The sequence below is a fragment of the Phycicoccus jejuensis genome (assembly GCF_044797865.1).
In the GTDB taxonomy this organism is placed as follows: Bacteria; Actinomycetota; Actinomycetes; order Actinomycetales; family Dermatophilaceae; genus Phycicoccus; species Phycicoccus jejuensis.
Window position 1 is genome coordinate 1,246,239 of sequence record NZ_CP085209.1, and the last position, 57,671, is coordinate 1,303,909.

49 protein-coding genes, 1 tRNA gene and 1 riboswitch (2 of these 51 cut by a window edge) are annotated in these 57,671 nt (G+C 74.9%); of the genes, 26 read left to right on the plus strand and 24 right to left on the minus strand.

The window, feature by feature from the left end; all coding sequences use genetic code 11:
- A protein-coding gene (locus LG324_RS05960; RefSeq protein WP_404352486.1) for an MFS transporter crosses the window boundary here: on the minus strand, positions 1-1,047 show its 5' portion. The gene continues 237 nt to the left of window position 1, outside the view; the window shows 1,047 of its 1,284 coding nt (coding positions 1-1,047); it begins with the start codon at positions 1,045-1,047; the stop codon falls past the left edge of the window.
- 368 nt (positions 1,048-1,415) lie between these two features.
- On the opposite strand from LG324_RS05960, the gene LG324_RS05965 reads away from it, so the two are divergent.
- Together LG324_RS05965 and LG324_RS05970 are read left to right on the plus strand one after the other, a co-directional pair.
- Complete coding sequence (locus LG324_RS05965) at positions 1,416-1,814, plus strand: cold-shock protein (protein WP_404352487.1); 399 nt, start codon at positions 1,416-1,418, stop codon at positions 1,812-1,814.
- On the plus strand, positions 1,814-2,560 hold the full coding sequence (locus tag LG324_RS05970) for a DUF3027 domain-containing protein (RefSeq protein ID WP_404352488.1): 747 nt from the start codon (positions 1,814-1,816) through the stop codon (positions 2,558-2,560). Before LG324_RS05965 ends, LG324_RS05970 begins: the two co-directional genes overlap by 1 nt.
- Before the next feature lie 27 nt (positions 2,561-2,587).
- On the opposite strand, the gene LG324_RS05975 is transcribed toward LG324_RS05970, so the two are convergent.
- Positions 2,588-2,851, minus strand: a complete 264-nt coding sequence (locus tag LG324_RS05975) for a DUF2530 domain-containing protein (RefSeq protein ID WP_404352489.1) — start codon at positions 2,849-2,851, stop codon at positions 2,588-2,590.
- A 73-nt stretch (positions 2,852-2,924) separates the two neighbouring features.
- Between LG324_RS05975 and LG324_RS05980 the strand changes: the two genes are divergently transcribed.
- The 3 genes from LG324_RS05980 (at position 2,925) to LG324_RS05990 (ending at position 6,337) form a co-directional block, all read left to right on the plus strand.
- Complete coding sequence (locus LG324_RS05980; RefSeq protein WP_404352490.1) at positions 2,925-4,421, plus strand: NCS2 family permease; 1,497 nt, start codon at positions 2,925-2,927, stop codon at positions 4,419-4,421.
- 168 nt (positions 4,422-4,589) lie between these two features.
- Positions 4,590-5,033: a MarR family winged helix-turn-helix transcriptional regulator gene (locus LG324_RS05985; RefSeq protein ID WP_242525866.1), complete on the plus strand. Its 444-nt coding sequence runs from the start codon at positions 4,590-4,592 to the stop codon at positions 5,031-5,033.
- Positions 5,030-6,337, plus strand: coding sequence for an MFS transporter (locus LG324_RS05990; protein ID WP_036830026.1), 1,308 nt, complete (start codon positions 5,030-5,032; stop codon positions 6,335-6,337). Before LG324_RS05985 ends, LG324_RS05990 begins: the two co-directional genes overlap by 4 nt.
- Before the next feature lie 98 nt (positions 6,338-6,435).
- On the opposite strand, the gene LG324_RS05995 is transcribed toward LG324_RS05990, so the two are convergent.
- From LG324_RS05995 to LG324_RS06015, 5 genes are all read right to left on the minus strand, one after another.
- Entirely contained in the window at positions 6,436-8,508 is a 2,073-nt protein-coding gene (locus LG324_RS05995) for an acyltransferase family protein (RefSeq protein WP_404352492.1), read from the minus strand.
- Positions 8,509-8,676: 168 nt separating this feature from the next.
- Positions 8,677-9,804: a phosphoserine transaminase gene (gene serC, locus LG324_RS06000; protein ID WP_404352493.1), complete on the minus strand. Its 1,128-nt coding sequence runs from the start codon at positions 9,802-9,804 to the stop codon at positions 8,677-8,679.
- Between the two features lie 108 nt (positions 9,805-9,912).
- Entirely contained in the window at positions 9,913-11,916 is a 2,004-nt protein-coding gene (locus LG324_RS06005; RefSeq protein WP_404352494.1) for a PQQ-dependent sugar dehydrogenase, read from the minus strand.
- 93 nt (positions 11,917-12,009) lie between these two features.
- Positions 12,010-13,125 (minus strand): citrate synthase 2, encoded by a 1,116-nt coding sequence (locus LG324_RS06010; protein ID WP_030528649.1) that lies wholly within the window; start codon positions 13,123-13,125, stop codon positions 12,010-12,012.
- A 129-nt stretch (positions 13,126-13,254) separates the two neighbouring features.
- Complete coding sequence (locus LG324_RS06015; protein ID WP_404352496.1) at positions 13,255-14,199, minus strand: NYN domain-containing protein; 945 nt, start codon at positions 14,197-14,199, stop codon at positions 13,255-13,257.
- A gap of 66 nt (positions 14,200-14,265) precedes the next feature.
- Between LG324_RS06015 and LG324_RS06020 the strand changes: the two genes are divergently transcribed.
- Positions 14,266-15,552: an MFS transporter gene (locus LG324_RS06020; protein ID WP_308279658.1), complete on the plus strand. Its 1,287-nt coding sequence runs from the start codon at positions 14,266-14,268 to the stop codon at positions 15,550-15,552.
- Positions 15,553-15,630: 78 nt separating this feature from the next.
- Positions 15,631-16,308 (plus strand): pyridoxamine 5'-phosphate oxidase, encoded by a 678-nt coding sequence (gene pdxH / locus LG324_RS06025; protein ID WP_030528651.1) that lies wholly within the window; start codon positions 15,631-15,633, stop codon positions 16,306-16,308.
- Positions 16,309-16,329: 21 nt separating this feature from the next.
- Here the strand turns inward: pdxH and LG324_RS06030 are convergent, their stop codons facing one another.
- The 3 genes from LG324_RS06030 to LG324_RS06040 all read right to left on the minus strand — a co-directional run bounded on the left by LG324_RS06030 (position 16,330) and on the right by LG324_RS06040 (position 18,464).
- Positions 16,330-16,860 carry a hypothetical protein gene (locus tag LG324_RS06030; protein ID WP_404352497.1) on the minus strand — a complete coding sequence of 177 codons (531 nt, stop codon included), beginning with the start codon at positions 16,858-16,860 and terminating at the stop codon, positions 16,330-16,332.
- A 159-nt stretch (positions 16,861-17,019) separates the two neighbouring features.
- Positions 17,020-17,787, minus strand: coding sequence for an SDR family NAD(P)-dependent oxidoreductase (locus LG324_RS06035; protein WP_404352499.1), 768 nt, complete (start codon positions 17,785-17,787; stop codon positions 17,020-17,022).
- Positions 17,784-18,464, minus strand: a complete 681-nt coding sequence (locus tag LG324_RS06040; RefSeq protein ID WP_404352500.1) for a hypothetical protein — start codon at positions 18,462-18,464, stop codon at positions 17,784-17,786. Before LG324_RS06040 ends, LG324_RS06035 begins: the two co-directional genes overlap by 4 nt.
- 164 nt (positions 18,465-18,628) lie before the next feature.
- Between LG324_RS06040 and LG324_RS06045 the strand changes: the two genes are divergently transcribed.
- The 7 genes from LG324_RS06045 (at position 18,629) to LG324_RS06075 (ending at position 26,958) form a co-directional block, all read left to right on the plus strand.
- A complete protein-coding gene (locus LG324_RS06045; protein ID WP_207024207.1) occupies positions 18,629-19,819 on the plus strand; it encodes an MFS transporter in 1,191 nt (396 codons plus the stop codon).
- Positions 19,820-19,879: 60 nt separating this feature from the next.
- The gene (locus tag LG324_RS06050) at positions 19,880-20,578 is read left to right on the plus strand and encodes a metal-dependent transcriptional regulator (RefSeq protein ID WP_030528656.1); all 699 of its coding nucleotides are present in this window, start codon (positions 19,880-19,882) and stop codon (positions 20,576-20,578) included.
- Positions 20,579-20,696: 118 nt separating this feature from the next.
- Positions 20,697-21,491, plus strand: a complete 795-nt coding sequence (locus LG324_RS06055; protein WP_404352501.1) for a hypothetical protein — start codon at positions 20,697-20,699, stop codon at positions 21,489-21,491.
- Between the two features lie 239 nt (positions 21,492-21,730).
- Positions 21,731-21,890: riboswitch (cyclic di-AMP (ydaO/yuaA leader) on the plus strand.
- Positions 21,891-21,893: 3 nt separating this feature from the next.
- Positions 21,894-22,688 carry a C40 family peptidase gene (locus LG324_RS06060; protein ID WP_404352502.1) on the plus strand — a complete coding sequence of 265 codons (795 nt, stop codon included), beginning with the start codon at positions 21,894-21,896 and terminating at the stop codon, positions 22,686-22,688.
- 214 nt (positions 22,689-22,902) lie between these two features.
- Complete coding sequence (locus LG324_RS06065; protein ID WP_404352503.1) at positions 22,903-23,400, plus strand: DUF3253 domain-containing protein; 498 nt, start codon at positions 22,903-22,905, stop codon at positions 23,398-23,400.
- 73 nt (positions 23,401-23,473) lie between these two features.
- Entirely contained in the window at positions 23,474-25,294 is a 1,821-nt protein-coding gene (locus tag LG324_RS06070) for an ABC transporter ATP-binding protein (protein ID WP_404352505.1), read from the plus strand.
- A 56-nt stretch (positions 25,295-25,350) separates the two neighbouring features.
- A complete protein-coding gene (locus LG324_RS06075; protein ID WP_404352506.1) occupies positions 25,351-26,958 on the plus strand; it encodes a phytoene desaturase family protein in 1,608 nt (535 codons plus the stop codon).
- On the opposite strand, the gene LG324_RS06080 is transcribed toward LG324_RS06075, so the two are convergent.
- Positions 26,945-27,442, minus strand: coding sequence for an SRPBCC family protein (locus LG324_RS06080; protein ID WP_404352508.1), 498 nt, complete (start codon positions 27,440-27,442; stop codon positions 26,945-26,947). The two genes, LG324_RS06075 and LG324_RS06080, sit on opposite strands and share 14 nt — an antisense overlap.
- A gap of 204 nt (positions 27,443-27,646) precedes the next feature.
- Between LG324_RS06080 and LG324_RS06085 the strand changes: the two genes are divergently transcribed.
- The 4 genes from LG324_RS06085 to LG324_RS06100 all read left to right on the plus strand — a co-directional run bounded on the left by LG324_RS06085 (position 27,647) and on the right by LG324_RS06100 (position 30,745).
- Positions 27,647-28,426, plus strand: coding sequence for a sigma-70 family RNA polymerase sigma factor (locus LG324_RS06085; RefSeq protein ID WP_404352509.1), 780 nt, complete (start codon positions 27,647-27,649; stop codon positions 28,424-28,426).
- A 339-nt stretch (positions 28,427-28,765) separates the two neighbouring features.
- Positions 28,766-29,053, plus strand: a complete 288-nt coding sequence (locus tag LG324_RS06090; protein WP_404352510.1) for a hypothetical protein — start codon at positions 28,766-28,768, stop codon at positions 29,051-29,053.
- 217 nt (positions 29,054-29,270) lie between these two features.
- Positions 29,271-29,759 (plus strand): SDR family oxidoreductase, encoded by a 489-nt coding sequence (locus tag LG324_RS06095; RefSeq protein ID WP_404352511.1) that lies wholly within the window; start codon positions 29,271-29,273, stop codon positions 29,757-29,759.
- A gap of 134 nt (positions 29,760-29,893) precedes the next feature.
- Positions 29,894-30,745 carry an ANTAR domain-containing protein gene (locus tag LG324_RS06100; protein ID WP_404352513.1) on the plus strand — a complete coding sequence of 284 codons (852 nt, stop codon included), beginning with the start codon at positions 29,894-29,896 and terminating at the stop codon, positions 30,743-30,745.
- A gap of 108 nt (positions 30,746-30,853) precedes the next feature.
- On the opposite strand, the gene LG324_RS06105 is transcribed toward LG324_RS06100, so the two are convergent.
- The 7 genes from LG324_RS06105 to LG324_RS06135 form a co-directional block, all read right to left on the minus strand.
- Positions 30,854-31,588: a GAF and ANTAR domain-containing protein gene (locus LG324_RS06105; RefSeq protein WP_157577568.1), complete on the minus strand. Its 735-nt coding sequence runs from the start codon at positions 31,586-31,588 to the stop codon at positions 30,854-30,856.
- Positions 31,589-31,668: 80 nt separating this feature from the next.
- A complete protein-coding gene (gene ppsA, locus LG324_RS06110) occupies positions 31,669-34,038 on the minus strand; it encodes a phosphoenolpyruvate synthase (protein WP_404352514.1) in 2,370 nt (789 codons plus the stop codon).
- 91 nt (positions 34,039-34,129) lie between these two features.
- Positions 34,130-34,969, minus strand: a complete 840-nt coding sequence (locus LG324_RS06115; RefSeq protein ID WP_404352515.1) for a pyruvate, water dikinase regulatory protein — start codon at positions 34,967-34,969, stop codon at positions 34,130-34,132.
- A gap of 4 nt (positions 34,970-34,973) precedes the next feature.
- Positions 34,974-35,627 carry a lactate utilization protein C gene (locus LG324_RS06120; RefSeq protein ID WP_404352516.1) on the minus strand — a complete coding sequence of 218 codons (654 nt, stop codon included), beginning with the start codon at positions 35,625-35,627 and terminating at the stop codon, positions 34,974-34,976.
- Positions 35,624-37,093: a lactate utilization protein B gene (locus LG324_RS06125; RefSeq protein WP_404352518.1), complete on the minus strand. Its 1,470-nt coding sequence runs from the start codon at positions 37,091-37,093 to the stop codon at positions 35,624-35,626. The genes LG324_RS06120 and LG324_RS06125 overlap by 4 nt, the downstream gene beginning before the upstream one ends.
- Complete coding sequence (locus tag LG324_RS06130) at positions 37,090-37,791, minus strand: (Fe-S)-binding protein (RefSeq protein WP_242525928.1); 702 nt, start codon at positions 37,789-37,791, stop codon at positions 37,090-37,092. Before LG324_RS06130 ends, LG324_RS06125 begins: the two co-directional genes overlap by 4 nt.
- Before the next feature lie 65 nt (positions 37,792-37,856).
- Positions 37,857-39,620, minus strand: a complete 1,764-nt coding sequence (locus LG324_RS06135; protein ID WP_404352519.1) for an L-lactate permease — start codon at positions 39,618-39,620, stop codon at positions 37,857-37,859.
- A gap of 160 nt (positions 39,621-39,780) precedes the next feature.
- Here LG324_RS06135 and LG324_RS06140 point away from each other — a divergent pair, with 160 nt between their 5' ends.
- From LG324_RS06140 to LG324_RS06150, 3 genes are all read left to right on the plus strand, one after another.
- Complete coding sequence (locus LG324_RS06140; RefSeq protein WP_404352520.1) at positions 39,781-40,521, plus strand: FadR/GntR family transcriptional regulator; 741 nt, start codon at positions 39,781-39,783, stop codon at positions 40,519-40,521.
- 128 nt (positions 40,522-40,649) lie between these two features.
- Positions 40,650-40,823: a hypothetical protein gene (locus LG324_RS06145; protein ID WP_404352521.1), complete on the plus strand. Its 174-nt coding sequence runs from the start codon at positions 40,650-40,652 to the stop codon at positions 40,821-40,823.
- On the plus strand, positions 40,820-41,401 hold the full coding sequence (locus tag LG324_RS06150) for a LuxR C-terminal-related transcriptional regulator (RefSeq protein ID WP_404352522.1): 582 nt from the start codon (positions 40,820-40,822) through the stop codon (positions 41,399-41,401). The genes LG324_RS06145 and LG324_RS06150 overlap by 4 nt, the downstream gene beginning before the upstream one ends.
- Positions 41,402-41,554: 153 nt before the next feature.
- Here the strand turns inward: LG324_RS06150 and LG324_RS06155 are convergent, their stop codons facing one another.
- Genes LG324_RS06155 through LG324_RS06165 form a run of 3 tightly spaced genes read right to left on the minus strand, consistent with a single transcriptional unit; the run spans position 41,555 to position 44,510 of the window.
- Complete coding sequence (locus LG324_RS06155) at positions 41,555-42,382, minus strand: glycosyltransferase family 2 protein (protein WP_404352524.1); 828 nt, start codon at positions 42,380-42,382, stop codon at positions 41,555-41,557.
- Entirely contained in the window at positions 42,379-43,395 is a 1,017-nt protein-coding gene (locus LG324_RS06160; RefSeq protein WP_404352525.1) for a glycosyltransferase, read from the minus strand. The genes LG324_RS06155 and LG324_RS06160 overlap by 4 nt, the downstream gene beginning before the upstream one ends.
- On the minus strand, positions 43,392-44,510 hold the full coding sequence (locus LG324_RS06165) for a glycosyltransferase family 4 protein (protein ID WP_245616148.1): 1,119 nt from the start codon (positions 44,508-44,510) through the stop codon (positions 43,392-43,394). Before LG324_RS06165 ends, LG324_RS06160 begins: the two co-directional genes overlap by 4 nt.
- A 227-nt stretch (positions 44,511-44,737) precedes the next feature.
- On the opposite strand from LG324_RS06165, the gene LG324_RS06170 reads away from it, so the two are divergent.
- Positions 44,738-46,918: a putative bifunctional diguanylate cyclase/phosphodiesterase gene (locus tag LG324_RS06170; protein ID WP_404352526.1), complete on the plus strand. Its 2,181-nt coding sequence runs from the start codon at positions 44,738-44,740 to the stop codon at positions 46,916-46,918.
- 95 nt (positions 46,919-47,013) lie between these two features.
- Positions 47,014-49,119 (plus strand): EAL domain-containing protein, encoded by a 2,106-nt coding sequence (locus LG324_RS06175; protein ID WP_404352527.1) that lies wholly within the window; start codon positions 47,014-47,016, stop codon positions 49,117-49,119.
- Between the two features lie 161 nt (positions 49,120-49,280).
- On the opposite strand, the gene LG324_RS06180 is transcribed toward LG324_RS06175, so the two are convergent.
- Both LG324_RS06180 and LG324_RS06185 read right to left on the minus strand, forming a co-directional pair.
- On the minus strand, positions 49,281-51,077 hold the full coding sequence (locus LG324_RS06180; protein WP_404352528.1) for a diguanylate cyclase: 1,797 nt from the start codon (positions 51,075-51,077) through the stop codon (positions 49,281-49,283).
- A gap of 376 nt (positions 51,078-51,453) precedes the next feature.
- Positions 51,454-51,525 (minus strand) — tRNA-Arg (locus LG324_RS06185).
- 103 nt (positions 51,526-51,628) lie between these two features.
- Between LG324_RS06185 and LG324_RS06190 the strand changes: the two genes are divergently transcribed.
- From LG324_RS06190 to LG324_RS06200, 3 genes are all read left to right on the plus strand, one after another.
- Positions 51,629-52,918: an MFS transporter gene (locus LG324_RS06190; RefSeq protein WP_404352529.1), complete on the plus strand. Its 1,290-nt coding sequence runs from the start codon at positions 51,629-51,631 to the stop codon at positions 52,916-52,918.
- Positions 52,919-53,436: 518 nt separating this feature from the next.
- Positions 53,437-57,273: an AAA domain-containing protein gene (locus tag LG324_RS06195; RefSeq protein WP_404352530.1), complete on the plus strand. Its 3,837-nt coding sequence runs from the start codon at positions 53,437-53,439 to the stop codon at positions 57,271-57,273.
- Positions 57,266-57,463 (plus strand): hypothetical protein, encoded by a 198-nt coding sequence (locus LG324_RS06200; RefSeq protein WP_404352531.1) that lies wholly within the window; start codon positions 57,266-57,268, stop codon positions 57,461-57,463. The genes LG324_RS06195 and LG324_RS06200 overlap by 8 nt, the downstream gene beginning before the upstream one ends.
- An 82-nt stretch (positions 57,464-57,545) precedes the next feature.
- Here the strand turns inward: LG324_RS06200 and mscL are convergent, their stop codons facing one another.
- A protein-coding gene (gene mscL, locus LG324_RS06205; protein ID WP_207024979.1) for a large conductance mechanosensitive channel protein MscL crosses the window boundary here: on the minus strand, positions 57,546-57,671 show its end. It continues 258 nt past the right edge of the window; 126 of the gene's 384 nt are visible here — the last part of the coding sequence; its start codon lies off the right edge, out of view; its stop codon occupies positions 57,546-57,548.

The following is a 57,671-nucleotide window of genomic DNA, read 5'->3' on the forward strand; positions in this document are numbered from 1 at the left end:
GGGCACGGTCGGCTGCAGGAGCGTCTCGCCGAGCCCGAAGAAGACGTGGAAGACGATGACGCCCGCGGCCGCCGCGAGCGTGCCGGCGACGAGGCCGGTGGCGCCGAGCAGTGCCCAGGCCAGTGCCCAGAGGACGACGAGGCCGAGGAAGACGCGGGTGCGGCGGCGGCCGTCGATGCGGCGCAGGACGAGGAACTGCATGAGCACGATGACGGCGGTGTTGGCCGCGAACGCGAACCCGATCGTGCGGGTCGAGACCTCGCTGACCTGCCGGGCGAAGGCGGGGAAGCCGGCCTCCATCTGCCCGTAGCCGACGAAGCTGGAGAGGAAGGTCAGCGCGGTGAGCCAGAGGACGGCCGGGCGGCGCAGGATGGCCAGGTAGCCGGTGCCGCCCTCGCCCTCGGCCGCGGGGACCGGCCGGCCGGCCACCGCGCGCAGCGGGCCGAGCAGCAGCGCGACGGGGACGAGGACGCAGACGGCGTCGACGACGAAGATCGCGCTGAAGGTGCCGGGGCGCGAGACGTCGGCGAGGAAGCCGCTGACGACCCCGCCGATGCCGATGCCGAGGTTGACCAGCGCGAAGTTGATGCCGAAGTACTGCGTACGCAGGCGGCCCTCGACGATGCTCGCGATCATCGCGTTGAAGGCCGGCCAGCCGACACCGAAGCTGATGCCGAGGAGCACGACGGCGACGGTGAGGCCGGTGACCGTGGTCGCGAAGGCCATGACGAGGGCGCCGAGCACCTGCGCGAGCAGCCCCGCGATGACGACCGGGCGGGCGCCGAGCCGGTCGGTGATGACGCCGACGGGCGCCGTGACGACGACGGCCACGCCGGCGATGAGCCCCATGAGCAGGCCGGTGACCGACAGGGGGACGCCGCGGACCTCGTGCATGTAGATGGCGGTGAACGGCAGCGTCATCCCGCGCCCGAGCGTGGAGATGGCGGTCGTCGACAGCAGCCAGCGCCCGGCCGGGGGCAGCGCCGCCCAGAACCCGCGCACGGTCAGGTGCGCGTCGTCGGTGGCGGGGGAGGCGGTCTCGGGCACCGGGACACGCTCCCACGGCCCGCCGACACCCCGCGACCGGGTTCTTCCCGCCCCGCGCGCCCCACCCCGGCCCGTCACGTGCGTCACCTGCGTATCGGGTCACCCGATACGGGCGCGCTCCACCCGGGAACGGTTGTCGGGGGAGGCGCAGCGTTGTCGGGTGACCCGATACGGGCGCGCTCCACCCGGGAACGGTTGTCGGGGGAGGCGCAGCGGTATCGGGTCACCCGATACGCGTGGGACTCGAGGTGGGGGTGGGGTGGGCGGGCGCGAGAACCCGGCAGCGCGGTGTCGGCCCCAGCGGTTAGCCTTGGTCGTGGTGCCCGCTCCCGGGCGCCCCGCGTGACGACCGATGGATGAGGTGGACCGTGCCGACTGGCAAGGTGAAGTTCTTCGACGCCGAGAAGGGCTTCGGATTCGTGTCCGGCGACGCCGGCGAGGGGGACGTGTTCGTCCCGGCGTCCGCCCTGCCCGCCGACGTCCAGGGCCTCAAGGGCGGTCAGCGCATCGAGTTCAGCATCGCCGAGGGTCGCCGCGGCGCCCAGGCGATGGCCGTGCGCGTCCTCGACCCCGCCCCGTCGGTCGCGATCAACCGTCGCGTCCGCGACCGCAAGCCGGCCGACGAGATGGTCGTCATCGTCGAGGACGTCATCAAGCTCCTCGACAACGTCTCGGAGTCGCTGCGCCGCGGGCACTACCCCGACAAGCAGCACGGCAACAAGGTCGCCCAGGTCCTGCGGGCCGTCGCCGGCGACCTCGAGCTCTGATGGCGCCCGCCACCGCGGTCCGGCCGGACGCCACCCTCCGGGACGCCGTCGACGTCGCCCGCGAGGCGCTGACCGGCGTCGCCGAGCCGGGCACCGTCGGCGACCACCTCGGGATGGAGATGGTCGACGAGCGCCTCGGGACGCACTACTTCGCCTGCGACGCCGCCGCCTACCGCGGCTGGCGCTGGGCGGTGTCGGTCGCGCGCGTCGCCCGCTCCAAGACCGTCACCGTCTGCGAGACCGACCTCGTCCCGGGCGAGGGCGCGCTGCTCAGCCCCGAGTGGCTGCCCTACGCCTCGCGCCTCGCGCCCGGTGACCTCGGCCCCGGCGACGTCACCCCGTACGTCGACGCCGACCCGCACCTCGAGGCCGGCTGGGAGGCCACCGGCGACGAGGACGTCGACGCCGCCGCGCAGTGGGAGCTCGGCCTCGGCCGGGTCCGCGTGCTCTCGGCCGAGGGCCGCGAGGTCGCCGCCCAGCGCTGGTACGACGGCGACAACGGCCCCGCCGCGCCGGTCGCGGTCAAGGCGCCGATGCCCTGCTCGTCGTGCGGCTACTTCCTGCCGATGGCCGGTGCGCTGCGCACGGTCTTCGGGGTGTGCGCCAACGAGTGGTCGCCCTCCGACGGCAAGGTCGTCAGCCTCGACCACGGCTGCGGGGCGCACTCCGAGGCCGACGTCGAGGCCCCGCCCGCCGAGCGGGTGCCCGCGCCGATCCTCGACGACAACGCGCTCGACGTCAGCTGACGTCGCGCCACGACGCCGCCGGCCGCCTCAGGCGCCGGCGGCGTTGCCGCGCCCGCGGCGGACGTACCACCACGCGAACGCGCCGAGCGCGAGGCCGGTGACGCAGGCCCACGGCCACCACGAGCGCTCGCCGGTGTGCAGCGCCGGGACGAGCAGGGTGACGACGAGGGCGACCGCCCACACGCCGGAGCCCATGAGCACGAGCGTGCGGGTCGGGACGTCCGGCGGGTCGACCGGGGCGGAGCGCCCGAGGAGGGCGGGGTCCGGGGCGCGCGTGGGCTCGTCGGTCACGGCGCCAGCGTAGCGATCTCGCCGTCACACCCCCGAAACCCGCGGCGCTCCCGGCGCCACTAGCCTGCTCGCCATGGCCGAGACCACGACCACCGCCGACGCGGGCCCCACGCACCCGGGCTTCCTCGAGCGGTTCTTCCACATCCACCAGCGCGGCTCCACCGTGGGCCGTGAGGTCCGCGGTGGCGTCGCCACCTTCTTCACGATGGCGTACATCGTCGTCCTCAACCCGCTGATCCTCGGCTACGTCCAGGACGCAGACGGCAAGTTCCTCGGTGGCGGCGACGCCCCGAACCTCGCCGCCATCGCGGCGGGCACCGCCCTCGTCGCGGGCGTGCTGACCATCCTCATGGGTGTCGTCGCGAACTTCCCGCTCGCGCTGGCCACCGGCCTCGGCCTCAACGCCTTCGTGGCCTACGCGATCGCGAGCAAGATGACCTGGGCCGACGCGATGGGCCTCGTGGTCCTCGAGGGCATCGTCATCCTCGTCCTCGTGCTCACGGGGTTCCGGCAGGCGGTCTTCCACGCCGTGCCGGCCCAGCTGAAGACCGCGATCTCGGTGGGCATCGGCCTGTTCATCGCGCTCATCGGCCTCGTCGACGCGGGCTTCGTGCGGCGCACGGGGGCGGGCACGGTGCCGGTCGAGCTCGGCGTCGGCGGGCAGCTCGCCGGCTGGCCGACCCTCGTCTTCGCCCTGGGCGTGGTCCTCATCGTCGCCCTGTGGGTGCGCAAGGTCCGCGGCGCGATCATCATCTCGATCATCGCGATGACCGTCGTGGCCTTCGTCGTCGAGGCGATCGCCAAGGTCGGGCCGACCGTCGTCGGGCAGAACGCGGACGGGACGAACAAGATCAACCCGCTCGGCTGGAACCTCAACGTGCCGGCGTGGCCGGACGTCGTCGACCCGATCAACTTCGGCACGCTGGGCGAGTTCAACCTGCTGGGGTCCTTCGAGCGCGTCGGCGTCGTCGCGGCCGTGCTGCTCGTCTTCACCCTCATGCTCGCCGACTTCTTCGACACGATGGGCACGATGACGGCCATCGGTGCCGAGGCCGGCCTGCTCGACGAGGAGGGCAACCCGCCGGCCACCCAGCGCATCCTCGTCGTCGACTCCGTCGCGGCCGCGGCGGGTGGTGCCGCGGGCGTCTCGTCGAACACCTCGTACATCGAGTCGGCGTCCGGTGTCGGCGAGGGCGCGCGTACCGGTCTGGCGTCGGTCGTCACGGGCGTGCTGTTCCTCGTCGCGGTCGTCTTCGCCCCGCTCGTCAAGATCATCCCCAACGAGGCCGCCGTCCCGGCGCTCGTCCTCGTCGGCTTCCTCATGATGCAGCAGGTCAAGGAGATCGCCTGGGACGACGTCGAGATCGCCATCCCGGCCTTCCTGACGATCATCCTCATGCCGTTCACCTACTCGATCACCGCGGGCATCGGTGCGGGTTTCGTCGTCTACGTCCTCATCAAGGTCGTGCGCGGCAAGGTCCGCCAGGTCCACCCGATGATGTGGCTGACGGCCCTGCTCTTCGTCGTCTACTTCTTCATCGAGCCGATCACCGAGGTCGTCGCCGGCTGACCCCGAGCCGCCCCCCGAGGCGCCCGTCCCGCACCCCGCGGGGCGGGCGCCTCGACGTCCGGCGGGCTTGCGTGCGGATGCGGCCCCACGGCGCCGCCGGCGGTGGAATAGTTAGCCACGGTAATGAGTTGTGCTAACTACCGATGACGACCACCGCTGGAGAACACCGTGCCCGCACCCGCCCCGACGATGACCCGTACGCAGAAGGACCGCCTGACGAGCGACCTGCGCATGGTGTGCATGCGCATCTCGCGCCGGGTGCGCTTCGAGAGCTCGACCGACCTGGCGCCGCACCAGTTCTCCGCGCTCGTGCGCCTCGAGGACGGCCCGCGGACGCCGAAGGAGGTCGCCGAGATCGAGCAGGTGTCGGCGCCCAGCATGAGCCGCACGGTCAACGGGCTGGTCGAGCGCGGGCTCGTCGCCCGGGCGGACGACCCGACGGACGGCCGGCAGGTCATCCTCTCGCTGACCAAGGAGGGGCGCCGGGCCATCCGCGAGACCCGCAGGCGTCGCGACCAGTGGCTGGCGACCCGCCTGGAGCGGCTGACCGACGACGAGAGGGCGCTCCTCGCCGACGCGACCGCGCTGCTCGAACGGGTGGCCGCCGAATGAGCCCCACCTTCACCTCGCTCGAGATCCGCAACTACCGGCTGTGGTTCCTCGGCGGCTTCGTCTCCAACGTCGGCACCTGGGTCGGGCGCGTGGGCCAGGACTGGCTCGTCCTCACCGTCCTGACCGCCGGCTCCGCGACGGCGCTCGGCATCGTCACCGGCCTGCAGTTCCTCCCGTTCCTCCTCCTCGCGCCGTGGACCGGGCTCATCGCCGACCGCTTCTCGCGGCGCAGGATCCTCCTCGTGACCCAGAGCATGCTCGCGCTGACGAGCCTGGTGCTCGGGGTGCTCGCCGTGACGGGCGCCGCGCAGCTGTGGCACGTCTACGCGATCGCCCTCGTGCAGGGCGTGACGACGGCCATCGACAACCCGGCGCGGCAGGTCATCGTCTCCGAGATGGTGCCGCCCGAGAAGCTGTCGAACGCGGTCGCGCTCAACTCGGCGTCGTTCAACGCGGGCCGGCTCATCGGGCCGGGGGCCGCGGGCCTCATCATCGCGTGGTGGGGCACCGGCGAGGCGCTCCTGCTCAACACCCTGACCTTCGTCTTCGTGCTCGCCGCGCTGGCGATGCTCAACGTCTCGCAGCTGCGCTCGCCGCGCCGGGCCAAGGGTCGTGGCGGCATCCGCGAGGGCTTCGCCTACGTCAAGCAGCGGCGCGACATCCAGCTCGTCATGCTGCTCGTCTTCGTGCTCGGGACGTTCGGGATGAACTTCCAGATCACGATGGCGCTCATGGCCACGAAGGTCTTCGACAAGGGCGCCGGCGAGTTCGGGCTGCTCGGGTCGATCATGGCCGTCGGGTCGCTGACCGCCGCGCTGCTCTCGGCCCGGCGCAAGGAGCCGCGCCTGCGGGTGCTGCTCCTCGCGCTCGTCGGGTTCACCCTGTCGGCCACCGCGGCCGCCTCGGCGCCCTCGTACTGGCTGTTCGCGCTGGCGCTCGTGCCGGTCGGCCTCACCGCCCTCACGGCGATGACGACGGCCAACGCGATGGTCCAGACCCGCGTCGCCCCGGAGATGCGCGGCCGGGTCATGGCCCTCTACATGGCGATCTTCATGGGCGGCACGCCGGCCGGCGCCCCGCTCATCGGGTGGATCTCGGAGCAGTTCGGGCCGCGCTGGACCATCGGCATCGGGGCGGTCGCCGTCGGGCTGGCCCTGGTCGGTGTGTCGTTCTGGCTGGCCCGGGCGGAGAATGTCCGGGTGAGCTACGAGTCGCAGCGCCGCCCGCGCGTCAGCGTGACGACGGTGCCCAGCGCCGAGGACCGGGACGACAGCCGCGTGCCGGTGCCGGAGCCGGCGCGATGACGCCGCTGTTCCGCCGCCGGATGACGCTCGGGGTGCTCGCGGTGCTCGTCGTCGTGGCGGTCGTCTACGCCGTCGCGGGTCGCTGACCGACCCGCCGCTCAGCCGAGGGCGCGGTCGAGGGCCGCGGCGACCTCCGGCCGCAGGGTGCGGGCGAACGCCGTCGTCATGTGCCCGTGGTCGAAGTAGGCGATGAGGCCACCGACGACGACGTGGCAGCGCTCGGGGTCGCAGAACCGGTCCGTCGGGTCGAGGAGCGTGACGTCCTGGGAGGTGTCCCGCCCGGCAGCGACGGCGAGCGGGTCGGGCTCCAGCGCCTCCGCCCGGGGGTTGGCGCAGGCGGCGGGGTCGCCCTCGTGCTGCGCCACGCAGTCCGGGCCGTTGTCGACCGCCGACGGGACGTCGCGCACCACGACGACCCGGACGCCGGCGTCGGTGAGCCGCGCCAGGGTGCGGACGTACGCCGCCTCGAGCACCGGCTGGCGCCGGTCCGCGGGGACGTCGCGCGGCGGGCGGAAGGTGCGATTGCTCAGGACGACGACGTCGTAGCCGCCGCGCGCGACGGCGTCGAGCGCCCAGTCGGTCCACTGCCGGCAGGTCGTGGTCAGCCGGTCGGTGCCCGGGCCGAAGTCGAGCGGGACGTCGACCGGGTAGCACTCGGAGACGAGATAGGTGTCCAGCCGGCCACCGCGAGCGAGGACCTCGGGGGACAGGGCGGGCTCCCAGTGCCCGGCGTGGCTGTTGCCCAGCAGGGCCACGCGCAGGTCGGCGGCCTCCGGCCCGTACGAGCAGACCCGGTGCCGCGTGTACGGCCGGTTGGACCAGCAGTCGTCGGCGTACAGGCGTGAGCGGTCGGCCGCGGCGGAGGCGGGGGAGCTGAGCAGCCGCTCGCCCTCGACCGGCGTGCACCCCTGGCGCAGGGCGGCGGCCCCCACGCAGTCGTCCCCGATGGCCCCGGCCAGCGAGCGGGCCTCGGCGGCGCGCGCCTCGTCGGCCCGGACCACGACACCCACCCCCACGCCGGCGAAGAGGGCGGCGCTCGCCGCGGCGAGCGCGAAGCTGAGGCGCAGGCTGCCGACGAGGCGTGGTGAGCGGCGGGCGGGGTCCTCGACGAACCGTTTGGTGAGAGCGGCGACGAGCACGACCGCGGCGACGGCGAGCAGCTTCTCGACCCAGGTCAGCTCCCGGCCGAGGGCGTACGGGGCGATGACGACGACCGGCCAGTGCCAGAGGTAGACCGAGTAGGAGAGGTCGCCGAGGACCTGCGCCGGTCGCCGCGAGAGCAGCAGGCGGGGGGAGCCCGGCACGTCGTCGCCCGCGGCGGCGATGACGAGCACGGCGCCCACGGTCGGCAGCAGGGCCGCGTACCCCGGGAAGTCGGTGGCCCCGCTGAACAGGACGGTGGCGGCGGCCACCATCGCCAGGCCCAGCCAGCCGGCGACGGCCCGGGGCAGCGCGGCGCGCACACGCCACCCGCGGTGGGCCGCCACCGCGAGCAGCGAGCCCAGCCCGAGCTCCCAGATGCGGGTGTGCGTGACGAAGTACGCGCCCGCCGGGTCCGCGGAGGTGAGCACGACCGAGGCGACGAACGAGGCGGCGGTGACGACGAGGAGGCCACTCGCCCGCCACAGCAGCGGGCGGCGGCGCCCGACGAGCCCGAGGACGGCGAGCAGGACCGGCCACAGCACGTAGAACTGCTCCTCGACCGAGAGCGACCAGTAGTGCTGCACCGGGCTGGGCGCGTTCTCGGCCGCGAGGTAGTCGGTGGCCGAGCCGGCCAGCGCCCAGTTCTCGAGGGACAGCGCGGAGGCGCCGATCTCGCGGGCGACACCCGGCAGGAGGGAGGACGGCATCCACGCGAGGGAGGCGAGCAGCGTCGCGAGCAGCACCACGGACGCCGCGGGCAGCAGGCGCCGCACCCGTCTCGCCCAGAACACGGCGAGGTCCCTCGGCCCGGACGGCGGGCGGGTCAGCAGGTGCGAAGAGATGAGGAACCCGGAGATGACGAAGAAGACGTCCACCCCGACGTAGCCGCCGGTCAGGCCGCCCGGCCAGAAGTGGTAGACGAGCACGACGAGGACCGCGACGGCGCGCAGGCCCTGGATGTCGGACCGGACCGCGGTGGGTGGCGCGGGCGTCGCGGGCGGTGCCGACGCGGGGGCAGGGGTGGGCATGGCTGGTGGGTGCCTCGTGCACAGGGGTGGGGTGGTGGGGCGCCGACCATCGTAGGACCGTCGGGGCCCTGCCAGGACCGCGCGAGCCGCCCCGCCCGCCGGGGGTCGGCGGGCGGGGCGGCTCGGGGGTGCGTCGGGGCCGGCCCGTGGGCGGGCCGGCGCGAGGGGTCAGGCCAGGCGCTCGACCACGTGCTCGACCGACGCGATGAGGCGGCTCACGTCCTCGGGCTCGACGGCGGGGAAGCAGGCGACGCGCAGCTGGTTGCGGCCGAGCTTGCGGTACGGCTCGACGTCGACGACGCCGTGCGCCCGCAGGGTCTTCGCGACCGCCGAGGCGTCGACCGCGTCGTCGAAGTCGATGGTCGCGACGACCTGGCTGCGGTGGGAGGGGTCGGTGACGTAGGGGCTCGTGTACTCGGTGCGCTCGGCCCACTCGTAGAGGCGCCCGCTGGAGTCGGCGGTGCGGCCGGTGGCCCAGTCGAGGCCGCCGTTCTCGTTGAGCCACTCGACCTGGTTGGCGAGCATCGCGAGGGTCGCGACGGCCGGGGTGTTGTAGGTCTGGTCCTTGCGCGAGTTGTCGATCGCGGTCGGGAGGCTGAAGAAGTCGGGCACCCAGCGGCCGGAGGCGGCGATCTCGTCGACCCGGGCGAGCGCCGCGGGCGAGAAGAGGCCGAGCCAGAGGCCACCGTCGGAGGCGAAGGACTTCTGGGGCGCGAAGTAGTAGACGTCGGCCTGCGAGACGTCGACCGGGAGGCCGCCGGCGCCCGAGGTGGCGTCGACGAGCAGGAGCGCGTCGTCGTCGGCGCCCTCGACCCGGCGGACCGGGGCCATGACGCCGGTGCTCGTCTCGTTGTGCGCCCACGCGTAGGTGTCGACACCGGCCTCGGCGACCGGGTCCGGGCGGCTGCCCGGCTCGCTCGTGATGATCGTCGGGTCGCCGAGGAAGGGCGCCTTCTTCGTGACGGAGCCGAACTTGCTCGAGAACTCGCCGAACGCGAGGTGCTGGGCGCGGTCGCGGACCAGGCCGAAGGCGGCGATGTCCCAGAACGCGGTCGAGCCGCCGTTGCCGAGGACCACCTCGTAGCCCTCGGGGAGGTCGAAGAACGTCGCGAGGCCCTCGCGGACCGACTTCACGAGGTTCTTGACCGGGGCCTGGCGGTGCGAGGTGCCGAGCACCGTGCGACCGATGGCGGAGAGGGCCTCCACCTGCGCCGGGCGGACCTTGGAGGGTCCGGACCCGAAGCGACCGTCGTGGGGCAGCAGGTCGGCGGGGATGGTGATCTGGGCGTCGCTCACGTGTCTCTCCGTGGTCGGGTCGGGCCGTCTGGGCGTTCCCATCCTCACCGACGCTGCCCACATGGTGAGCGGCGGGTCCAGTCCGTGGTCGTGACGACCCCGGGTCGCTCAGCGCACGGTGCCGCCGAGCCATCGGCTGCCGTACCCGGACGGGCCCCCGGAGGTGACCGACAGGGCGCCGCTCAGGCTGCGACCGGCGAGCAGGTAGCTGCCGTCGGGCCGCGAGACGATGTCGCCCGCGGAGGTCCAGCGCGAGGGTGTGGCGACGACGAGCGACCCGCGCTGCACGACGACGGCCCCGTCGGCGGCGACCCCGACGGCCAGCCGTGGTCGCCCCGGCCACACGTCGCCGAGCGCGCGGTCGGACCAGCCCGAGAGCCCGTCGGACCGGAAGGCCCAGGTCCCGAGGGTGGCGGTCGGCGAGAACTCGCGCTCGGTGCTCGCGCCGGACAGGCTGCGCCCGGTGACGGTGACGACCCCACGGGCGGGGTCGGCGGCCGCGGACAGCCCCGAGGTGAACGTCCCGCCGACGTACGTCCAGGCTCCCCAGCGGGCGCCGTCGAAGTGCCGGCGGTTGAGGTGCCCCGCGGGGGAGAGCGCGAAGACGTCGAGCGTGCCGTCGCCGAGGGAGGTGACGTGCTGGGTGATGACCGAGCCGCCGAGGTCGGTCGAGCCCAGCCGCCGGCCCCTCGAGAACCAGGAGTGCACGACGCCCCCGGACGCGGAACGGGTCACGAGGTCGACGCGCCCGGCCCGCGAGGAGGCGGCCGAGGGCGCATCCGTCGTCGTGACGCCGGTGGCGGCGGCCGCCGCCCACGACGCGCCGTCGTCGGTGCTGCGGCGCAGCAGCACGGCGTCCCCGGTGCTGCGGTAGAAGAGGTCGACCTCGGAGCCGGTCCGGGCCAGCGCCACGCCGGTGGGCGAGACGAGCCTCCCCCCGGCGACGGCGGGCGGCTTCGCGGTCGGGGCGACCCGGACGATGCGGTCGTCGGTGCCGTTGGACGTCGTGAACCACAGGGCGCCGTCGGGTCCCTCGACCATCGCCCGGATGCGCCCGAAGCCCTGCGCCTGGGGCAGCGGGACCACCTGGACGACGCGGCTCGCCGACGGCGTCGGGTCCATCCGCATGAGCGAGATGCCCTGGCCCTTGAGCAGCGCGACGGCGAGGCTGCCGCGCCAGGCGCCCCAGGCCGGCGAGGAGAGGAAGGTCGCCCCGCTCGTCGCGACGGTCGGGGACCCCGAGGACCACATCGCCCGGCGGGCCGACGGGAACTTCGTGAGGTCGGTCATCGGGCGGGACTCGTCGTACCCGGGCACCGGGTCCCAGCCGTAGTTGGCCCCCTTGACGAGGAGGTTCACCTCGTCGTCGCGGCTCGTGCCGTGCTCGACGGACCACATCTCGCTCGTGCCGGGGCGCAGCGCCAGGCCCTGGACGTTGCGGTGGCCGGAGGTCCAGACGTAGCGGGCGTTGCCGCCGCGCGCGACGTACGGGTTGTCCGCGGGGATGCTGCCGTCGGCGTTCACGCGCAGGACCTTGCCGCCGAGCGAGGAGAGGTTCTGCGGGTTGGTACCGACCGCCGCGTCACCGGTGCCGACGTAGAGCTTTCCGTCGGCGCCGAAGCGCAGCCGGCACCCGGAGTGGCGCCCGCTCGAGAGGGGCAGACCGGTGACGACCGGGGCGCCGTCGGAGGTGGCCGCCGTGTCGCTCGTGAGGCGCCAGCGCAGGACGCGCACGTCGAGCGGCCGGCCGGCCCCGTCGCGGACCGCCTGGCAGGTGTAGAAGCGGCGGTTGGTCGCGGCCGCGGGGTCGGCGACCATCCCGAGCAGGCCGCCCTCGCTCTCGGCGAAGATCGACGGGAACCCGCTGAGGCGCACCTGCCGCGGCGCCGCCGACCCGCGCCTGCTCCACACGGTGCCCGCCCGCTGGTCGAAGAGCATGAGGTCGCCGACCCACGTGAGGTCCCACGGGATGCTCAGGCCGCGGACGACGGTCGTCACCTGCACCGAGGGGGCGGCGACCGCGGTGGGTGCGGGCGCCGCCACCGTCAGCGCAGCGGCACCCAGGAGGGCGGCGACGAGGGCCAGCGGGGACGCGGTGCGGGGACGGGGCACGGGACCTCCCGGGGCCGTGGCCGGCGCACGTGGCCGACCTGCCCGGCGAGCGTACGTCCGCGTGCCCCGGCCCGCGAGCGGGAGCGCGCCGCCTCAGTCCTTGGCGCGGTAGCCCGCGACCTCCGAGAGGGGACGCTCGCCCGGGCCGACGTAGCGCGAGCTCGGGCGGATGAGGCGGCCGGTGCGCTTCTGCTCGAGGATGTGCGCCGACCAGCCGGCGGTGCGGGCGGCGACGAACAGCGGCGTCATCATGTCGCCCGGGACCTCGGCGAAGTCGAGGAGGACCGCGGCCCAGAAGTCGACGTTGGTCTCCATCCGGCGCTCGGGGTAGCGCTCGGCGAGCTCGGCGATGGCCGCCTTCTCGAGCTCGAGCGCGACCTCGTAGCGCGGGGCGCCGAGCCGCTTGCAGGTGTCGCGGAGCACGGCGGCGCGCGGGTCGTAGGCCCGGTAGACGCGGTGCCCGAAGCCCATGAGGCGCTCCTTGCGGTCGAAGACGCCCTTGACGTACTTGACCGCGTCGCCCGTCTGCTCGACCCCCTCGATCATGTGCTGCGCGCGGCTCGGGGCCCCGCCGTGCAGCGGCCCGGACAGGGCGCCGATCGCGCCGGAGAGGCAGGCGGCGACGTCGGCGCCGGTCGAGGCGATGACGCGCGCGGTGAAGGTCGAGGCGTTGACGCCGTGCTCGGCCGCGGAGATGAAGTAGGCGTCGATGGCCTCGACGTGCTTCGGGTCCGGCTCGCCGCGCCAGCGGATCATGAACCGCTCGGGGATGGTGCGGCCCTTGTCGACCTCGGACTGCGGGACCATCGGGCGGCCCTGGCCGTGGGCGGACTGGCCGATGAACGAGATCGCCATGACCGAGGCGCGGGCGAGGTCGTCGCGGGCCTGCGCGTCGTCGATGTCGAGGAGCGGCTCGAACCCCCAGACGGTGGCCAGCTGGGCGATGGCCGACTGGACGTCGACCCGGATGTCGCCGGTGTGCACCGGCAGCGGGAAGGGCTCGGCGGGCGGCAGGCCCGGGTCCATCTCGCCGTCGACGAGCAGCCCCCACACCTGTCCGAAGGACACGGTGCCGACGAGGTCGTTGATGTCGACCCCGCGGTAGCGCAGCGCCCCGCCCTCCTTGTCGGGCTCGGCGATCTCGCTCTCGAAGGCGATGACGCCCTCGAGTCCGGGATAGAAGTTCGGGTCGTCCGTGGTGCTGGGCATCGAATCCCCGTTCGCTCGTCGTCCTTGTCGGGCTGGCCCATTGTGCACGGCGGGGTGCCCGGGCCGGACCGGTTGGACCGGTCGGTGGGACGGTGTCGTCGGCGGCCGGTCGTGCGGCCCGCCGAACGGTCAGCCGGCGCGGGGGTCGCGGACCGCCATGTCGGGGGAGCCGGCGTCGCGGATCTCGAAGAGCTCCGAGGCCTCGATGAGCTTGCTCAGCTTCGCGTAGCCGTAGTTGCGCGAGTCGAACGAGGACTGGTTGGAGATGCGCTGGCCGACCGTGCCGATCTTCGCCCAGCCCGAGTCGTCGGCCGCGCTCTCCACGGCCCGGCGCAGCAGCGCGACGAGTCGGTTGTCGCCGCGCAGCTGGGCGCGGGTCGCGCGCTCGGGGGGCGGGTTGCCGTTCTTCGCGCTGGCGCGGGTGGTCCTGGCCGGGGCCTTGGCCGCCTTCGTGGCCTTCGCGGTGGTCCGGCGCGGGGCGTCCGCGTCCGCGTCGTCGTCCGCGACGATGGCCACGGTCGCCGTACCGGCCGTCGTGGCCTTCTTCGTCGCCCGGCGGGGGCTGCGGGTGCTCGCCGCCTCGGTGGCCGCCTCGTCCGTGGTGTCCGCGGCCTCGGTCGCGTCCGCCTGGCCGCTCGGGGCCGAGAGCCGGTCGAGGACGAGGAAGCGGGTGCAGGCGCTCTGGAACGGCGCCGGCGTCTTGGAGTCCCCGAACCCGTAGACCGCGACGCCGTGCTCGCGCAGGTGCATGACGAGCGGGGTGAAGTCGGAGTCCGACGAGACGATGGCGAAGGCGTCCGGCCGCTGCGTGTGGAGGATCTCGACCGCGTCGACCGCGAGGGCCATGTCGCTGGCGTTCTTGCCCTTGGAGGGGTCGAACTGCTGCATCGGCCGGATCGCGTTCTCGTGGAGGATCTCCTGCCAGCCCTTGAGCTCGGACTTGGTCCAGTTGCCGTAGGCGCGGCGGATGGTCGTCTCGCCGAGGCCGGCCAGCTCGTTGAGGATGACGTCGAGCCGGCGGGCGCGGGCGTTGTCGGCGTCGATGAGCAGCGCGATCCGCGCGTCGTCCGTCATGGTCGCGAGGCTACGCGGGCGCACCGCGCGGCGGGGCCGGTCCGTCCCGTGGGGGATGATGCGCCGGTGCTGCGCTCCCTCCTCCCGGACCTCACCCCCTTCCGGGAGAACCGGGACTACCGGCGGCTGTGGACCGGGTTCACGCTGTCGAACGTCGGCTCGCAGATGGCGGTCGTCGCGGTCGGGCTGCAGGTCTACGACCTCACGGGCTCGACGGCGTCGGTGGGGCTCGTCGGGCTCTTCGCGCTCGTCCCGCTCGTCGTCATGGGCCTCTACGGCGGCGCGCTCGCCGACCACCACGACCGCCGGCTCGTCGGTCTCGTCGCGACGCTGGTCGCCAGCGCGACGAGCCTCGTCGCGGCCGCCCAGGCGTGGGCCGGCAACACGTCGGTCTGGCTGCTCTACGGCATCGTCGCGGTCTGGAACGGCGCCTTCGCCGTCTCGTCGCCGGCGCGCACGAGCATCTACCCGCGCATCCTCGAGCCGGCGCAGCTGCCGGCCGCCAACGCGCTGTCGGTCTTCGCGATGAACACGGCGATGACGGCCGGGCCGCTGCTCGCCGGCGTGCTCGTGGACCGGGGCGGCTACCGGCTGGCCTACACCGCGGACGCCGTGCTCACCCTCGCCGCGGTGACGAGCCTCTGGCGGCTGCACCCGATCCCGCCCGACCGCTCCGACGCCGGGGACGACGGGCCGCGGCGGGTGGGGCTGCGCTCGGTGCTCGACGGGTTCGGGTTCCTGCGCACGGCCCCCAACGTGCGGATGACCTTCGTCGCCGACATCGCGGCGATGCTGCTCGCGCAGCCGCGCGTGCTGTTCCCGGCGGCCGGGGCGGTGATCCTGGGCGGCGGCGCCACGACGGTCGGGGCGCTCTACGCGGCGACCGCCGTCGGGGGCATCCTCGCGATGACGCTCTCGGGCCGGCTCGGCGGAGTGCGCCGGCAGGGCCTGGCGATCATGGTGAGCGTCGCCGGCTGGGGCGTCGGCATCAGCGGGCTCGGCGTCGCGCTGCTCGCCGCCGACGGGCTCGTGTCGCGCGAGCACGCGCTGCTGCTGGCCCTCGCGGCGATGGCCGTCGCGGGCGCGGCCGACGCGGTGAGCGCCGTCTTCCGGACGACGATCCTCCAGTCCGCGGCGCCGGACCGGATGCGCGGGCGGCTGCAGGGCGTCTTCATCGTCGTCGTGGCCGGTGGCCCGCGGCTCGGCGAGCTCGCCGGGGGCGGGGTGGCCGAGCGCGTCGGCGAGGGGTGGACCGCCGTGGGCGGCGGGCTCGCGTGCGTCGCCGCCGTCGTGCTGCTGTCGGTGTGGCAGCCCGGGTTCCTGCGCTACGACGCGCGGCGGCCGACCCCCTGAGCAGCAGGCCTGTACGGCGGGGACGGCGGTCGTGCCGAAGGCCGTTCGGGCCGGGGTGGCCCGTCCTAGGGTGGCGCCATGGACCCACGACGCATCGACTACTCCGGTGACGGGCTCGCCGAGGAGCAGCTGCTGGAGACCCCCTTCGCCCAGGTGAGCGCCTGGGTCGACGACGCGGTCCGGCGCTCGGACGAGCAGGGCGACGTCGTCGAGCCGCTGGCCGCGTCCGTCGCCACGGTCGACTCGACGGGGCACCCCAACGTCCGGACCGTGCTCCTGCGCTTCCTCGACGAGCAGGGGCCCGGCTTCGTCACGGCCCTGACCTCGACCAAGGGCCGCGAGCTGACGGCCACCCCGTACGCGGCCGCCGGGCTGACGTGGGCCGCGATGTACCGCGCGGTCCGGTTCCGCGGCAGGGCGGTCCAGCTCGAGCGCGACGCCGTCGAGGAGTACTGGGCGTCGCGGCCGTGGGGCTCGCGCATCTCGGCGTGGGCGTCGGACCAGTCGCGTCCGGTCGGCTCGCGCGAGGACCTCGAGGCCGCCTACCGTGCGCGGGCCGAGGAGTTCCCCGACCACGGGTCACCCGACGACGTGCCGCTGCCCGACTTCTGGGGCGGCTTCCGCATCGTCTGCGACGAGGTCGAGCTGTGGGCCGGCCGCCGCAACCGGCTGCACGACCGCATCGTCTACACGCGCGTCGGCGAGGGCGACCTGTCGGACGCCGCGTCGTGGGAGGTCTCGCGCCGCCAGCCGTGACCGGCCGGGCCGGGGCGGTGCTCAGCCGCGCTCGCGGACAGCCGTGAGGAACCCGGCGGCCTTGCGGCGCACCGACGCCGAGCGGTGGGTGGTCTGCACCTCGAGCAGGGCGACGACGTCGTCGGTGGCGACGTGCCCGTCGTGGTGCAGCCCGACGAGCGTGCCCATCGACTGCGCCGCGACGATCCAGTCGACGTCGGCGGTCCGCAGCCGGTCGGTGAGCCACCGGACTGCCCTCGCCCGCTGGTCGTCGTCGAGGTCGAGGAGCGCGAGCAGCTGGGCGACGTGCCACTGGACGGACGGCTGCCCGCTGCGCGTCAGGTCGTCGAGGACGTGGGGGAGGTACGGCTGCCCGAGGGCCGGCCGCTCGCGGACGAGCTTCTCGACGGTGTCGACGGCGCGCATCCGGACCCACGGGTCGTCGTGGGAGATGCACGCGACGAGCTCGTCGAGGCGCGCGGGGTCGTCGCGCAGCAGCGCGAGCACCTCGCCGGCGCGGCCGAGCGAGTTCGAGCGGCCCCCGGCGGCGAGGACCTCGGCGAACGGCTCCACGCCGCCGAGCGTAGGCCCGGGTGCGCTGTGCGCGGGAAGGGTGCGCCTCGCCCGGGAACGGTTCCGGGGTGAGGCGCGGTCGTATCGGGTGACCCGATACGCGAGGGACGGGTGGGGTGCCCGGAGGTGCGGGGTCGTGGGGGGTGGGGCTGCGCCGGGTCAGGACGGGACGCGGTGGACCTTGTGCGGCGCGGCCTGGGCGCGGGGCTTGATGACGAGGAGGTCGACGTTGACGTGCGCCGGCCGGGTGGCGACCCACGCGACGGCGTCGGCGACGTCCTCGGCGACGAGCGGTCCGGGCACGCCCTCGTAGACCTTGTCGGCACGCTCCCGGTCGCCGTCGAAGCGGGTGAGCGAGAACTCCTCGGTGTGCACCATGCCCGGCGCGACGAGGGTGATGCGCACCGGCTGGTCGACGAGCTCGAGCCGCAGCGTCTCGGTCATCACGTGGACCCCGTGCTTGGCGACGGTGTACCCGCCGCCGCCCTCGTAGGCGACGAGCCCGGCGACCGAACCGACGTTGACGACGACGCCCTCGCCGTCCGCGACGAGCGCGGGCAGCAGCGCCTTGGTCACCTGCAACGTGCCGAGGACGTTCGTGTCGTACATCCGCCGCCACTTCTCGACGTCCGCGGCGGCGACGGGCTCGAGCCCGAGGGCGCCCCCGGCGTTGTTGACGAGGACCGCGACCCGGTCGCCGGCGGCCTGCACGAGCCGCTCGACGTCGGCGGGGACGGTGACGTCGCAGGCGACGGCGACGCCGTCGAGCTCGGCGGCGAGGGCCTCGACCCGGTCGGCGCGGCGCGCGGCGCAGACCACCCGGAAGCCGTCGGCGGCCAGCCGCCGGGCGGTGGCGGCGCCGATGCCGCTGCTCGCGCCGGTGACGACGGCGACGGGGCGCTCGGCCCCGGTGGACGAGGTGCTCACGGCTGCTCCTTGGGGCGGACGGACGCGGGGTCGACGGCGACCCAGGTGGCCTCGGCGCGGCCGAGCATCTCGCCGTCGGGGGCGTGGAGGGTGCTGGCCGACCAGTGTCGGCGCCCCTCGGCGCCCCGCTGCCAGGCGGTGACGACGAGGCGCTCGCCCGGCGCCGGCACCCGCCAGACGCGGGCGGTCATCGTCCCGAGGACCATCGGCCGCCCGGCGATCCCGGCCGACCAGCCGCCGGGGCAGTCGAGCGCGGCCCAGACGACGGCGCGGTCGACGTCGTCCGGCACGGTCCACGGCGCCGCGTAGCGGCCGGTGCCGTCGTCGAGGGGGCCGGGGCGCAGCCGGAGGCCGTCGCCCTCGGCACGCCCGGTGCCGCAGGAGAAGCAGGTGGGGAAGGGGTGGTCGGCCGCGCCCTCGTAGCGGTCCTGCGCCGCGTCGGCCTCGTCCGGGGAGGCGGGGGAGGGCACGGTCTCGTCGAGCTCGGGGACCGCGGTCCCGGTCGCGACGAGGACGTCGCCGTCGAGCAGGCGCAGCACGGAGGTGCCGGTCAGCGGGTCCGGGTCGTCGCCGACGACGGCCATCGGCCGGTCCAGGGGCGGCGGCGCGGACAGGCGTACGCTCACGGCGGGCAGGGCGCCGGAGGTGCGGACGTGGGCGGCGAGCGAGCCGCTCACCCACCCGCCGTTCCCGGACTCGGGGGGCCCGCAGAAACGGCGGGGGACGGTCAGCTCCACCCGGTCAACGTACCCACGCGCTCGCGGCCCGTCCTGTTGCGTGCGTCACGCGGACGTGGTTGTCTCGACGTAAACAATCTTGATGTCAAGAGACAGGAGGGCGGATGGGCGACGCGGAGTTCTCGCTGCGCCGGATCGCCGTGCCCGCCTTCGGACCGACGGCCCTGTGGTCGGTCGGCATCGGCGCGGTCCTGCCGGTCATCGCCCTCAGCGCCCGCGACCTCGGGGCCTCGGTCTCGGTGGCGGCGCTGTTCGTCGGCATCGGCACGGTCTCCGAGCTCGTCTCGGCGGTCCCCGCCGGCGTCGTCGTCGACCGGCTGGGGGAGCGGCGGGCCCTCGTGCTCGCCGGGCTCGCCGACGCGGCCGCCTCCCTGCTCGCGCTGCTCGCCCCGTCGCTGTGGGTCCTCGCGCTCGCCGTCGTGCTCACCGGGCCGACCGGTGCCGTCTTCCTCCTCGCCCGCCAGTCCTTCCTCACCGCCGCCGCGCCGGTCCACCTCCGGGCCCGGGCGATGTCGACGCTCGGCGGGGTCGCGCGGATCGGGCTGTTCGTCGGGCCGTTCATCGGTGCGCCCCTCGTCGCGGTCTTCTCGCCCCAGGCGGCCTTCGGGGTCGCGGTGGCGGGCGGGCTGGCCGCGGCGGCGCTGGCCGCGGCCTCCCCGGACCTCGGCGCGCACGCCCGCGGGTCCGGCGCCGAGGCGAGGGCGGAGCGCGTGCCCGTCCGCGAGGTCGCGCGGCGGCACCGGGCGGTCCTGCTCACCGTCGGGGTCGGGGTGCTGGCCATCGGCCTGGCCCGCTCCTCGCGGGTCGTCGTCGTCCCGCTGTGGGCCGAGCACGTCGGGCTCACCGCGGCGCAGACCTCCCTCGTCTTCGGGGTCGCCGGCCTCGTCGAGGTCCTCCTCTTCTACCCGGCGGGCTCGCTGATGGACCGCCGCGGGCGCATCTGGGTCGCCCTCCCCGTCACCGTGCTCCTCGGGATCGGCCTGCTCGTCCTCCCGCTGACGAGCACGCTCCTCGCCGTGGGGGCGGTGGCCGTCGTCATGGCGGTCGGCAACGGCCTGGGGTCCGGGATCGTCATGACGCTCGGCGCCGACGCCGCGCCGGAGCAGGGACGGGCGCCCTTCCTCGGCCTCTGGCGGCTCCTCTCGCTCGTCGGCCACAACGGCGCCTCGATCGTCGTCGGGGCGCTGGCGGCGGTCGCGTCCATCGGGGCCGCGAGCGTCACCGTCGGGGTCCTCACCGTGGCCGGCGGGGCGTGGCTGCTGCGCTGGCTGCCGCGCTACGAGCCCGAGCGCTGAGCGGCGCCGGACCGGTCGGCGCGGACGGGCCCGACGGCAGGTCAGATTAGGCTTGCCTGCGTGACCGACCTCATCGACACCACGGAGATGTACCTCCGCACCATCTTCGAGCTCGAGGAGGAGGGCATCACGCCGCTGCGGGCCCGGATCGCCGAGCGCCTCGGCCACTCGGGACCGACGGTGTCGCAGACCGTCGCCCGGATGGAGCGCGACGGCCTCCTCGCCGTCGCCGGCGACCGCCACCTCGAGCTGAGCGACGAGGGGCGCCTCCTCGCGACCCGGGTGATGCGCAAGCACCGGATCGCCGAGCGGCTGCTCGTCGACGTCATCGGCCTCGAGTGGGAGTACGTGCACGACGAGGCGTGCCGCTGGGAGCACGTGATGTCCGACCGCGTCGAGCGCAAGATCCTCGCGATCCTCCCCGACCACCTCGAGTCGCCCTACGGCAACCCGATCCCCGGCCTCGACGAGCTCGGCGAGTCCGGCGAGGTCGTCGACTTCCGCTCCGGGCTGCGCACCCTCGACGAGGTCGCCGGCGCCGAGACGCAGGCCGTCGTCGTGCGGCGGATCGGTGAGCCCGTGCAGGTCGACCACGAGGCGTTGTCCCTGCTCACGAGTGCCGGGCTGCTGCCCGGGCAGCCCGCGCGGGTGCGCCGCGACGGCGTCCGCGTCGTCGTCTTCCGCGAGGGCGCCGAGGAGGCCACCGGGGTGTCCCTGCCGGTCGACATCGCCGGCCACGTCTTCGTCGCCCCGGCCTGACCGGACGGCCCCGTCGCGCTCGGTCGACCGGCCCCGGCGCGTTACCGAAACGTGACTTCGCGCGACGGCTCACGTACGGTGGCCGCTGAGCCGTACCCGCCCCGGAAGTAGATCTGCTGTGCCCTCACCCTCTCGTACCCCCGGTCGCCGCCGTGCGCCCGGCCGCGTCCGACGACTCCCCGACGGCCTCTCGCGCCGCGGTGCGTCGTGGGCCCTCAAGTCCGCCGCCGGCCTCTGCGTGGTCGGCGGTGCGGCCGTCGCCCTGACCGTCCCCGCCGAGCTCGCCGACGCCGAGACCGAGCCCACGACGGCGCTCGCCGCCGTCGACGCCGGGGTCGCGGCCGCGGTCGCCGACCGCTCGGCCGACGCCCCCGCCGCGCGCTCGGCCCGCCGCGAGGCGGCGCCCGCCGCCGTCGCGCCGGCCGGCGCCGCGCCGGTGCGCCCCGACGCCCTCGGGGTCGCCGGTGTCACCGCCGTCGCCAAGCCGAAGCCCAAGCCCACCCCGAAGGCCACCCAGAAGGCCGTCGGCTCCTCGGCCACCGGATCCTCCGCCCCCGCGGCCGGGTCCTGGAACGGGGCGACGACGTCCCGGTGCTCGGGCATCGGGCTCATCCCGAACGCCGTGCGGCTGTGTTCCGCCGTGGACTCGGCCATCGGCCCGCCGACGATCGGCGGCCGCCGCGCGAGCGCCGACGAGCACGGGACCGGCCAGGCGATCGACTTCATGACGAGCAGCGCCCAGGGCGACGCCATCGCCGCGTACGTCCAGGCGCACGTCAGCGAGTTCGACGTCAAGTACCTCATCTGGAAGCAGCGCTACTGGGCGCCGGGCGAGGGCTGGAAGCTCATGGAGGACCGCGGGTCCGCCACCCAGAACCACTACGACCACGTCCACGTGACCGTCAACTACTGACGGACCGCGCCGGCGAGGTCATGCGACGCCGCTCCCGACCGGGGGCGGCGTCGCGCCGTGCGGGCGGTCGGCGCGACATCGTTGTCATCGTGGCCGCACGAGCCCAAGAACAGCCTGAGAGAACACGCAGTCACCTTTTTGTGACCTTCCCGTGACCACTGTTATGGTCGTCGCGGTCGCCGACCCGGACGACGACCACCACCGACGGGCCCGCCGAGTCCTGCCCCCGTCGAAGGGTCAACTCTCACGAGCCGCTGGCAGGAGCGGGGGAACCACTTTCGGCGTCGCGACCTCGGTCGGGACGCCTTGGGGTGAAGCCGGAACGGTCCTCGGACCGCGACGGCCGGGCAACCTCAGCCCGAACCCGACAGCTCACCTCGTAGGCATCTGAGAGGTCCATCCGTGTCTGAGCACACCCACGGCCGGCATCGCCAGGCCGCGCGCTACAACCCTGTCTCCGAGCTGTCGACCATCGTCAAGGCCGCCGGTGAGACCGGGGCCCGCGTCTCCGCCGTCCTCGCCGCCTCCGGTGGCCTCGTCGCCACCTTCGCGCTCCCGGCCCACGCCGCCGACGCGCGGACCGAGGCCGCCACCCACACGACGACCACGACCGTCGCGCCGGCCTCGCTGCGCGCCGCGGCCGCCACCCCGGCCGTCGTCGCCCCGGCCGTGGCCGCGCCGACCGTCAAGCCGACGGCGACCTTCGGGGTCGCCGGCGTGCGGGCCGTCGCCAAGCCGAAGCCCAAGCCCAAGCCGAAGCCGGTCGTCCTGGCCGCCACGAAGGCCCCCGCGTCCTCCTCGGCCCGCTCCGAGAGCGGCGCCAGCCGCTCGACCCAGCGTCAGCCCGTCTCGAACGTCGCGCAGTCGGCGAGCGGCGTCGTCAACATCGCCCGCACGCTCCTGGGCATCCCGTACGTCTACGGCGGCACGACGACCGCCGGGTTCGACTGCTCGGGCTTCACCTCGTACGTCTTCGCCAAGGCCGGCGTCTCGCTGCCGCGCACCGCGGCGGCCCAGCAGGCCGCGGCGACCCCGGTCAGCAACCCGCAGCCGGGCGACCTCGTGTTCTTCGGCTCCCCGGCCTGGCACATGGGCATCTACACCGGCAACGGGATGATGATCGACTCGCCGAAGCCCGGCAAGTCGACCTCCGAGCGTCCCGTCTTCTCCGGGGTCAGCGGCTACGGCCGCTTCTGACCCCTCTCCGGGGTCGGCGGCCACGACCGCTGCTGACCCCTCTCCGGGATCGGCGGCCACGACCGCTTCTGACCCCTCTCCGGGGTCGGCGGCCACGACCGCTGCTGACCCCCACGACCTCGGCGCCCCGGACCTCCCTGCCCGTCCGGGGCGCCGTGCCGTGCCCAGGGCCGCTCCCGCCCTCGCAGAGCCCGCGGACGCGTAGCGTGCCGGGATGGCCCCCGACCGCGACGACGTCGAGCGCACCCCCGACGGTCGCTACCTCGTCGTCGACGGTCGCCGGTGGCGGGCCAGCGACCCCGGCATCCCCGACACCCTGCGCGCCGAGCTCGTCGCGGAGCTGATGTCCGCGCGCCGGGCCGTGCGCACCGAGGGTGACGCCGCGCGCCACCGCGTGCAGGACGCCAAGGTCGCGCTCGGGGAGCGGGGTGAGCCGTGGTGGGACGAGCCGTCGGCCGCCGGGCTGGCCGAGCGGATGGTGGCGACGGCCCGGGTCCTCCTGCGGCACCGGCCCGAGGGCACGACCTGCCCGAGCGAGGTCGCCCGCGTGGTCGGCGGCGAATCCTGGCGACCGCTCACCGCCCGGGTGCGCGCCCTCGTGCACGACCGGACCGGGGGCGGCGAGCTGGAGGTGCTGCAGCGCGGCGAGCCGGTCGACCGCGACGCGCGGGGGCCGGTCCGCATCGGCCGGGGCCCGCGCTTCCCGGGCTGACCGCCGCACGCCGGGCGCCCGGGAGGCCCGTCCGCCCGCTCGGTTAGGGTGCCCTCACCCGTGCGGCCGGTCCGTGCGCCACGCCCCGACCCGCGAGGACCCGTTGCCCGAGCTGCCCGCCCCGCCCACCCGTCCGCTCGCCGCCCTCTGGGGCCGCTACCGCCGCCACCGCGGCCGGTTCGTGCTCGCGGTCGCGGTCTCGACGGTCAACAAGGTCGCCGACGTCGTGCCCGAGCTGCTCATCGGGGCCGCCGTCGACGTGGTCGTCCGCGGCGACGCCTCGTTCGTCGGGGAGCTGCTCGGTGTCGAGTCGCGCCAGGCGCAGCTGGTCTGGCTGGCGGTCGTCAACGCCGTCGTGTGGGTGGTCGAGTCCGCGAGCGAGTACGTCGCCGCACTGCTCTTCCGCGGCCTCTCGCAGGCGGTCGAGCACGACCTGCGGGTCGACGCCTACGACCACGCGCAGCGCCTCGACCTGCGCTGGCACGAGGGGCGTGCCTCCGGCGCGACGCTCGCCACCGTCAACGACGACGTCAACCAGCTCGAGCGCCTGCTCGACGTCGGCTTCCCCGCCATCTGGCAGACGGCGCTCAACGTCGTCGTCGTCGGGGTGGTCTTCGCGGTCGCGTCGTGGCAGCTGCTGCTGCTGGCGTTCCTGCCCATCCCCGTCATCGTCGTCGCGTCGCTGCGCTACCAGCGCGTCCTCGAGCCGTACTACCTCACCGTGCGCGAGGGCGTCGCGCGCCTGTCCGGGGTGCTGTCGGCCAACCTCGGCGGGCTCGCGACGATCAAGGCGTTCACCGCCGAGGCGCGCGAGCGGGACCGGGTGCGCGAGGCGTCCGTGGCCTACCGCGACGCCAACGTCGAGACGATCCGCCGGTCGGCGGCCTTCGTCCCGCTCGTGCGGATGGCGATCCTCGCCGGCTTCACGTGCACGCTGCTCGTCGGCGGTCTCTCGGTGCTCGACGGTGGCCTCGCGGTCGGCCTCTACTCCGTCCTCGTGTTCATGACCCAGCGGCTGCTCTGGCCGCTCACGGAGGTCGCGACGGTGCTCGACCTCTACCAGCGCGGCCGCGCCTCGACGGCCCGCATCCTCGCCCTGCTCGCCGTCCCGGTCGAGGTCGACGAGGGCGAGCACGAGCTCGTGCGGCCCGTCCGCGGCGAGCTCGAGCTGCGCGGCGTCCGGGCGGGCTACGCCGACGGGCCGGACGTCCTCCACGGCGTCGACCTGCGCGTCCCGGCCGGCGAGACCCACGCACTCGTCGGGACGACCGGGTCGGGCAAGTCGACCATCCTGCGGCTGCTGCTGCGCTTCGACGACCCGCGCGCGGGCGTGGTGCTCGTCGACGGCGTCGACGTGCGCGGCCTCACCTGGGCCTCGCTCCGGGGCTCGATCGGGTACGTCGCGCAGGAGGTGCACCTCTTCGCCGGCTCCGTCGCCGAGAACCTCGAGTACTCGCGCCCCGGGGCGACCCGCGCGCAGCTGGAGCAGGCCGTGCGGCACGCCGCCGCCGACGACGTCGTCGACCGGCTGCCCGGGGGGCTCGACGGCGAGGTCGGCGAGCGGGGTCTCACGCTCTCCGGCGGCCAGCGCCAGCGGCTCGCCCTCGCGCGGGCCCTCCTGCGGGAGCCGGCCGTCCTCCTCCTCGACGAGGCGACGAGCGCCGTCGACACCGAGACCGAGGCGGCCATCCAGCGCTCGGTGCGAGAGGCCAGCGCCGGGCGGACCGCCCTCGTCGTGGCCCACCGGCTCTCGACGGTGCGGCACGCCGACCGGATCTGGGTCATCGACGCCGGGCGGGTCGCCGAGTCCGGCACGCACGACGATCTCGTGGCCTCCGGTGGGCGCTACGCGGCGCTGTGGGCGGTCCAGACCGGCGAGGCGGGGCTGCCGTGACGCGGCCCCGGTGGTCCCGGAGTTTTCGTCCGGTGGTGGACGGGTAGCGCCCACCCGTGGACACCTGTGACGCCGTCGTCGTCGGGGCCGGGCCGAACGGGCTCGTCGCCGCCATCGCCCTCGCCGACGCCGGCTGGGACGTCCTGCTCCTCGAGGCGCAGGACGAGCTCGGCGGCGCCGTCAAGAGCGCCGAGGTGCTGGCGCCCGGGGTGGTCACCGACCTCTACAGCGCCTTCTACCCCCTCGCCGCCGCGAGCCCGGTCATCCGCGACCTCGGCCTGGAGTCCCACGGGCTGACCTGGCGCCGCTCGCCGGACGTCCTCGCGCACGTGCTGTCCGACGGACGGTGCGCCGTCATGCACGACGACCCCGACGGCACCGCCGCCCGGCTCGACGAGGACGCCCCCGGCGACGGCGAGGCCTGGCTGCGGATGGTGCGGCAGTGGCAGCGGCTGCGCGACCCGCTGCTCGACGCCCTCTTCACGACCTTCCCGCCGGTGCGCCCCGGCGTGCGGCTGGCCCGCGCGCTCGGCGCCGCGGAGGCCCTCGACCTCGTCCGCCGTCTCGCGCTGCCGGTGCGTCGGCTCGCCGCGGAGGAGTTCCGCGGGACGGACGCGGGGCTGCTGCTCTCGGGCAACGCCGCGCACACCGACGTGCCGCCGGACGCCGCGGGCAGCGCGCTCTACGGCTGGCTGCTCAGCATGCTCGGGCAGGACGTCGGCTACCCCGTGCCGGAGGGCGGCGCGGGCCGGCTGTCCGGGGCGATGGCCGCGCGCTTCCGGGCCGCCGGCGGTCGGGTGATGACGGGGGCCGCCGTCGAGCGGGTCGAGCTGCGTGGTCGGCGCGCGACCGGCGTCGTGCTGGCGGACGGACGCCGGGTGCGGGCCCGCCGGGCGGTCGTCGCCGACGTCTCTGCCCCGGCGCTGTTCGGCCGGATGCTCCCCGCCGGGGCGCTGCACCCCCGGCTGCGTGAGCGGCTCGAGCGCTTCGAGTGGGACCCCTCGACCCTCAAGCTGAACTGGGCTCTCTCGCAGCCGGTCCCGTGGGCGGCGGACGGGGCGCGGCAGGCCGGCACGGTGCACCTCGGGGTCGACGCCGACGGCCTCGTCCAGTCGTCGGCCGCGCTGACGACGGGTCGGCTGCCGTCGCCGCCCTTCGTCCTCTTCGGCCAGATGGGCGTCGCCGACCCGACGCGCTGCCCGCCCGGGACCGAGACCGCGTGGGGGTACACGCACCTGCCGCGCTCCCTCGGCGACGACGCCGGGGCCGTCGCCGCGCAGGTCGAGGCGGTCGAGGACGCCGTCGAGGCGGTGGCCCCCGGCTTCCGCGACGCCGTCACGGCGCGGCTCGTCCAGACCCCGACGGACCTCCAGGCGGCGGACGCCAACCTCGACCTCGGGGCCCTCAACGGGGGCTCGTCGGCCCTGCACCACCAGCTGTTCCTGCGGCCGGTCCCCGGTCTCGGCCGCCCCGAGACGCCGGTCGACCGGCTCTACCTCGCGTCCGCGTCGGCGCACCCCGGGGGCGGGGTGCACGGGGCCTGCGGGTGGAACGCGGCCCGGGCGGCGCTCGACGCGCAGGGGCCGGTCGGTGCCGCGCGGCGGGCGCTGACCCGTACCGTCTGGCACCGCGTGCTGGGGCCGGAGCGCGTCAGCCCCCGCTGACCGCCCGCCCCGGGTGCGGCCGGCCGGTCGGGTCGCGGCGTTCGGCGAGCAGCGCCAGCCGGCGCAGCGACTCGACGTTGCGCGGGTGGATGGCCGCCTGCCGCAGGGGCACCGGGAGGACGCGGGACGGGCCACTCACGACGTCCTCGCGCAGGCTGAGCCTGGTGCCGTCCCCGGCGGGCGTGAGCTCGAGCAGGACGTGGGCCTCGCCGAGGGGCCATCCTCGGGCGCGCAGCAGGAGCATGCGGCCGGGGTCGCTGTCCTCGACCTCGGTGTTGTCCGACAGCAGGAGCGGCCACACCCCGACGCTGTGCTCGATGCGCGTGCCGACGGCCGGCCAGCCGGGGTCGACCGCACGCACCCGGGCGGCGCCGACGACCCAGGTCGGGTAGGCCCAGCCGTCGGCGAGCACGGCCCACACGTCCTCGGGTCGCGCGGCGACGGTGTGGTGGACGGGGGGCCGGTGGGCGGCGGGGGTCGTCATGCGCTGGGCGGTACCCCTGACCTCTCGCCGGAAACGCACCTGCGGGGCCGTGCCCTGCCGGTGGGCTCCCGGAGCGGGTCGAGAACTCCGCGTCACCAAACCCCCGTCCGGGGCCCATCCGTGGCACCGTCGAGGTATCGGTCCAGACCCGGCCGCGTCGCGGGTCAGACAGAGTGCCCTCCTTCTCCCTGATGGAGGACAGCCATGTCCAAGACCCTTCGTTCCACTGTCACCGGCGAGCGCGACCAGGTCGTCGAAGGCCTCCTCGACCGCGTCTCCGTCACGACGGATCCTGCTGAGCAGCGACGGCTGCGCGCCCAGGTCGTGGAGGAGATGCTCCCGCTCGCCGACGGTCTGGCTCATCGCTACTCCGGGCGGGGCATCGAGCGGGACGACCTCGAGCAGGTCGCCCGGACGGCTCTCGTCGCCGCCGTGGACCGCTACCACCCCGACTCCGGGGCGGGTTTCGTCGCGTTCGCCGTCCCGACGATCGCCGGTGAGCTCAAGCGCCACTTCCGGGACTGCGGCTGGGTCGTGCGGCCGCCCCGTCGCGTGCAGGAGCTGAGGGCCGAGGTCGTCGTGGCCGAGGAGAGCCTGCGCCACCGGCTCGGACGCGAGGCGACGGTCGCCGAGGTCGCGGACCTGATGGAGTGCGAGCCTGCCGACGTCGAGTCGGCACGGCTGTGCGGCAGCGGTTTCCGTCCAGCATCGCTCGATGCCCCGGTGCTGGCCGGCGGGACGGAGGGCGACCGGCTGGCCGACGTCGGGGACTTCTACCACCGCTTCGAGCTGCACACCGACCTGCGGCTGGCCCTGGACTCGCTCGGGGAGCGGGACCGCCGGGTGGTGCGGCTGCGCTTCGTGGAGGAGCTGACGCAGTCCGAGATCGGGTCGATGCTCGGGGTCAGCCAGATGCAGGTGTCGCGCATCCTGTCGCGCATCCTGCGCCAGCTGCGGGGGAGCCTGGACGTCGTGGCCGCCTGACGAGGGGCGAGTCCGGCCGGCGGGGTGCGGCCTGAGGCCGGCTGAGAGCGCCGGGTGGATGTGTGCCGTCCCGGGATCCATGCGCTCCGGAAGGATTCCCTTGCCGCTCGCAAGGAGTGGTTGCGGGTGGAAGGGAAACCTTGCCGCGTGGAAGGGACCTTGCCGGATGGAAGGGAAACCTTGCCGCGTGGAAGGGAAACCTTCCGGAGGGTGAGGATGTCGGGGGAGTGGTGTTTCCGTCCCTCCCGCCGGGGTATTTGCTCGTCGCCACACCGGTGCGGAGCCGGGGCGCCGCGAGGAGGACGAGGTCGGGATGATGACGACGACGGTGGGGGCGGCATGAGTGCCGCAGCCCGGCTCAGCGACGTGGGAGCCGCCTCGTGCCGCCGGTGCGGCCGCCTGGTGGCGATGCTCCGCGCCGAGGTGCCCCTGGTCCCGCGCGCCTCACCCTCGCTCTACTGGGCCGACTCGATGCGCGAGTGTCGGTGTGAGACAACTCTGCCCCCTCGACCTTCGTCGCTGCCGTCCTCGATCCGCGTCCGCCTGCGGGAGGTGGTCGCCGCCTCGGCCGGGGCCCGACCCTGGGAACAGCTCGTGACCCGCGAGCCGCTCGAGATCCTCGTCTGAGGCCATCCCGACCGGACCGCCCCCGGCGGGGCGGACGCGTCCGGTCGAAGTGTGACGCGACACCCGACGGGTAGTGGCAGGACGGCGCCGTCGGTCCGGGCAGTGCCCCTCGACCCAGGAGCACCCCGATGACCCAGATCCCCGCCCAGGAGCAGCAGTGGCCGGGCACGACCGCCGCCCTCGACCCCCGACCGGACCACGGCGAGACGTCGTGCTCGTGAGCAACGCGGCCTTCCAGGTGACGCACGACGGTCACGAGGACTTCCCGCCCGAGCAGGTCGAGCGGACCTTCGCGACGAACGTCTTCGCGACCTTCTGGCTGGTCCGCGAGCTGGCACGCGACCTCGAGGAGTCGCAGGGCTCGGTGGTCGTCACGACCTCCGTCCAGGCCTATCAGCCGGGCGAGCAGCTGCTGGACTACGCGGCGACGAAGCCCGCCCTCAACAACCTCGTCGTCAACCTCGCCCAGGAGCTCGGCCCGCGGGGGATCCGCGTCAACGCGGTCGCCCCCGGTCCCATCTGGACCCCGCTCATCCCGGCGACGATGCCGGCCGACGCCGTCGAGGGCTTCGGCGCGCAGACGCCGCTCGGGCGGGTCGGCCAGCCGGTCGAGGTGGCCGCGGCCTTCGTCTTCCTCGCCTCCGACGAGGCGAGCTACGTGTCCGGGAGCGTGCTCGGCGTCACCGGCGGCAAACCCGTGTTCTGACCCTGAGGCCGACCCCGGGCCCGGTGCGGTGCCGCAGGCGTCGGGTCCTGTCGGTGCGCTCGCCTACGCTGTCCGACGAGCGTGGCGGGTCCAACCCACGGCCCAGCCGCGCCGGCCACACCCGGCAGGACCCGATGCCCCGTCCCACCGTGCACGAGCCCCACGACCCGCACCACCGCACCGACCCGCACCACCCCCGTCCGACGCCGTCGCCGACCCCGCCGGCCCTCGCGACCCTCTTCCCCGGCCACGACCGGACCTCGACCCTCGTGCGCCGCGTGGACTGGGCGGCGACGCCCGTCGGCGACCCCGACGGCTGGCCCCCGGAGCTCACGGCGGCCGTCCGCACCCTGCTGCCGGCCACGGTCCCGATGCTCCTGTGCTGGGGCGAGGACCTGGTGCAGCTCCACAACGACGCCTTCCGCGAGCTCTGCGGGCCCGAGGATCCCGACGTGATGGGACGCCGCGCGGCGGATGCCTGCTCGCCGGCGTGGGCGGCGCTCGGCGCACGGGTGCGACGCGTGCTCGCCGAGGGAGTCGCGGTCCACGAGGACGCGCTGCCGCTCGTGCTCGACCGCCACGGCCGGCCCGAGCAGGTGTTCTGGTGCTGCTCCGTCAGCCCGGTGCGGTCCGCGGTGGGTGGGGTGCTGGGCGTCCTCGTCGTCGTCACCGACGTGACGGCGCTGGCCCGTGAACGGTCCCGCTCCGCCGAGCTGGAGGAGCTCGTGGACGAGCAGGGACGTCACGTCACCGAGGCCGAGACCCGGGCCGACCACCTCGCCGTCGCCCTCCGGAGCAACCGCACCATCGGGATGGCCGTCGGGGTGCTCATGGCCCGGCGGCGGCTGCCGGCCGAGGCCGCCTTCGAGCTGCTGCGCCGGCTGAGCACGACCCGCAACCGCAAGCTGCGCGACCTCGCCGAGACGGTCGTGCACACCGGCGACCTCCCGGTCCTCGACGACCGCCCGGCCTCGCGGCCACGCTGACGGGTGGCCACCCGCCCGGCCGCTGCTTGACCCGGCGGGTGGCCGCCCTATCGATGACCTGCCCGGACGGGGGCAGGCCCAAACGTGCAGGCGGCCCGCCGTTCGCGGTCAGGGGAGGTCGCCGGTGTCGGCGACCTCGCTCGCGAGGTCCCGGATCTTGCGGTTCGTGGCCTGGCTGGCGACGCGGAGCATCGCGAAGGCCTCCTCACGGGTCACCCGGTGGCGGGCCATGAGGACGCCCACGGCCACCCCGATCTCCCGGTTGCTGTCGAGCGCCCGCAGGAGGTTCTCGGAGCGCTCGTGGGCGAGGTACGCGGCGACGAGCAGCGAGCACTGGGTGGCGAGCAGCAGCGCCTGGCGCAGCGACTCCGCCCCGAACGCGTCCTCACGCGTGGAGTAGATGTTGAGGGCGGCCACCGTGTCGGTGCCGTCGACGAGTGTCAGGCGCTGGGCCAGGACGCTGCCGACACCCACCTCGGCGTGGACCCGGCGACCGTACTCGGGCCACCGGGCGTCCTCGTGGACGCGGCGGGTCAGGAAGACGTGGTCCTCGACGACGGCGTCGACGCACGGGCCGGACCCGATGTCGTACTGCACCTGGTCGGCGGCCAGGGCCTCGTCGTGCGAGGTCGCGAGGGTGGTCAGCGACTCCGAGCGCATCGCCGTGATGCTGCACCACTCGGCCCCGGGGACGACCTCGACCCCCCGGCGCACCAGCTCACCGAGCAGGCGGCGCGTCCCGAGGCCGTCCGGCCGGAGGCGGCCCTCCTCCAGCAGGTCCGAGACGAGGTCGAGCACGTCGGCGCCACCGTTGCGCGGGGAGCGGGCGGTCGGGGGTGTCATCGGGTCCTCCGCGGGTGGCGTCGACGGGTGCACCCTCCGTTCTACCGGGTCCGTCCGCCGACCGGGGCCCGCGGGTCGCCTCAGCCGCGCTTGGCCAGACGCAGCCAGGTGTCGACGACGGTGTCGGGGTTGAGGGACATCGACTCGATGCCCTCGTCGACGAGCCACTCGGCGAGGTCGGGGTGGTCCGAGGGCCCCTGGCCGCAGATGCCGACGTACTTGCCGCGCTCGCGGCAGGCGCGGATGGCCATCGACAGCAGGGCCTTGACCGCGGGGTCGCGCTCGTCGAAGGAGCCGGCGACGAGCGAGGAGTCGCGGTCGACGCCGAGCGTCAGCTGCGTGAGGTCGTTGGACCCGATCGAGAAGCCGTCGACGTGGTCGAGGAAGGCGTGGGCGTTGACGGCGTTCGAGGGCAGCTCGCACATCATGACGACCTGGAGGTCGTTCTTCCCGCGCTCGAGACCGTGCTGCGCCAGCAGTGCGATGACGCCCTCGGCCTCGGCGACGGTGCGCACGAACGGGATCATGATCTTGACGTTGGTCAGGCCCATCTCGTCACGGACGTGGCGCAGCGCCTCGCACTCCATCGCGAAGCACTCGGCGAAGTCGTCCGAGAGGTAGCGCGCCGCGCCGCGGTACCCGAGCATCGGGTTCTCCTCGTGCGGCTCGTAGCGCTCGCCGCCGAGGAGGCCGGCGTACTCGTTGGACTTGAAGTCCGACAGGCGCACGATGACCGGCTCGGGCGCGAAGGCGGCCGCGAGCATCGCGACGCCCTCGGCGAGGCGCTGGACGAAGTACTCGCGCGGTCCGGCGTAGGCGGCGATGCGCTCCTCGATCTCCTGCTTGACGCCCGGCTCCTGGTCGTCGAGCTCGAGCAGCGCACGCGGGTGGATGCCGATCTGCCGGTTGACGATGAACTCGGTGCGCGCCAAGCCGATCCCGCGGTGGGGCAGGCGCGAGAACTCGAACGCCTGCTCGGGCGTGCCGACGTTCATCATGATCTTCGTCGGGATCTCGGGCATCTCGTCGAGCGTGGTCTCGGAGACGGTGAACTCGCGCAGGCCGTCGTAGACGAACCCGGTGTCGCCCTCGGCGCACGAGACGGTGACCTCGCGGCCGTCCGCGAGCTCGTGGGTGGCGGTGCCGGTGCCGACGACCGCGGGGATCCCGAGCTCGCGCGCGATGATCGCCGCGTGGCAGGTGCGCCCGCCACGGTTGGTGACGATGGCGCTGGCGCGCTTCATGATCGGCTCCCAGTCGGGGTCGGTCATGTCGGCGACGAGGACCTCGCCGGGCCGGAAGTCGTGCATCGCCCCGATGTCGGTGAGGACGCGCACGGACCCGGCGCCGATCTTCTGGCCGATGGCGCGGCCCTCGACGACGACCGGGCCACGCTCCTCGAGCCGGAAGCGCTGCTGCACACCGCCGGCCGCGCGCGACTTGACGGTCTCGGGCCGTGCCTGGAGGACGTACAGCTTCCCGTCGACCCCGTCGCGGCCCCACTCGATGTCCATCGGGCGGCCGTAGTGCTCCTCGATGCGCAGGGCGGTGCGCGCGAGCTCGGTCAGCTCGTCGTCGGTCAGGCTGAGGCGGCGCTGCTCGGCCTCGTCGACGGGGACGAACTCGGTGGTCCGGCCGACCGTCGCGTCCTGCGTGTAGACCATCTTCGTGGCCTTGGCGCCGACGCCGCGCTTGAGGATCGCCGGGCGGTCGGCGCGCAGCGCGGGCTTGTGGACGTAGAACTCGTCGGGGTTGACGGCGCCCTGGACGACGCCCTCGCCGAGGCCGTAGGCGCTCGTGATGAACACCGCGTCCTCGAAGCCCGACTCGGTGTCGATGGTGAACATGACGCCCGAGGCGCCGATGTCGGAGCGGACCATCCGCTGGACCCCGGCCGAGAGGGCGACGACGTCGTGGTCGAAGTCGCTGTGCACCCGGTAGGCGATCGCGCGGTCGTTGTAGAGCGAGGCGAAGACGAGGCGGATGGCGTGCAGGACGTTGTCGATGCCGCGGACGTTGAGGAAGGTCTCCTGCTGGCCGGCGAACGACGCGTCCGGCAGGTCCTCGGCGGTGGCGCTGGAGCGGACGGCGAAGCTCGCCTCGTCACCGGCCTCACCGGCGAGGCGCTCGTAGGCCGCGCGGATGTCGCGGTCGAGGTCCTCGGGGAAGGGCTGCGCCTCGACGGCCTCGCGGATCTCGCGGCCGACCTCGGCCAGGCGCCGCGTGTCGTCGACGTCGAGGTCGGCGAGCAGGCCGGAGATGCGCTCGGCGAGCCCGGTCTCGCCGAGGAAGGCCCGGTAGGCGTCCGCGGTCGTGGCGAACCCGTCGGGGACGGCGACGCCGGCGGCCGAGAGGTGCTGGACCATCTCGCCGAGCGAGGCGTTCTTGCCGCCCACGGACTCGACGTCGTCGAGGCCGAGCTCGCGGAACCAGCGGACGGTGGTGGTCATGGCGGGGGTCCTTCCGGGGACGGGGCGCGGGGTGGGGCGGTGGTCGTGCGGGTGGCCGGGGTGGCGGCGAGGGACAGGATGGCAGCCCGGGTCAGCCGGAGCCCTTGAGCTGGCGCGTGTGCATGATCACGGCCGCCATCTCCTCGACGGACATCCCGGCGGAGTTGATGACCGGTAGCCGGTGCGCCCGGTAGAGCTCCTCGGCGCGCTTGAGCTCCCACGAGCACTGCCGGAGGGAGGCGTAGGGGGAGTCGGGTCGGCGCTCGCTGCGCACCTGGCTGAGACGCGCCGGCGTGGAGGTCAGCGCGACGCAGCGGTCGAGATAGGGGCGCACCGCCTCCGGCAGCTCGCTGGCGCGCAGGTCCTCGTCGACGAGCGGGTAGTTGGCGACCTTCACCCCGTGTTGCAGGGCGAGGTAGAGCGACGTCGGCGTCTTGCCGCAGCGCGACGGGGCGACGAGGATCAGCTCCGCGTGCTGGAGGTTGCGCAGGCTGGCGCCGTCGTCGTGCTCGAGCGAGAAGTCGATGGCCTTCATCCGGCGCTCGTAGCGGTGGATGTCGCCGAGCCCGTGCAGGGCCGGCACCTTGGGGCTGGCGTTGACGTGGAGGACCCGCTCGACGATGTCGAGGTGGCTGCCGAAGAGGTCGATGAACGCGCAGCGGGTGCCGCGCAGGACGTCACGCAGCTCTGCGTCTGCGACGCTCGAGAAGACGATGGGCGTCGTCGACTCGGTGACCGCGTCGTCGAGCTCCTCGACGACCCGGTGGGCCTGCTCGACGGTCGTGATGAACGGGATCTTCCGGCGCACGAAGTCGACGGTCGGGAACTGGTTGATGATGAGGTTCCCCAGCGTCTCGGCCGAGATGCCGGTGCCGCCGGCCAGGAAGAACACCGGTGTGGGGGAGGCCTGCTCGTCGTCGGCAGCAGTCATCCGGTCAGACCTCCTCGTCGACGAGCACGACGACGAGGGTACGCGGCCCGTGGACGCCCTCGACGCGCTCGAGCTCGATGTCGCTCGTCGCGCTCGGTCCGCTGACCCACGTCAGGGGTCGCGCGAGGCCCGGCTCGGGACGCAGCCGCCCGACCGCCTCGGGGACGTCGTGGACGACCTGCCCGGCGCGCACGACGCAGACGTGCACGTCGGGGACGAGGGTGAGGGCGCGGCGCCCCTGGTCGGCCGCGTGGTCGAGGACGACGGTGCCGGTCACGGCGATGCCGACGGCCGCCGCGGTGACGACGGCGTCGACCGCGTCGAGCTCGGCGTCGACCCGGACGTCGGCCTCGTCGAGCACGCGGACGACCTCCGTCGCCGCCCCCCGCCACGCGGGGTCGAGGCCGGTGGGCAGGACGGCTGTGGCACAGCCCTGTTGCCGCAAGGCGTCCGCCACGGCCCCGGCGACACCGGACGCCGCGACCCGGACGACCTGCGCCCGGTAGGCGGCGACGTTCTCGGCGAAGAGGTCGAGGGTGGCCGCCCGCCCGGGGGAGGTCTCCTCGACGACGGCGGTCGGGGCGCGGTCGGCCGGCGTCGTGACGACGTCGGCGGTGGCGCCGCGCACCCGCGCGAGGATCTCGTCGCGCGCGCTCATCGGGACCCCTCCCCGCGCTCGCGGGCCCACCACTGCCGGAAGGTCTCGGTCGGTGGGGTCGGCACGTCCCGGGCGTCGGTCCACGCACCGAGCCCCGGCACCGCCCGTACCGTGCGGCCACCGATGACGCGACCCGCGGTCGTCGCGGCCCGCTGCGCGGCCGCGAGCCGCTTCGGGTCCGACAGCACCCACGCGGCGGCGGCCATCGCGGCCGACTCGGCGGTGCGGCCCTCCTGCTCGACGACCCGCCCGCGCAGCTCGACGAGCAGCTCGGGGATGTCGATGCGCACGGGGCACGCGTCGAAGCACGCGCCGCAGAGGCTGGAGGCGTAGGGCAGCGACTTGTCGACCTCGCTCGTCGTCCCGCGCAGCTGGGGGTTGAGGACGGCGCCGATCGGGCCGGGGTAGACCGAGCCGTAGGCGTGGCCGCCGGTGCGCTCGTAGACCGGGCAGACGTTGAGGCAGGCCGAGCAGCGGATGCAGCGCAGCGCCTGGCGGCCGACGCGGTCGGCGAGGACGTGGCTGCGGCCGTTGTCGAGGAGGACGACGTGGACGTCCTGGGGTCCGTCGCCGTCGTGGGCGCCGCTCCACATCGTCGTGTACGGGTTCATCCGCTCGCCCGTGCTCGAGCGGGGGAGCAGCTGGAGCATCGGCGCGAGGTCGTCCCACCGGGGCAGGACCTTCTCGATGCCGACGACGGTGACGAGCGTCTCGGGCAGCGTGAGGCACATCCGCCCGTTGCCCTCGGACTCGACGACGACGAGCGTGCCGGTCTCGGCGACGGCGAAGTTGGCCCCCGAGACCGCGACCTTCGCGCGGAGGAACTTCTCGCGCAGGTGCAGCCGCGCGGCCTCGGCCAGGCGGGCGGGCTCGTCGGTGAGGTCCTCCGGCGCGGGGCGACCGACCGCGGCCATCTCGCGGCGGAAGATGTCGCGCACCTCGCTGCGGTTGCGGTGGATGGCCGGCACGAGGATGTGGCTCGGCCGGTCGTGCCCGAGCTGGACGATGAGCTCGGCGAGGTCGGTCTCCCAGGCGTTGACCCCGGCGGCCTCGAGCGCCTCGTTGAGCTCGATCTCCTGGGTGGCCATCGACTTCACCTTGACGACCTCGTCGACCTGCTGGTCCCGGACGATGCCGAGGACGATCGCGTTGGCCTCGGCGGCGTCGCGCGCCCAGTGCACGGTCGCGCCGTTCGCGGTGAGGCTCGCCTCGAGCTGCTCGAGGTAGTCGCCGAGGTGGGCGAGCGCCTCGTCCTTGGCCTCGGCGCCGGCGACGCGCAGCGCCTCCCACTCGGGCACCTCGGCGACGACGCGGGCCCGCTTGTCGCGGATCGTGTGCGTCGCGTGCCTGAGGTTGCGGCGCTGCTGGGTGTTGGCCAGTGCCTCGCGGGCGGCGGTGGGGAACTTCGGCATCCCGACGAAGACAGGCGAGGTCTGCTGGACGGGGCCGGGGGTGGTCGTGGTCATGCCGGGTCCTCCTCGGTCGAGGCGAGGACCTCGGCCAGGTGCAGGTGGCGGACGCCGGCGCGCTGCCGGCCGAGGATGCCCCCGATGTGGGCGAGGCAGGAGTTGTCGCCGGCGACGAGGACCTCGGCGCCGGTGCCGACGACGGCCCGGGCCTTGTCCGAGCCCATCGCGACCGACACGTCGGCGTTCTTCATCGCGAAGGTGCCGCCGAACCCGCAGCACTCGGTGGCGCCGGGCAGCTCGACGAGGTCGATGCCCCGCACCGCCCGCAGGAGCTGCAGCGGCCGGTCGCCGACCCGCAGCATCCGCAGCGAGTGGCAGGTCGGGTGGTAGGTGACGCGGTGCGGGAACCACGCGCCGACGTCGGTGACGCCGAGGACGTCGACGAGCAGCTCCGAGAGCTCGAGCACCTTGGGGACGGTGTGCTCCACCCGGCTCGCGAGCCGGTCGTCGCCGGCGAGCTCGACGATGCCGCGGTGCTGGTGGCGGACCGAGCCGACGCACGACCCGGACGGCGCGACGACCGCGTCGTAGCCCTCGAAGACGTCGACGAAGCGGCGCACCAGCGGCAGGGCCTTCGCCCCGTAGCCGGTGTTGGTGAGCATCTGGCCGCAGCAGGTCTGCGCCTGGGGGAACTCGACCGTGCAGCCGAGCCGCTCGAGGAGCCGGACGGTGGCCTTGAGCGTGCCGGGCCACATCGTGTCGTTGAAGCAGGTGGCGAACAGCGCGACCCGCAGGTCGGTGCCGGGGCGGGCGAGCGCGCTCACGGGAGCATCCACGCCAGGACGGTCGACTGCAGGCCCACGAGGAGGCACATCGCGAGGATCAGGCCGACGCTCCATGGCAGAACCCTACGGAGGATGTCGGCCTCGCGCCCGAGCAGGCCCACGCTGGTCGCGGCGATCGTCAGGTTCTGCGGGCTGATCATCTTGCCGACCACGCCGCCGGAGGTGTTCGAGGCGACGAGGAGCGTCGGGTCGATGCCGGCCGTCTGCGCGGCGCTCTGCTGGAGCGTGGCGAAGAGGGCGTTGGCGCTCGTGTCGGACCCGGTGACGGCCGTGCCGATCCAGCCGAGGGTCGGGCTGAGGTAGGCGAACAGGGCGCCGGTGCCGGCGATCCAGGTGCCGATGACGATGGTCTGCCCCGAGAAGTTCATGACGTAGGCGAGCGCGAGCATCGAGGCGACGGTGAGGAACGCCCAGCGCATGCGGTGCGCGACGGCCCAGGCCTCGGCGGCCCAGCCGCGCATCCCGACGGCGTACACGGCGGCGACGGCGAGCGAGCAGAGCAGGAGCATCGTGCCGGGCGAGCTGAGCCACGGCAGCGTGTAGGTCGTGGCCGCGCTCGGCGAGCCCTTGAGGGTGAGGACCTCGCCGGAGAGGCCCGGCCAGGGCACCTTGACGTCGGTGCCGACGAGCCAGGTCTTGACCGGGGTGACGAGCTTCGCGACGCCGAAGACGACGATGACGAGGAGGTAGGGGAGCAGGGCCATCGTGATGCGGCCCGGGGTGAGGTCACGCGAGCGGGCCGCGAGGGCGTCGGCCGAGACGGCGTGGGCGTCGGCGGGCGGGGTGACGTCGGCCGACCCGGGGGCGCCGACGGTCGCGAGCTCGCGCTCGCGCTCGACCTGCATCGTCGCGAGGGCGGTCTCGCGGCCCCGGGGCCGCCACGCCTTGAGGAAGAGGACGGCGGCGGCGAGGCCGGCGAGCGAGGCGATGATGTCGGTCAGCTCGACCGAGACGTACGTCGCGGCGAACCACTGCGCGACGGCGAAGGTCAGCCCGACGACGACCGCGACCGGCCAGGTCTCGCGCACCCCACGACGCCCGCCGGCCATGAGGACGAGCAGGAGCGGGACGAAGGCGGCGAGCACCGGGGTCTGGTGCCCGACGTACGCGCCGATCTCGTGGTACGGGATGCCGGTCAGGGTGCCCGCGGTGATGATCGGGGTGCCGACGGCGCCGAAGGCGACGGGCGCGGTGTTCGCGAGGAGGACGACCGCGGCGGCGCGCAGCGGCGAGAAGCCGAGGGCCATGAGCATGACGCCGGTGATGGCGACGGGGGCGCCGAAGCCGGCGAGCGCCTCGAGCAGGCCGCCGAAGCAGAAGGCGATGATGATCGCCTGGATGCGCGGGTCGTCGCTGATGAGGTGGAAGGTCGCGCGCAGGTCCTCGAAGCGACCCGAGCGCACGGTCACCTGGTAGAGCAGGATCGCCGTGAAGACGATCCACATGATCGGGAAGAGGCCGAAGGCGGCGCCCTGCGTGGCCGAAAGCGCCGCGAGGTGCACGGGCATCCCGAAGGCGAGCGAGGCGACGAGCACCGCGACCGCGACCGCCGTGAGGCCGGCCCAGTGGGCCTTCCAGCGCAGCACCCCGAGGGTGACGAAGACCGTCACGAGGGGGAGGAGGGCGACGAGTGCGGAGAGGGTGAGGCTGCCGCCCACCGGGGTGAGCTCCGGGCGGAACTGCGTCGGGACGGCCAGGGCCGTCGCCGGTCCGGTCGTCGTCACTGCGGTCAGGGTCATCGGGTCCTCCGGTCGCACGTCTCTGGGCGGGGGTCCTGAATGGTCAGACCATTCGGGATGCGATGACGGTAGGGCCGGGTCCGTGGCGGTGTCAATGGTCTGACCACTAGTGGTCCGACCATTCGGCGTGTCGTGCGGCGTGGCGTGGCATCCTGAGCGCGTGAGCGCCGCCGACCCGCTGCCCGGCCCCGAGACCGGCGGACTGCGTGCCTTCGAGCTCGTCCTGCGCTGGGTCGACGAGCAGATCCTCGGCGGCGACCTCGAGGTCGGCGACCACCTGCCGGCCGAGCGCGACCTCGCGGCCCGGCTCGGCGTGAGCCGCGCCGCGGTGCGCGAGGCCGTCCGCACCCTCCAGGCCCAGGGCGTCGTGCGCTCCTCGGTCGGGGCCGGGGCGGCCGGCGGCACGACGTTGACCGCCGTGCCGAGCGGGGCCCTCGGGCGGCTGCTGCGGCTGCACGTCGCGCTCGCGGCGTTCCCGCTGCCCGACGTCGTCGAGGTCCGCATCGCCCTGGAGCGCCTGAGCGTCCGGCTGGCGGCCACCCACGCGACGCCCGAGGACCTGGCGGCGATGCGGGCGCTGCTCGACGAGATGGCCGACCCCGGCATCGACCGGGCTCGCTTCAACGACTGCGACACGGCCTTCCACGTCGCGCTCGCCGAGGCGGCCGGCAACGCGCTGGCGCGCGACCTCACCTCGGCGATCCGCGAGTCGATGCGCCTGCCCATCCTCGACCGCTTCCGCAGCGTCGAGGTGTGGGAGGACCTCGCACCCGTGCTCCGGCGCGACCACGAGGAGATCTTCGCGGCGGTCGCGGCCGGCGACGGAGACGCGGCCGCGACGCTGACCGAGCGTCACATCCGCTCCGCGTGGGTCGCCCTCTCGGCCCCCTCACTCGCCTGACCCCCCGAGGCCCTCGGAGCGAACGCGTGTGAAACCGCCGGGCGACCCCGGCGGGTTCACACGCGTTCGCGGTGGGGTGGGCACGGCATACTCGCGGGTAGCCCACGAGGAGCGGACGGGAGGCGACGATGAGCGGCAGGCAGTGGCCGGGGTCGCGCTTCGCGCCCTCCCAGCGGGCCGCCGTCACGGACGCCGGGATGGCGCTGTGGGCCGAGCGGACCCGGCTGTGCCGTGACCTCGAGGCGGGTGCGGGCACCGAGTGCCGCATCGGCGCCGACGGCAACGACGTCAACGAGTGGTGACCGCCGAGGCCGTGACCTGGCGCCACCTGCTGTCGGTGCGCCCGACCGCGACCCCGGCCCAGCTGCGGATGAGCCTGCCCGGCAACCGTGCGCTCGTGGAGCGCGGCCTCGAGATGGTCAGCGTGTTCGACGACGAGCGGCTCGACGACGAGTGTCGGCGGATGCTCGTGGCCGAGCCCGTCGGCGACTACCTCTTCGCGGTCGCCGACATCCAGATGAAGGTCATCGACCACGAGCGCGTCCTCCTCGAAGGGCCGACCGTCGACGGGCAGTTCTCGGTCATCGACGTGCGCTCCCCACGCGTGCTCGAGCAGGCGATGCGCTACTGGAACGCGGTCCTCGCCTCCGCCTTCGGGTGCGGCACCGAGCGGGCCGAGGCCGTCCACCTGAGCGAGCGGCAGGAGCGGGTCGTCGACCTCATGCAGCAGGGCATGACGGACGAGGCCGTGGCCCGTCACCTCCGGGTCAGCGTCCGCACCGTGCGCTCCGAGGTCGCCCGGATCCTCGAGACCCTCGAGGTGCGCTCGCGGTTCTCGGCGGGGTTCCGCCTCGGACGCGGCGAGTCGCGCACCGACTGAGCGGCCCCACCGGGCCGCGCCTGCAGGTTGCTGCAACGGGGCTGACAGCGCCCCCCGGGCCGGGTGACCATACCGACGGCCCCACCCCAGACCGACCCCGCGGGTGGAGGGGCCCGCGCGGGTCGGCCCACCTCGTCACGCCCGCCGCCGCGGTCAGGGGAGGGTGGCCCAGCGGCCGTCCGGCTCGCGGGCCACGAGCCCGAGGTCGCGGAACTGCTCGAGCCACCCGGTCATCGGCCACCAGCCCCACACCTGCGCGAACCGGTTGGCGTTGAGCACGATGTCCTCGACGTGCTGGACCGGCGGGCTCGGGCTCGGGTGCCACTGGTGGACGGCCCCGGCGCCGCCGACGAAGAGCAGCCGGCCCCCTGCGCGGGCGAGGCGCTGGCCGACGTCGGTGTCCTCGGCGCCGTAGCCGACGTAGCCCTCGTCGAAGCCGCCGAGCGCCGCGAGGTCGGCCGCGGTGACCGCGAAGGAGAGGGACCAGAAGAGGGTGACGTCATCGACGACGCGGACCTCCTGCGCGCCGAGCTCCGGCCGGGCCGGGTGGTGGCGCGGCGGCTGCGGACCTTCGTCCGGGTCGCGCTCGTAGGCGACGTCCCCGCACAGGAGCGTGGGGCCGGCGGACGGGTCGAGCGACCCCAGCAGCTCGCCGTACCGGGCGACGAGACCGTCGGAGGGCACGCAGTCGACGTCGAGGAGGACGAGGTGCTCCGCCCCGGCCGCGAGCGCCGTGGCGACGCCGAGGTTGCGCGCGGCGGCCAGCGGCAGGCGCCCTTGCATCCGGTCGATGCTCGCGTACCGCACGTCCCACCCCGGCGGCGCCGCGTCGTCGACGACACCACTGACCTCGTCGTCGTCCATCGCGACGACGACGAGGACGTCGGGCCGCCGCGTCTGGCGGCGCAGGCCGGCCAGCTGCCCGCGCAGGTGGTCGTGGCGACCGTGGACGATCGTCACGACCCCGAGCCGCGCGCTCACGACGCGACCCCTGCGGCCGGGACGGCGTCCGGGGTCGCGGCGAGCGCGTCGAGCCACGCCGCCGCGTCCTGCGCGCCGCGGCCCGTGCTCCACCGCTCCCACGCCGCGCCGCCCCGCCGCACGGCGTCGTCGAGCAGGCCGGGCCAGCGGTCGGCGGGCGGCCAGCCGACGTGACCCGTGGCCACCCCGAGCCGCTGCACCGCCCGCACCGTCGCCTCCTGCTCCCCGAACGGGCGCTGCTGCGAGACGACGACGGCCGGCGCGCGGGCGGCGGCGACGTCGGCCACCGCGTTCTGCCCGGCGTGCGTGACGACGACGTCGGCGGTGCACAGCTCGTGCCACAGGTCGGGGGAGGGGTCGGCCGGGCTGCGCTCGGTCCACTCCCAGCCGGGGGTGGCGGCCCGCGCCGCCGCGACCGAGCCGGCGTCGGTGTCGCGGCCGCCCGCACCCCACACGACGAGCACGCGGCGCCGGCCGGCGGTGCTCGTGGCGGGCACCCGAGGCCGTCCGTCGAACCGCGAGAGGCCGCCCACGAAGAGGGCCTCGTCCCTCCAGCGCTGCGGCCAGCCCGTGTCGTGCGCGCCCTCGGGCCAGGGCGCGAGCAGGCCCTGGGCGAGGTCGTACGCGCTGACGTGGGCGCGGTCGGTCCGCTCGCCGGGCAGCGCGACGACGACGACCGGCACCCCGCAGAGCCGCACGGCCAGGGCCGCCTCGACCGACACGTCCGTGACGACGAGGCGGGGACGGGCCCGGGCGACCCACGCCGTGAGCGCAGCCGCCCGGTCGCGCACTCCGCTGTGGTGCAACGGAGCCCAGTGCAGGACGCCGCCGGCGTCGAGGTCGTCGCCGGTCGCCGGGTCGTCGTCCGCCGGGAGCCGCACCCAGCGGTCCTCGAACCCGGGCGGGGCCGGCAGGGTGCTCAGGCCGACCACGGGCGAGCGCAGGTGGGCCGCGACGGACGTCATCCGGGACAGGTGCCCGCGGCCGTGGTGGTGGACGTAGTAGCCGATCACGCGGCGCCGCTCAGCGGCAGCATCGCCTCGTAGACCTCGAGGTAGTCCTCGACCATGCGGTCCACCGAGCAGTGCCGGACGGCGTGCTCCCGGCACCTGCGGCGGTCGAGGCCGACCGCCTCCGCGACGGCCCGCCCCGCGGCGGCGACGTCGTCGGCCGGCACGAGCCGGCCCACGTCCGGGGTGACGAACTCCGGCAGACCTCCGCGGGCGAACGCGACGACCGGTGTGCCGCAGGCGAGGGACTCGGCCGCGACGAGTCCGTAGGGCTCGTCCCAGGCGGGGGTGACGAGGGTGGCGGCGCTGGAGCCGAACAGCTCGACGAGCTCGTCCGTTCCGAGGTGCCCGAGCAGCTCGACGTCACCGCCGAGCCGCGGGCGCACCATCGCCCGCACGTACTCCGGGTCACCGACCGGCCCGGCCAGCCGCAGCGGACGACCGGCCGCCCGCGCGGCGTCGATGGCCAGGTGCGGCGCCTTCTCGGGGACGAGGCGTCCGGCCCAGGCCAAGGCGTCACCGCCCGGCCCCGGCGTCCAGCGCCGGACGTCGACCCCGTTGGGCACCACGTCGGCGGGCGTCACGTGGCTCCACGCGGCGCGGGTGTGGTCGCTGACCGCGACGAACCGCGAGCGGTCGTCCGCGGCGAGGGCGATGGCCGGCTCCAGCCACGGGGTCGGCGGGGTGTGCAGCGTCGTCACCATCGGGGCGCGCGCGGCGGCGGCCATCGCGACGGGGAGGTGGTGGAGGCTGTTGTTGTGCACGACGTCGACGTCGTCGCGGCGCTGCAGCTCGAGCATCAGCTGGAGGTAGGCGTGGTGCTCGGTCAGCCACGTCTCGGGGGGCATGGCGACGTCGCGGCGTGCCGTGTCGCTCAGCTCGAGTGGGCGGGTGGCGAGCTCGCGGGCGTCGAGGCGCGGGTCGCTGCCCGGGCCGGCGAAGACGGTCACCTCGACCCCGCGCTCGCGCAGGCCGCGGCACAGGTTCCAGGTGAGCGACTCCAGCCCACCGGCGAACGGCTCGGCCAGCGGGAAGCGGGAGGAGGCGACGACGACGACGTGCAGGGGGTCGTCGAACCGGCGAGGGACGATCGTGGGGGTGGGTCGGACGACGTCCACCCTTCACCTCCTGATCGACCGGCTCCGTGACCTCCGGCCGCCGACGGCGGGCGGCCGAACCGGTCCTACCCGACAGGGAGCCCGGCAAACCTGCCCGCAGGAGGGACGGTCGGGCAGACCCCCTCGGTCGAACGGCCAGTGTCGGCCCCGTCGGTTCGCCCCCGGCGAGGCTCCGTCCCTAGCGTCGTCGTGGGGTCCGAACCGCGGACACCAGACCAGGAGCTCTGATGAACCGCGACGGCCGCACCCGGCTGCGCTCGACGGCCACCGTCGTGGGCACGCTGTTCGTCGTCGTGCTCGAGATGGCCTTCCTCACCGGGGTCTGGCACCTCGGGGACGGCGTCCATCGCCAGCGCGAGGCCGCGGCCGCGTTCTCCGCCGTCGCCACGTCCGTCGCGAGCGGTTCGGCCACCCCCGACGCCCTGACCCGCACGGTCGACGGGCTCGCGCGGGCCGGCGTGGACCTCACCCCCGGCTCGGTCGGCGCGACGGCCGTCGACGCCGCCCGGGCGCTCGAGGCCGCTCCCGGCGACGCGGGCGCGCTCGCGACGCTGCGCGTCGCGGACGCCGCCCTCGCGGAAGAGCTCGCCGAGGCGAGCAGCGCCCGCGCCTGGCTGGCCTTCGCCATCCACGCCGGCCTCCTCGTCGGGGTCTCCGTCGGCTGGTTCGCCTGGTTCCGCCGGATCGTCGACCGGCATCGGCGGCTGGAGCGCGAGCTGACGGCCCAGCGGGTCGTCGACCAGCGCGAGCGGCGCCTGCTGGCCCTGGTCCAGAACAGCGCCGACCTCATCGTCGTCATCGAGGCCGACGCGACGATCTCGTTCGTCAGCCCGTCCGCCCCGGCGGTCATCGGTCGCACGCCCGACGAGCTCGTCGGGCAGCACGTCAAGGACCTCGTCGGCGACGAGGCGCCGACCCTGCTCGCGCTCCTCACCGACGGACGTCAGGGGGACCAGGCGGTCCGGCTGCGGCTCACCCGCGCGGACGGGCGGACCATCGTCGGCGAGGGCACGCTGACCAACCTGCTCGGCGAGTCGACCGTCGAGGCGTGGCTGCTCACGCTGCGTGACGTCACCGAGCAGCACGAGCTCGCCGAGCAGCTCTCGCACCAGGCCTTCCACGACGCCCTGACCGGGCTCGCCAACCGCGCGCTGTTCGCCGACCGGCTCGAGCACGCAATCTCCCGCCGCGAGGGCACCCTCGCCGTGATGTTCCTCGACCTCGACGACTTCAAGCAGGTCAACGACACCCGCGGCCACTCCGTCGGCGACCGGCTCCTCGTCGTCGTCACCGACCGCCTCCGCTCCGTGCTGCGCTCCCGCGACACCGCGGCCCGGCTCGGTGGCGACGAGTTCGCCGTCCTCATGGAGGAGACCGACCGCGCTGCCGCCGAGCAGATGGGGCAGCGCATCCTCGAGGTGCTCGCGCAGCCGGTCTCGATCGACGGGGTGTCCTGGGCGGTCAAGGCCAGCCTCGGCATCGCCTTCGCCGACACCCGCAGCTCGACCGCGGAGGACGTCCTGCGCGAGGCCGACGTCGCGATGTACTGGGCCAAGGAGCAGGGCAAGGGCACGCTGCGCGTCTTCGACGCCGCCCAGCACGCGGTGACGCTCGACCGGCTGACCCTCCAGAACGAGCTCGTCGAGGCCATCGAGACCGGCGGCCTGCTCCTGCACTTCCAGCCGACCGTCAACCTCCGGACGCGCGAGGTGACCGGCTTCGAGGCGCTCGTGCGCTGGCAGCACCCGTCGCGGGGCTTCCTGCCGCCGAACGAGTTCATCCCCGCCGCCGAGGAGTCCGGCGCGATCGTCGCCCTCGGGTCGTGGGTGCTCGCCGAGGCCTGCCGGGCCGCCGTCGAGCTCCAGGCCCCGGGGGCCCGCGTGACGATGGCCGTCAACGTCTCCGCCCAGCAGCTGTGCAAGCCCGACTTCACCGCCGAGGTCGCCGGCGTCCTCGCCCGCACCGGGCTTGACCCCACCCTGCTCGTCCTCGAGATCACCGAGTCGGTGCTCCTCGACGACATCGTGTCCGCGGCCGGCTCCCTCCACGGGCTGCGCGACCTCGGGGTGTCCATCGCGATCGACGACTTCGGCACCGGCTACAGCTCGCTGTCTTACCTCTCCCAGCTGCCCGTCGACATCCTCAAGGTCGACAAGAGCTTCATCGACGACATCGTCGACGACCGCCACGCGGCGACCGTCACCCTGGCCATCCTCGAGATGAGCCGCTCGCTCAAGATGACGACCGTCGCCGAGGGCGTGGAGACCTCCGAGCAGGCGGCCTGGCTCGAGGAGCAGGACTGCGGGCGCGGACAGGGCTACCTCTGGTCGCGGCCCGTGCCCTTCGCCGAGGCCCGGGCGCTCGTCCCGGGCGGTGCGCCACGCGTCGACGAGGTGCGGGTCGGGTGACCCCCCGGTCGGCGCGGCAGGGGGACGCCGCCGACGAGGTCCACGGGGCTCGGGGGAGCGGTCCGCGCGCCGTCGCGGGCCCGCGGAACCGCCCGGTGCAGCCGGTGCCCATCGCGCCGATGCCCACGCCGCTGCGCGCGGCGCTGCTCGGGCTGCTCGCGCTGTGCGGGGCCTACCTCGTCGTGCCGGACGGGACGGCGCGCGACGTCGGCAACAGCGTCGCCGGGGTCCTCGCCATGGTGCTCGCCCTCGCCGGCGCCCGACGCCTCACCGCCCGCCGCCGGGGCTGGCTCGTCGTCCTGGCCGGGTACTCGCTCTGGGTCGCGGGCGACGCGCTGTTCACGGTCGAGCAGAGCTACCTCCACCTCACGAGCTACCCGCTGACCAGCGACGTCTTCTACCTCTCCGGCTACGTCGTCCTCACCGTCGGCCTGCTGCGGCTGGTCCGCGGCCGGCAGCGCGGGATGGACCCGACCCCGATCCTCGAGGCGCTCATCGTCGCCGCCGGCTTCGGCACGGTCGTCGGGACCTTCCTCGTGGCGCCGATCGCCGTGGACTCCACGACCTCGGTGCTCGGCCGGCTCGTCGCCACGGCCTACCCCGTCGGCGACGTCGTCCTCGTCGGGGTGCTGGTCCGGCTGTGGACCTCGGTCGGCTCGCGCAACCCGGCCTTCCGCTTCCTCATGCTGAGCCTGGCCGCGACGACCGCCGCCGACCTCGTGTGGAACGCCTTCGCCCTCGTCGACCCCCTGGCGGCCACGCCGCGCTGGCTCGACGTGCTGTGGCTGCTCGGCTACGTCGCGGCCGCGGCCGCAGCGTGCTCGCCGTCCGGGGCGGCGCTCGTCGGCGGCGAGACCCGCTCCGCGCCCGCGGCGTCGGTCGGGCGCCGGCTCGCGGCCCTCGGTGGCGCGGCGGCGCTGCCCGGCATCACGCTCCTCGTGGTCGGCACGCTGGGGCTCGACATCCCGTGGGGCGTCGTGGGGGCGGGCTGCATCGTCCTCTCGCTGCTCGTCGTCGTCCGCATCGCCGTCCTCGTCCGCGTCGTCGAGGAGCAGGCGGTGCAGCTCTCCGCCCTCGCCCGCAGCGACGGCCTCACCGGGGCGCCGAACCGTCGGTCGTGGGACCACGAGCTCGGGCGCGCGGTCCACCGGGCCGAGGAGGACGGGGGGCCGCTGACCGTGGCGCTCGTCGACCTCGACCACTTCAAGCGCTACAACGACCGGCTGGGGCACCAGGCCGGCGACCGGCTCCTGCGTGAGGCCGTCGCGGCGTGGGGGGCGCTCCTCGAGCCGGGTGAGCTGCTCGCGCGCTACGGCGGTGAGGAGTTCGGCCTCCTCCTGCCCGGCGTCGACCCCGACGAGGCGGTCCGTCGGCTCGAGGCGATGCAGGCCGTGACCCCCGATGGCCAGCGGTTCTCGGCCGGGGTCGCCGTCTGGGAGCCCGGTGCGCAGCCCGGCGCGGTCGTCGAGCGGGCCGACCGGGCGCTCTACGACGCCAAGCACGCCGGCCGCGGGTGCGTGCGCGTGGCGGGAGCCGGGCTCGAGGGCACGACCCCGCCGGTCCGCATCGCCCTGCAGCCGGTCGTCGACCTGCACGTCGGCGACCCCATCGGCCACGAGGCCCTCAGCCGCTTCGCCGAGGGCGACCCGGAGTCCGTCTTCGCCGAGGCCCACCGCGTCGGGGACGGGTCGCTGCTCGAGGCGGCGGCCATCGCCGCGGCGCTGCGTCGTCGGCCCCCGCAGGGCTACCTGTCGGTCAACGTCAGCGTCGGCGCGCTCATCAGCGAGGCCGTCGCCGCCGTGCTGCCCGCCGACCTCACCGGCCTCGTCATCGAGATCACCGAGCAGACCGACGTCGAGGAGTGGGACCGGGTGCGCGAGGTCGTCGCCGACTGCCGCGCGCGCGGGGCCCTCATCGCCGTCGACGACTGGGGCAAGGGCTACTCGACGGTCGAGCGCTTCATGCGGCTGCGGCCCGAGGTCGTCAAGCTCGACCGCGGCCTGCTCGACGACCTCGACGACCCGGACCGCCAGCACGACCTGCGCACGCTCGTCGGCTGGGCCGAGAGCATGGGGTCGACCGTCTGCGCCGAGGGCGTCGAGACCGCCCGGCAGTGGGACACGCTGCGCTCGCTCGGGGTGCGCTTCGGGCAGGGCTACCTCTTCGGTCGGCCCGCGCCCGAGCCGGCCGTCACCGACTGATTGCCCATCCGCCACCTCCCAGGGCCTCCTGGAGGGGTCGGGAGGTGGCAGATGGGCAATGAGTCGCGACCGTGTTCCCCGACAGAAGTGCGCAGAGGGGGCGCGGCCCGGAGCCCCGCCGTGGACGGGGACGCGTCTCCGGGGGACGGGGAGGGGAGGCGTCAGGCGGAGGCGGAGAGCGTCGCCGGCGGCTGGGCGGCCGGCTCGACGGGGTGCCAGGTGCGGGTCTTGTTGCCGCCGGTGCGCTTCGCGGAGTACATCGCCGAGTCGGCGAGCACCTCGACGTCGATGTCCGCGGCGTGGGCCTGCCCGAACGTGGCGACGCCGATGCTCGCGGTGACGGCGCACCCGAGCTCGACGCGCGTGGCGTGGCCGTGCTTCTCGACGACGTCGACGAGGGACCACGCGACGGCCTCGGCGGCGGCGAGGTCGGCCTCCGGGAGGAGCACCTCGAACTCGTCACCACCCCGGCGCCCGACGGTCCCCTGGTCGCCGACGGCCCGGCGCAGCACGCGCGCGACGTCCGCGAGCAGGACGTCGCCGGCGGCGTGGCCGCGGGTGTCGTTGACCTGCTTGAAGTGGTCGAGGTCGATGAGGAGCAGCGCGCCGCGCTCCCGCGCGCGGGGGGTCTGGCGGTGGCAGGCGATGAGGGTGTCGAGCTGGCGACGGTTGGGCAGCCCGGTCAGCTCGTCGTGCGCGGCGTCGTGCGCGTGCCGCTGCTCGATGAGCCGGCGCTCGGAGACGTCGACGAGGTTGACGAGGACGACGAGGTCGCCGTCCGGACCGGGCACGGCGCGGGCGCTGCACGAGAGCACGATCGACTGCTGGGCGTGGTCCCGGGCGGTCCACTCGGCCTGGACCAGCTCGCCGTCGGCCTCGACGGCCCGCGCGAGGATGGTGGCGAGGCCGGGCTCGGTGCCCTCGTCGAGGCTGTCGCCGCGGATCCCGACGAGGTCGGCGGGGTCGCGTCGCAGGATCTCGCCGACCGCCTGGTTGGCCTGCAGCACCAGGCCCTCCGGACGCACGACGAGCAGCCCGCTCGGTGCGTAGGCGATGAGGCGGTCGGACCACTGGTGCTCCTGGCGCACGCTCCCGACGAGGGAGCGCAGCTCGGCGCGGTAGGTACCGAGGACGAGGGCCAGGAAGGCGACGAGCATCATGTAGCCCTGCAGGACGAGCGCCTGCGTGTGGGCGTCGCGGATCCCGGCGAAGGGGCCGCCGGCCCCTGTCATCAGCCGGACGAGGGGGAGCACCGCCACGACCGCCCCGTCGAGGGCGGTGAGCGGGAGCGGGAGCCGGACACCTGCCCACACGAGCAGGCCGAGCGGGATGAAGGCCAGCGGCAGGGACTGGCCCGGCCCGAAGACCCACCACGTGACGGCGCCGGTCGTCCCGAGGATGGCCGCGGCCTCCACGCTCTGGCGTGCGCCGGGCCTCGTGAGGTGCCGGCGGGTGCCGAGGGTCGCGCCGACGACGACGACCACCGACGCGAGGTTGCGCAGGTACATCGCGACGCCGACCGCGAGGGAGGCCTCGCGTCCCTCGACGAGGAGGGCGGCCAGCCCGCAGGCGGACGTCGCGAGGATGGCCACGCTCGTCGAGAGCACGAGGCGGTTGAGCTCCGAGAGGCGGCGGACGCTGCCGCGCCGCTCGTGCCGCGGCGCCACGGCCCGGTAGAGGAGGACGGTGAAGAGGCCGAGCAGCAGGTTGCCCAGGCCCAGCAGGACGCCGGGCAGGAGGTCGAAGCCGGTGAGGACGTTGCCGACGGTGGCCGCGACCCCGGTCAGGGCGGCGGCGCCGGCGAGCTCGCGCCGCGAGACCGTGCGCAGCGCCCACAGGACGCCCACGCCGGCCGCCGGCCAGAAGAGGGCGAGCTGCGTCTCGGGCTGTGCCGTCGCGCGCCCCAGGGCGATCGCCACGCAGTACAGCGCGAGGAAGCCGACCGTCCGACGCAGCACAGGACCTCCTCGACGTGGGCCCGCGCGGTCGGCGAGCCGTGGCGGATGACCCATCGGCACCGACCGGTCGAACTTGACAACGGTGTCGACCCGTCGTCGAACCATGGCCGAACGGCCGGGTCCCCCGGGGTGGTGAGGGCCGGTCGACGCTGGGCGTCCGGTCCCTCGGGGGTCAGGCCGCGAGGGGCTCGTCCGGCCACGGCTCGCGGGAGGGGAACAGCAGGATCTCGGCCCAGCCGAGGACGCCGCGTGGTGCGCGCGTGACTCCGGCAGGAGCCGCCGGAGCCGTCCGCTCGTTCCTCGCGGTCGGCTCCGGCTCCCGTCATCCGCCCGGACGGCACTCGGGCCGGTTGCGCTCCGCGCGACCGGCCCTGAGTGCCCCCGGCAGGATTCGAACCTGCGACACCTTCTTTAGGAGAGAAGTGCTCTTCCCCTGAGCTACGAGGGCGGGAAGACCGCGCACAGCCTACGGGGCGCGACCCGTGCTCGGCGCGCGCGGCCGGTGTCGACCCGGCGCGTACGCCGCCCGGCGCGGCGGCATACTGCGGCTCGTGACCGACGCCCTGCAGACCCCGGACCGCGCGACAATGCAGCGCCGGACCGTCACGACGCTCGTCGGGTCGCAGGTGCTCGGCGGCGTCGGGCTGTCGGCCGGGATCGCCGTGGGCGCCCTGCTCGCAGAGGAGGTGAGCGGCTCGGCACGCTTCGCCGGCCTCGGCGGGACCTTCCAGGTCCTCGGCTCCGCGCTCGTCGCCATCCCGATGGCCCGGGTCATGGCCGCCCGCGGTCGCCGGCCGGGCCTCGCCCTCGGGTACGCACTCGCGGCGGCCGGCGCGGTCGGGCTCATCACCGCGGGGATCATCGGCAGCTTCCCGCTCCTGCTCGTCGCCAGCCTGGCGTTCGGCGGGGCGACGACCGCGAACAGCCAGAGCCGCTACGCCGCCGCCGACCTCGCGCCGCCCGACCGGCGGGCCCGCGACCTGAGCATCGTCGTGTGGGCCACCACCGTCGGCAGCGTCCTCGGCCCGAACCTCGTCGGCCCGAGCGCCCCCGTGGCCGACGCCCTCGGCCTGCCGCGGCTCACCGGCCCGTTCGTCTTCTCGCTCGTCGGGCTGCTGCTGGCCATCGTCGTCGTGCTCGTGCGCCTGCGCCCGGACCCGCTCCTGCTCTCGCGCCGCCTCGCGCTCGACGAAGGCGGCGAGCCCGGGGAGCCGACCCACGGCTCGGTGACCCGCGGGCTGCGCGTCGCCTTCGCCCACCCCGTCGCGCGCCTCGGGCTGCTCACCCTGGCCCTCGGGCACGGCGTCATGGTCTCGGTCATGGTGATGACACCCCTGCACATGTCCCACGGGCACGCCGAGCTGACCGTGATCGGGCTCGTCATCAGCATCCACATCATCGGGATGTACGCCTTCTCTCCGCTCACCGGCCTCGCCGTGGATCGCGTCGGCGGCCGCGTCGTCGCGCTCGTCGGGTCGGGCATCCTCGGCGCCGCGACGCTGCTCGCGTCGGTGTCGCCCATGGGTGAGTCCTCGACGCTCATCGGCGGGCTCTTCCTCCTCGGCCTCGGCTGGTCCTGCACGCTCGTCGCGGGATCCACCCTGCTGACCTCGGCCGTGCCCGCCGCCGAGCGGCCGGGGGTCCAGGGGGCCTCCGACCTGCTCATGGGGCTCGCCGCGGGCGGCGGGGGCGCGGTCGCCGGGGTCATCGTCGACCGCGTCGGCTTCCAGGCGCTGGCGCTGACCTCGCTCGGCTTCGCGATGGTCATCGGCCTCGTGGCGATCGCGACCCGCGTCCCCGCCGACCCGCTCGACGGCGATGCTCGGCCGGTCCCCGCCTGACGTCGGAGCCCGCTGTGACCCGACGTGGGCGACCGCACGGTGGCGGACGGACCCGTCCAGGAGACAGTGCTCGTCCGGCCGCTGTCGTGTGCTTCCTCCTCTGAGGCAACCATGACGAACGGTCGCTTGCGTCACCGTCCGAGGCGCTCATGACGAGTGGTCGGTTGCGTCCGGTGGTGACGCAGGCAGCCGCTCGTCCCGGGTGCTCCGAGGGGTGACGCAGGGGAGCCGCTCATCCCGGATGCTCCGAGGCGTGACGCAGGGGAGCCGCTCATCCCGGGTGCTCCGACATGTGGAGCGACCGACAGCGGGCCGGGGACCTCTCGGGACCCCAGCCGTCAGGATCGGTTCGAGGTGAAGGTCGACCCTCTCGTGGTCGGGTTTCACCTCGACCGGCGCGGGGGTGCCGGTGGAGGTGAAGGTCGACCCTCTCGTGGTCGGGTGTCACCTCGACCGGGGTGGGGGTGCCTGCGCCGCGCCTCCCGGGACGCTCGGGGGCGCGTTGTTAGCCTGCTGGGGTGACTGCGAGCGGACCGGTGCGCGACGCACGGCCCGACCGACGGGTCGGCGCCGCCGACGCCGCCCACGACGACGAACCGCGGGGAGGGCACCTGAGCATCGCCCCGGACCCCGCCACGCTCCGGGCCCAGCGCGTCGCCGACGCCCGGGCCCGGTGGACCCGCCAGCTCGTCGAGCTCGGCGGCCCCAACACGCTGCTCTGGTACCGCGACCTCCCGGTCGGCACCCTCGACCTGTCCTCGGCGCACCTCGGCGCCCGCAGCGGCCTCCTCGCCGGTGGCGCGACGCGGCTGTCGGACCTGGTCCGCGAGCCGCACGCCCTCGACGACGCCCGCACCCGGCTCGGGCGCATCCACGACACCGCGACCGAGATCGAGCGCGAGCACGCCGTGCGCACCTGCTTCCTCGGGGTCGGGATGGCGTCGTGGACCGTCGTGCTCGACGACGGACGGGTCGTCCCGCGCCAGCCCGGCGCACCGGTCTTCCTGCGCGCGCTCGCCACCCGGCCCGCCGACCCGCGCCGTCACGACTGGGTGCTCGAGCCCGGTGACGAGCTCGAGGTCAACCCCGCGCTCGTCAACTACCTCGCGTCCGAGCACGGCATCACCCTCGACACCGACCGGCTCGAGCAGCTCGCCACCGCCGGCGGGTCGCTCGACCCCTACCCGGCCTACGCCGCGCTCGCCGACGCGTGCCGCGCGGTGCCCGACCTCTCGGTCGACCCGAGGGTGGTCATCAGCACCTTCCCGTACCACAAGGCCCCGCTCGTGGCCGACCTCGCGGCGCACGGCGACGCGCTCGCCGAGCACGACGTCGTGGCGGCCCTCGCCGGCGTGGCCGACGCGCTCCCCGCCGTCGCGGTGGGGGCCGCCGACGGTGCCCGGGGGCCGGTCGAGGACTTCCTCGTGCTCGACGCGGACGCCACCCAGCGCGAGGCGGTCGAGGCGGTCCGCGGCGGGTCGCACCTGCTGCTCCACGCGCCGTCCGGGACGGGTGCGTCGCAGACCGTCGCCAACCTCGCGGCCGCGCTCGCGGCGGACGGCCAGCGCGTGCTCGTCGTCTCCCCGAAGCGCACGGCCCTCGACGCGGTGCGCGACCGCCTGACCGACGTCGGGCTCGGCGAGCTCGTCCTCGACCTCGTCGGCGGCGGCCACACCCGGCGGGCCGTCGTGCGCTCCCTCGTCGACGGGCTGGACCGGGCCGTCGAGCGCGTCTCGGGCGCGCCCTCGTCCCCCCGCCGCACCGCGCCCGGCCCCGAGGGCAGCGAGTCGCGCCGCGGGCGCGCCGAGGCCGCGGCCCTCCTCGACACCCACCTGCGGGCGCTGCACGGCCACCGCGACCCGTGGGGCGTCACCCTGCACCAGGTGCAGGAGGAGGTGAGCCGCCACGCCCTGCTCGAGGACGCGCCCCGCTCGCGGGTGCGGCTCGCGGGCGCCGTCCTCGCCCGCCTCGACCGCGAGACGCTCGCCGAGGCCGGCGACATCCTCACCCGGGTCGCGACCCTCGCGGCCTGGGACGGCGACGGCGCCGACGACCCCTGGTTCGGCGCCGACCTGCGCACCGCCGAGGTGGCCGAGGAGGCCCGTGAGCGCGTCGAGCGGCTCGCCACCGGGCTGGTCCAGGACACCCGCCGGACGCTGGCCGACGTCTTCCGGGGTGTGCACCTGCCGGCCTCGCCGACGGTGCTGGACTGGGACCGCGTGCTCGCGACCGTCGGCCAGGTCCGCGACACCCTCGAGGTCTTCCGCCCCGAGGTGTTCGACATCCCGCTCGACGACCTCGTCGTGGCGACCGCCACGCGCAGCGAGCGCCGCGACTCCGGCACCGACCTCGGCGCCCTCGAGCGCTGGCGGGTGCGGCGGCAGGCCCGCGCGCTCCTGCGTCCCGGCCGGCCGCCCGCCGACCTGCACGCCGCGCTGCGCGAGGCCGAGCACCAGCGGCACGCCTGGCGCGAGCTCGCCGGCTCCGGCGGCCGTCCCGAGATCCCCGTCGAGCTCGACCGCGCCCGCGCCGCCCACGACGCCCTCGTCGAGGACGCCTCGTGGGTCGACGACCGCCTGCCCCACGAGGACGACGAGCTCGACCTCGTCGAGCTCGACCTCCCGGCCCTCGCCGCCCGGATGGACCGCCTGCACGCCGCGGCCGGCCGGCTCGACGCGGCGCCGGACATCCGCCTCGGCCTGGACCTGCTCGGGCAGCTCGGCCTCACCGCGCTCGTCGAGGACCTGCGCGCCCGCGCCGTCCCCGCCGACCGGGTGCGTACCGAGCTCGCGTGGGTGTGGTGGTGCTCGATCGCCGACGAGCTCGGGGCCAACGACCCCGCCCTGCGCGACTTCGACGCCACCCGGCTCTCGGCCGCGGTCGCGACCCTCGTCGACTCCGACCGCGTCGCCCTCGAGGGCCAGGTCCCGCGCGTCCTCGACGCCGTCGCGCGCCGGGTCGCCGAGGTGCGTCGGGCCCGTCCGGACGAGGAGACCCGGCTGCGCGCCGAGGTCGCCCGCGCCCGCCGGCCCGCCGCGCTGCCCGACCTGCTGGCGTCGGTCGGCCGGCTCGCCACCGCCGTCCGGCCGGTGTGGCTCGCCAGTCCGCTCGCGGTGCCGTCGGTCCTGCCCCCCGGCGAGTGCGTCGACGTCGTCGTCGTCGACGAGGCCTCGCTGGTCGCCCCGGCCGAAGCGGTCGCGGCGCTCGTCCGCGCCCGCCGGGTCGTCCTCGTCGGCGACGCCCAGCAGCTGCCCCCGGTGCCGTTCGTGGTGTCCGCGGGGGTCGACGTGCCCGACGAGTCCGAGCCCGAGTCGGTGCTCGACCTGCTCGAGGACGTCCTGCCGACCCGCCGGCTCACCTGGCAGTACGGCGCGATGGAGGAGCGGCTCGTCTCCTTCGTCGACACCGAGCTGCACGGAGGGTCGCTCGTGACCTTCCCCGGGACGGAGACGGGCGCGGTCCTGCACCACGAGCTCGTCGACGGTCATGGCGTCGTCGCCGAGGGCGAGGCCGCGGTCGAGTCGACGCCGGCCGAGGTCGAGCGGGTCGTCGCGCTGGTCCTCGACCACGCCCGCCGGCGCCGGGACCGCTCGCTCGTCGTCATCGCACTCGGGCCGGGCCACCGCCGGCTCGTCGAGGAGGCGGTCCGCCGGGCGGTCGACGGCCTCGACGACGCCACCGCCGCGTCCTTCGACCCGGGACGCCGCGAGGCTTTCTCGGTCCGGGACGCGGACCACGTCCAGGGCGAGACGTGGGACGACGTCGTCCTCACCGTCGGCTTCGGCAAGACCCCGCACGGCCGGGTCCTGCACCGCTTCGGGCCGGTCGGCACCGACACCGGCCACCGTCGGCTCGGGGTGGCCCTGACCCGGGCACGCCGGAGTCTCACCGTCGTCTCGTCGATCACCGCCGACGACCTCGACCCGGACCGGCTGCGCACCTCCGGCGCCCGGATGCTGCGCGCCGTCCTCGAGCACGTCGAGGCGCACGCTGGCGCCGAGGGCGTCGTGGCGTCCGCGGAGGCCACCTCGCTCGTCCTCGCCGACCTGGCCCGCCGGCTGCGCGCCCACGGGCTCGTCGTCCACGAGGGGGTCGGGACCTCCGCCCTGCCCGTCGAGCTCGCTGTCGAGGACCCCACCGCCCCCGGCCGGCTGCTGCTCGCCGTCGAGGGGGACGGGCCCGCCTACGCCGGCGTCCCGTCCGGGCGCGACCGCGACCTCGTGCGCGTCCACGAGCTCGAGCGTCGCGGCTGGCGGCACCTGCGGGTGTGGACGACCGAGGTCTTCCGCGACCCGGCCCGCGTCGTCTCGCGGGTGCTGGACGCCGCGGGCGTCCGGCAGGCCCCGGGTGGCTGAGCGCCCGGGCGCTCCCACCGGCGACGACCCCGGCCCGCGTCGGCGGCGGCCCCGCCGCGCCGCCCGGCCCGCGACCAACCCCCGCACCGACGACGCCCCCGACGCCGCCACGCCCCGGGCCGAGCCGGCCCCCGGGGAGAGCGGTCACGACCGCTGGCTGCGCGAGCAGCGTCCGCCCCACTGGGAGTAGCCGTTCCGCCCACCGCGCGCGGACGGGGCGGCGACCGTGGTGGTCGCCGCCCGGTCGCGGGTGCGGGTGGAGTGCCCGGTGGTCAGCCGCCGATGCCGCGCCCGGCACGCAGCTCGTCGCGGATCTCCTTGAGCAGCTCGGTGTTCGGGTCGATGGTCTCGGCCTCGGGCTCCTTGGGGAAGAAGCGCTCCTTGGCCCGCTCGTAGGG

Bases quoted from the DNA above. Each gene is read 5' to 3' on its own strand.
- LG324_RS06135 (WP_404352519.1), bottom strand. From the start codon at position 39,620: ATGACCCTGACCGCAGTGACGACGACCGGACCGGCGACGGCCCTGGCC.
- LG324_RS06100 (WP_404352513.1), top strand. From the start codon at position 29,894: ATGCCCCGTCCCACCGTGCACGAGCCCCACGACCCGCACCACCGCACC.
- LG324_RS06170 (WP_404352526.1), top strand. From the start codon at position 44,738: ATGAACCGCGACGGCCGCACCCGGCTGCGCTCGACGGCCACCGTCGTG.
- LG324_RS06125 (WP_404352518.1), bottom strand. From the start codon at position 37,093: ATGACCACGACCACCCCCGGCCCCGTCCAGCAGACCTCGCCTGTCTTC.
- LG324_RS06045 (WP_207024207.1), top strand. From the start codon at position 18,629: ATGGGCGACGCGGAGTTCTCGCTGCGCCGGATCGCCGTGCCCGCCTTC.
- LG324_RS06090 (WP_404352510.1), top strand. From the start codon at position 28,766: ATGAGTGCCGCAGCCCGGCTCAGCGACGTGGGAGCCGCCTCGTGCCGC.
- LG324_RS06120 (WP_404352516.1), bottom strand. From the start codon at position 35,627: ATGAGCGCGCGCGACGAGATCCTCGCGCGGGTGCGCGGCGCCACCGCC.
- LG324_RS06065 (WP_404352503.1), top strand. From the start codon at position 22,903: ATGGCCCCCGACCGCGACGACGTCGAGCGCACCCCCGACGGTCGCTAC.
- LG324_RS05980 (WP_404352490.1), top strand. From the start codon at position 2,925: ATGGCCGAGACCACGACCACCGCCGACGCGGGCCCCACGCACCCGGGC.
- LG324_RS06010 (WP_030528649.1), bottom strand. From the start codon at position 13,125: ATGCCCAGCACCACGGACGACCCGAACTTCTATCCCGGACTCGAGGGC.
- LG324_RS06015 (WP_404352496.1), bottom strand. From the start codon at position 14,199: ATGACGGACGACGCGCGGATCGCGCTGCTCATCGACGCCGACAACGCC.
- LG324_RS06080 (WP_404352508.1), bottom strand. From the start codon at position 27,442: ATGACGACCCCCGCCGCCCACCGGCCCCCCGTCCACCACACCGTCGCC.
- LG324_RS05990 (WP_036830026.1), top strand. From the start codon at position 5,030: ATGAGCCCCACCTTCACCTCGCTCGAGATCCGCAACTACCGGCTGTGG.
- ppsA (WP_404352514.1), bottom strand. From the start codon at position 34,038: ATGACCACCACCGTCCGCTGGTTCCGCGAGCTCGGCCTCGACGACGTC.
- LG324_RS06105 (WP_157577568.1), bottom strand. From the start codon at position 31,588: ATGACACCCCCGACCGCCCGCTCCCCGCGCAACGGTGGCGCCGACGTG.
- LG324_RS06085 (WP_404352509.1), top strand. From the start codon at position 27,647: ATGTCCAAGACCCTTCGTTCCACTGTCACCGGCGAGCGCGACCAGGTC.
- LG324_RS05995 (WP_404352492.1), bottom strand. From the start codon at position 8,508: ATGCCCACCCCTGCCCCCGCGTCGGCACCGCCCGCGACGCCCGCGCCA.
- LG324_RS06130 (WP_242525928.1), bottom strand. From the start codon at position 37,791: ATGTGGCCCGGCACGCTCAAGGCCACCGTCCGGCTCCTCGAGCGGCTC.
- pdxH (WP_030528651.1), top strand. From the start codon at position 15,631: ATGGACCCACGACGCATCGACTACTCCGGTGACGGGCTCGCCGAGGAG.
- LG324_RS06115 (WP_404352515.1), bottom strand. From the start codon at position 34,969: ATGACTGCTGCCGACGACGAGCAGGCCTCCCCCACACCGGTGTTCTTC.
- LG324_RS05970 (WP_404352488.1), top strand. From the start codon at position 1,814: ATGGCGCCCGCCACCGCGGTCCGGCCGGACGCCACCCTCCGGGACGCC.
- LG324_RS06145 (WP_404352521.1), top strand. From the start codon at position 40,650: ATGAGCGGCAGGCAGTGGCCGGGGTCGCGCTTCGCGCCCTCCCAGCGG.